At 66.9% G+C, this 57,671-nt stretch carries 28 protein-coding genes and 3 pseudogenes (1 of these 31 running past the window's edge); 25 read left to right on the plus strand and 6 right to left on the minus strand.

Features of this window, described 5'->3' with window-relative positions:
* The 7 genes and pseudogenes from GFY24_RS41390 to GFY24_RS36455 form a co-directional block, all read left to right on the plus strand.
* Positions 1-176: pseudogene (locus tag GFY24_RS41390) on the plus strand (IS30 family transposase); the annotation flags it as partial.
* A 1,107-nt stretch (positions 177-1,283) separates the two neighbouring features.
* Positions 1,284-2,159: a helix-turn-helix transcriptional regulator gene (locus GFY24_RS36430; protein WP_153809672.1), complete on the plus strand. Its 876-nt coding sequence runs from the start codon at positions 1,284-1,286 to the stop codon at positions 2,157-2,159.
* 8 nt (positions 2,160-2,167) lie between these two features.
* Positions 2,168-2,251: a DUF397 domain-containing protein gene (locus tag GFY24_RS43515; protein WP_309231772.1), complete on the plus strand. Its 84-nt coding sequence runs from the start codon at positions 2,168-2,170 to the stop codon at positions 2,249-2,251.
* 249 nt (positions 2,252-2,500) lie between these two features.
* Positions 2,501-3,730: an IS110 family transposase gene (locus GFY24_RS36440; RefSeq protein WP_309231768.1), complete on the plus strand. Its 1,230-nt coding sequence runs from the start codon at positions 2,501-2,503 to the stop codon at positions 3,728-3,730.
* Positions 3,731-3,769: 39 nt separating this feature from the next.
* A pseudogene (locus tag GFY24_RS36445) lies at positions 3,770-3,856 on the plus strand (DUF397 domain-containing protein); the annotation flags it as partial.
* A 45-nt stretch (positions 3,857-3,901) separates the two neighbouring features.
* Positions 3,902-4,066, plus strand: a complete 165-nt coding sequence (locus GFY24_RS43935; RefSeq protein ID WP_375336155.1) for a DUF397 domain-containing protein — start codon at positions 3,902-3,904, stop codon at positions 4,064-4,066.
* A 53-nt stretch (positions 4,067-4,119) separates the two neighbouring features.
* Positions 4,120-6,105, plus strand: a complete 1,986-nt coding sequence (locus tag GFY24_RS36455; RefSeq protein WP_153809675.1) for an FAD-dependent oxidoreductase — start codon at positions 4,120-4,122, stop codon at positions 6,103-6,105.
* Between the two features lie 62 nt (positions 6,106-6,167).
* Here GFY24_RS36455 and GFY24_RS41395 read toward each other — a convergent pair whose 3' ends face one another.
* The 5 genes from GFY24_RS41395 to GFY24_RS36475 are packed head-to-tail and all read right to left on the minus strand — an operon-like array spanning position 6,168 to position 8,998.
* A complete protein-coding gene (locus GFY24_RS41395) occupies positions 6,168-6,512 on the minus strand; it encodes a YbaB/EbfC family nucleoid-associated protein (RefSeq protein WP_194853155.1) in 345 nt (114 codons plus the stop codon).
* A gap of 52 nt (positions 6,513-6,564) precedes the next feature.
* Positions 6,565-7,074 (minus strand): hypothetical protein, encoded by a 510-nt coding sequence (locus tag GFY24_RS43520; RefSeq protein WP_194853156.1) that lies wholly within the window; start codon positions 7,072-7,074, stop codon positions 6,565-6,567.
* Positions 7,075-8,382 carry a hypothetical protein gene (locus GFY24_RS36465; protein ID WP_153809677.1) on the minus strand — a complete coding sequence of 436 codons (1,308 nt, stop codon included), beginning with the start codon at positions 8,380-8,382 and terminating at the stop codon, positions 7,075-7,077. It abuts the gene before it with no gap.
* A complete protein-coding gene (locus tag GFY24_RS36470; RefSeq protein ID WP_153809678.1) occupies positions 8,379-8,681 on the minus strand; it encodes a WXG100 family type VII secretion target in 303 nt (100 codons plus the stop codon). The genes GFY24_RS36465 and GFY24_RS36470 overlap by 4 nt, the downstream gene beginning before the upstream one ends.
* Positions 8,678-8,998, minus strand: a complete 321-nt coding sequence (locus GFY24_RS36475) for a WXG100 family type VII secretion target (protein WP_153809679.1) — start codon at positions 8,996-8,998, stop codon at positions 8,678-8,680. Before GFY24_RS36475 ends, GFY24_RS36470 begins: the two co-directional genes overlap by 4 nt.
* A 425-nt stretch (positions 8,999-9,423) precedes the next feature.
* On the opposite strand from GFY24_RS36475, the gene rpsH reads away from it, so the two are divergent.
* The 9 genes from rpsH to map all read left to right on the plus strand — a co-directional run bounded on the left by rpsH (position 9,424) and on the right by map (position 14,914).
* Positions 9,424-9,822, plus strand: coding sequence for a 30S ribosomal protein S8 (rpsH, locus tag GFY24_RS36480; protein WP_153809680.1), 399 nt, complete (start codon positions 9,424-9,426; stop codon positions 9,820-9,822).
* Between the two features lie 15 nt (positions 9,823-9,837).
* The gene (rplF, locus tag GFY24_RS36485) at positions 9,838-10,377 is read left to right on the plus strand and encodes a 50S ribosomal protein L6 (protein ID WP_153809681.1); all 540 of its coding nucleotides are present in this window, start codon (positions 9,838-9,840) and stop codon (positions 10,375-10,377) included.
* A 3-nt stretch (positions 10,378-10,380) separates the two neighbouring features.
* On the plus strand, positions 10,381-10,788 hold the full coding sequence (gene rplR / locus GFY24_RS36490; protein WP_153809682.1) for a 50S ribosomal protein L18: 408 nt from the start codon (positions 10,381-10,383) through the stop codon (positions 10,786-10,788).
* A 31-nt stretch (positions 10,789-10,819) separates the two neighbouring features.
* The gene (gene rpsE, locus GFY24_RS36495; protein WP_153809683.1) at positions 10,820-11,470 is read left to right on the plus strand and encodes a 30S ribosomal protein S5; all 651 of its coding nucleotides are present in this window, start codon (positions 10,820-10,822) and stop codon (positions 11,468-11,470) included.
* Position 11,471: 1 nt separating this feature from the next.
* Positions 11,472-11,651 carry a 50S ribosomal protein L30 gene (gene rpmD / locus GFY24_RS36500; RefSeq protein WP_153809684.1) on the plus strand — a complete coding sequence of 60 codons (180 nt, stop codon included), beginning with the start codon at positions 11,472-11,474 and terminating at the stop codon, positions 11,649-11,651.
* 2 nt (positions 11,652-11,653) lie between these two features.
* A complete protein-coding gene (gene rplO / locus GFY24_RS36505; protein ID WP_153809685.1) occupies positions 11,654-12,097 on the plus strand; it encodes a 50S ribosomal protein L15 in 444 nt (147 codons plus the stop codon).
* A gap of 154 nt (positions 12,098-12,251) precedes the next feature.
* Positions 12,252-13,571, plus strand: a complete 1,320-nt coding sequence (secY, locus tag GFY24_RS36510) for a preprotein translocase subunit SecY (RefSeq protein WP_067574576.1) — start codon at positions 12,252-12,254, stop codon at positions 13,569-13,571.
* On the plus strand, positions 13,568-14,113 hold the full coding sequence (locus GFY24_RS36515; protein WP_309231769.1) for an adenylate kinase: 546 nt from the start codon (positions 13,568-13,570) through the stop codon (positions 14,111-14,113). Before secY ends, GFY24_RS36515 begins: the two co-directional genes overlap by 4 nt.
* Positions 14,114-14,914: a type I methionyl aminopeptidase gene (gene map, locus GFY24_RS36520; protein WP_153809686.1), complete on the plus strand. Its 801-nt coding sequence runs from the start codon at positions 14,114-14,116 to the stop codon at positions 14,912-14,914. It begins immediately after the preceding gene.
* Between the two features lie 67 nt (positions 14,915-14,981).
* On the opposite strand, the gene dtd is transcribed toward map, so the two are convergent.
* The gene (dtd, locus tag GFY24_RS36525) at positions 14,982-15,425 is read right to left on the minus strand and encodes a D-aminoacyl-tRNA deacylase (protein WP_309231770.1); all 444 of its coding nucleotides are present in this window, start codon (positions 15,423-15,425) and stop codon (positions 14,982-14,984) included.
* A 252-nt stretch (positions 15,426-15,677) separates the two neighbouring features.
* Here dtd and GFY24_RS36530 point away from each other — a divergent pair, with 252 nt between their 5' ends.
* The 9 genes and pseudogenes from GFY24_RS36530 to GFY24_RS36570 all read left to right on the plus strand — a co-directional run.
* On the plus strand, positions 15,678-15,992 hold the full coding sequence (locus GFY24_RS36530) for a hypothetical protein (RefSeq protein WP_153809687.1): 315 nt from the start codon (positions 15,678-15,680) through the stop codon (positions 15,990-15,992).
* Positions 15,993-16,006: 14 nt separating this feature from the next.
* Positions 16,007-16,462 carry a YbaB/EbfC family nucleoid-associated protein gene (locus GFY24_RS36535; RefSeq protein ID WP_153809688.1) on the plus strand — a complete coding sequence of 152 codons (456 nt, stop codon included), beginning with the start codon at positions 16,007-16,009 and terminating at the stop codon, positions 16,460-16,462.
* A 14-nt stretch (positions 16,463-16,476) separates the two neighbouring features.
* Entirely contained in the window at positions 16,477-28,458 is an 11,982-nt protein-coding gene (locus GFY24_RS36540) for a hypothetical protein (protein ID WP_153809689.1), read from the plus strand.
* Positions 28,455-29,990 (plus strand): hypothetical protein, encoded by a 1,536-nt coding sequence (locus tag GFY24_RS36545; RefSeq protein ID WP_309231771.1) that lies wholly within the window; start codon positions 28,455-28,457, stop codon positions 29,988-29,990. Before GFY24_RS36540 ends, GFY24_RS36545 begins: the two co-directional genes overlap by 4 nt.
* Before the next feature lie 98 nt (positions 29,991-30,088).
* Positions 30,089-32,119, plus strand: a complete 2,031-nt coding sequence (locus GFY24_RS36550) for a WXG100 family type VII secretion target (RefSeq protein ID WP_153809690.1) — start codon at positions 30,089-30,091, stop codon at positions 32,117-32,119.
* Positions 32,116-32,904 carry an ESX secretion-associated protein EspG gene (locus tag GFY24_RS36555; protein WP_153809691.1) on the plus strand — a complete coding sequence of 263 codons (789 nt, stop codon included), beginning with the start codon at positions 32,116-32,118 and terminating at the stop codon, positions 32,902-32,904. Before GFY24_RS36550 ends, GFY24_RS36555 begins: the two co-directional genes overlap by 4 nt.
* Positions 32,905-33,028: 124 nt before the next feature.
* Complete coding sequence (locus tag GFY24_RS36560) at positions 33,029-33,343, plus strand: hypothetical protein (protein WP_153809692.1); 315 nt, start codon at positions 33,029-33,031, stop codon at positions 33,341-33,343.
* Positions 33,344-33,353: 10 nt separating this feature from the next.
* On the plus strand, positions 33,354-33,854 hold the full coding sequence (locus GFY24_RS36565) for a YbaB/EbfC family nucleoid-associated protein (protein ID WP_153809693.1): 501 nt from the start codon (positions 33,354-33,356) through the stop codon (positions 33,852-33,854).
* Positions 33,855-33,881: 27 nt separating this feature from the next.
* Positions 33,882-57,671 (plus strand): annotated as a pseudogene (locus tag GFY24_RS36570) (hypothetical protein) (its annotated part continues 5,818 nt past the right edge of the window); the annotation flags it as partial.

Below are 57,671 nucleotides of genomic sequence, written 5' to 3' on the forward strand. Positions count from 1 at the left end.
TGCGCCAATACTTTCCCAAAGGCACCGACCTGTCGATCTTCCCCGCCGACTACCTCGACTACGTCGCCGCCCAACTCAACACCCGCCCCCGCAAACGCTACAACTACCGCACCCCCGCACAAGTACTCGACCAACTACTGTCGAACCCCGACAACCCTGTTGCATCGAACCCTTGAACCCAAGTTGCGTATCGCCACCTTCAGTTCCTGGTGATCAATTGTCCAGTGCCGCACGCGCTCTCGGGTTTCTGTCGGTGGCCGCGGATACGATCATGTAGCCGGACCGGGGAGTTCGGGAGCTGAGTTGAAGGGAATGTATATGTGGGGCAATGGGATTCGGGTGGGGATGTTGGGTGTGGCCGGGGTGGCCGCGGTGGTTGGGAGTGTTGCGTTTCCGGCGGTTGCGGGGGCGGAGTATCCGAAGGGTGGGACGTTCGCGTGTGATCGGGTTGAGGCGACGGGGGCGCGGCAGTTGGAGGGGTTCGGGTGTATCGCGTCGCCGGGGTTTCCGTCGCAGGGGCCTGTGGATAAGTTCTATGTGCAGTTGAAGCAGGACCGGGGGAGCTTTTGGTTCTGCGTGGCGGGGATCGCCACAATTGGTATGCGTGCCGCACCGGGGGATCTGGTCGCGGACGGGTGCAGCCCTCAGTAGGTTGCCGAGCTGGGCGGTGCGGGGGGCCGCCCAGCGTTGAGTTGGAGGAGTTGGGTTCGGGCACCGCAGTTTTCGGTGGTGTGGCCGTCGCCCGGGGTGCAGGCCGCGTGGCGGTGCAGTAGGGCTCGCACCTCCAGTGGGGTGAGGGGGTGGGTCGTGGCGATTCGGTAGTGGGACACCGTTGAATACATGGGGTCACCAGGCGCGATGGCGGCCGTGGAGGCGGTGGCGGTTGTGCAGGGGGACCCGGGGGAGATGGTGGCCGCCCGCGACGAGGAGGGGGACGCTCGGCGCGGGCGGCGTTCGGGGGGGAGGTGGGGTCGGTGAAGCCCCAGCGGATGGCTGCCGCCAGGAGGAGGCAGGAGAGTGTTATCAGGATCAACGTGCCTGTATCCAAAGACATTCCAACCATCTCATTGTCGATGGTGTTCGTGGAGAACGGATTTCGGATCGGCGATGGATGCGCGCTGTCCTCGCTGGTGATACGCCAAGTAGACACCCGCAGACATTCTGCGAAAAGCATTACCGCGAACTGGGTGCGAAATAGAATTGAAGTCCGCGGCGGACATGTCCGTGGAGGTCGATCCCCAACTAGCGAGGCTAACGAAATGGCCGGATCTACTGTCTCTCGCTTGGATTTCGGGAATTACATGCGCGGGCTTCGGGTGCATGCGGGTAAGAGCGTTCTTGCGGCGGGGCTATATCTGGAAGTTTCGCGGCAGACACTCATGCGGCTGGAGGAAGGCATGCCGACGAAGCTCACCACCCCGCAGCTACGCATCCTGCTGGACTTCTACGGCGCTGACGCGGGGAGCGAGGGGGAGGTGCTGACCCTGTGGAGTGAAGTCAGGGAACAGGACAAAACCGCTAAGGCGCAGGGCAACTCGAAGGGCTACTGGCAGGCGTACGCGGACCAGGTGTACCCGCACTATCCGCGCTACTTGCGTTTGGAGGGTGCTGCCGATCGAGTTGTCACCCACCAGCTGGTGCTGGTGCCAGGTTTGCTGCAAACCGCCGACTATCGGCGCGCGATAGCCATGAGCGAAGAGCCGGACCTGAGCATCGTCAATATGGAGCGCCGGGTCGAATTGGCCGCACGACGGCAGGTGAGACTGGAAGACAACAACTTTCGGCTGGATGCCGTCTTGTCCGAGGCGGTGTTGAGGCACCAGCCGGGCGGCCCGTCGGTCATGGCCGCGCAGCTGCGATGGCTCGCTGAGGCTGGTGAACGCGAGAATATAGGTATCCGCGTAGTCTCTTTCGGATCCGGAGCGCACCGCGGCCTCACTATCCAGTCCTTCACGATGCTGCAATTTCCGCGTGGGACAAGCGGTTTGGTTGTGCCATCGGTGATCTACCTTGAAGGCGCGATCGGTTCGCTCTATCACGAGCGCAAAGACGTGGTGGACCAATATCGGGAGGCGATCTCGGCGCTCGAAGCTGTAGCGTTGAGTGAAAGAGACACCCGTGACATGGTGCTTCGGGTCGCGAAGGAGTGCACCGCGTGAACATCGATATGTCCGCTGCCCACTGGTTCAAATCCTCCAGGTCCTCGAAGGCCAGCGAGTGCGTGGAAGTCGCCTTCGTCGGTGAAGCCTAATGAGATGTAGCGGGTCGGTAGATCGTGCAGACTCGCTTCTGGTAGCGGCTGGCAGGTGAGCACTGGTTGAGCCCGGACTTCGAGTCCTGATCTGAGATCGTGCCCCTGCTGGTCGGCCGGGAGGAATGGATCGCTGCTGGGATGTCGTGCCCGCCGCGTGTCGGTGTGAGCACTGATTCATTAGGTCGCCGACGTTCTCCCTGCTCGCTGCCGGATTGGTTGTCCGACAACGATGAACGGGGAACTGCTGTGCTGTTGGTCGGTGATGACTGGGCCGAGGACCACCACGATGTCGAGTTGATGAACGAGGCCGGGAAACGGCTGGTCAAGGCTCGTCTTCCCGAAGGGATCGCCGGGATCACCCGGCTACACACCATGATCGGCGAATACGTCGATGACGGCGACGATGCCACGCAGGTGCGGATCGGGATCGAAACCGATCGCGGCCCGTGGGTCGCGGCGTTGATCGCGGCCGGCTACACCGTGTACGCGGTGAACCCGTTGCAGGCGGCCCGATTCCGTGAGCGCCGCAGTGTCTCTGGGGCGAAAAGCGATGCCGCCGACGCGCACACCCTGGCTGACATGGTCCGCACCGACGCCCACCAACTGCGCCCGGTCGCCGGGGATAGTCCCGCCGCTGAAGCGGTGAAAGTTGTTGCCCGAGCGCATAAAACGTTGATCTGGGAACGCACCCGCCACACCCAGCGGTTACGGTACAGGTTGCGCGAGTACTTCCCCGCCGCATTGGAGGCGTTCGAGGACCTCGATGCCCCCGACACCCTCGAGCTGCTCGGCAAGGCCCCCGACCCCGCGGCGGCAAGCAGGTTGTCGCTCAACCAGATCAAGGCCGCGATGAAGCGCGCTGGACGTCGCGGTGACATAGACGCCAAAGCCGCACGCATCCAAGCGATCCTGCGCAGTGAGCAATTGGGCCGCGACCCGGTGATCGTCGCGGCCTACGCGGCGGGCACCCGTGCCGTGGTGGCGGTCCTGACCACTCTCGACGCGCAGGTGAAACTCCTGCAAGGGGAGGTCGAGACTTCTTTTGGCCGGCACCCGGCCGCTGAGATCATCTTGTCCCAGCCAGGATTGGGCAAGATCCTCGGTGCCCGGGTGCTCGCCGAGTTCGGAGACGACCCCCACCGTTACACCACTGCCAAGGCTCGTAAGAACTACGCCGCGACCAGCCCCATCACCCGTGCTTCGGGGAAAATGAAGGTCGTCGCGGCCAGGTTCTTGCATCAGGACCGCCTCGTCGATGCGCTGACGACCCAAGCCTTCTGCGCGCTCAAACCTTCACCCGGGGCCCGCGCCTACTACGACAAGCAACGCGCCCGAGGCCTGACCCACAGTGCCGCCCTGCGCCAGGTTGCCAACCGGCTCGTCGGCATCCTGCACGGCTGCCTCAAATCCCACACCCTCTACGACGAAGCCACCGCCTGGGCACACCACAACCAAGACCAACAAGCCGCAGCTTGACAAACCAAAAGCTGGGATGTCTCAGACCACGTCGGCGTCCGCGACTCCAAGAACCCGGGTGGCCCGGCCCTGATCTTCACCGCCCGGCAGTGGGATGCCTTCCTCGCCAGCGATATTTGGCGTTGAGGACCGCGAAGGAGCCGACGTGACCGAAATGCCGCCGACGGGCAAGTGGTTCAAGCCAGCCGATCCGCTCAGGCCAACGAATGTGTCGAGGTCTTCCTCGGTGACGGCAGGGTGGGAGTCCGTGACACGAAGGATCTGGGGCGCGGTCCGGAGCTGTGGTTCACAGCCCGTCAGTGGGACGCCTTCCTCTCCAGCGACATCTTGGAATAGCGCGTCGGGGCAAATCCGGGGCGTACGCGGAGGTCATCGCCGATACTTTGGCTATGACTCAGCCGTGTGGATTCTTTTCGGACGGGAGCTCGGGCCCTGCGGAATCGGAGCAGGTCACGAAGGGTGCGGACGCTGGGGTACGGCGGACGGGCGTTGTTGTGGTGGGGGCGGGGATCGCGGGATTGGCTGCAGCGCAAGCTCTTCGCAAACTCGGGTACGAGGTGGTGGTGCTGGAGGCTCGGGATCGGGTCGGTGGGCGGATCTGGACCGATGCCGACGGGGTGGATCTGGGGGCGCATTGGATTCATGGGACCGAGGGGAATCCGCTCACCGAATTGGTTGAGGGGCTGGGGATTCCGTACAGCTATGTGGGTGGGGACAGTTCCTATACGGGTGGGTTCGACAGCCTCACCCTGTTCGGGCCGGATGGGCGGATCGCCAACTCCACGGTGAAGAATCGCACCCTGGAGCTGGCCGATCAGGTACTGCATGAATTGGAGCAGCGGGCCGAGCTCGCGCGTCGTCGCGGCCATCCGGATATGTCGCTGTCGGGTGTCATCGATGAGATTCTCGCGGCGGCCGGACACAGCCATCAGGACGAACAGGCCATCCGCTATCACCTCAATGTGATCCTGCGCGAGGATGTCGCCGAGGATCCCGACCTGCTGTCATTCAAGTATTGGGAGGACGGCTACCGCGTCTACGGGTACGGCGACAGCGTCCTGCACGGCGGATATCAGGCGGTGATCGCCGCACTGGCAGCGGACGCGGATATCGAACTCGAGACACCGGTGCGCCGAATCACCCTGGGTGACAACGCTGTTCGCATCACCACCGATAGTGCCGTGTGGGATGCCGACAAGGTCCTGGTGACTGTTCCACTGGGCGTCCTGAAAGCCGGTGACCTGCTCTTCGACCCACCGCTCCCCGAGCGCAAACAGCACGCCCTGGACCGGCTCGGCTTCGGAACCCTCAACAAGATCGCCCTGCACTATTCCGAAAGATTCTGGCCCGCAGAGCAATACGTCTACGGCTACCTGTGCCGCGAGACCGAGCGATACCCCACCGTAGTGATCAACATGTGGAAGTCGCACGGCAAACCGATCCTGGTCCTCCTGCTGGGCGCATCCCTGGGCAGAGTCATGGAATCCTGGCCGGACGAACAGGTCCGCGACTACGCGACCACCGTCGTCAGCGATATCTTCGGCGCGGAAACACCGGCACCCCAACGTGTTTCGCGTACCTCCTGGTCTTCGGACCCGTACGCGCACGGCTCCTATGCCTGTATCGGCGTGAACGCCTCCCCGCGCGACCTGGACACCCTCGCCGAGCCAGTGGAAGACCGCCTCTACTTCGCGGGTGAGGCCACCAACAGCTACCACTGGGGCTGCGTACACAGCGCCTATGAATCGGGCCTGCGCGAAGCCGCCCGCATAGCCGGTGACCCTTCCCTCTACGCCCCGCCCAGCACCGAAACCGCCCGCCGCCAGCGCCGCGATATCGACCGCATGAAGCGCTTCGCCCGAATGCGCATCGGCCACCTGAGCCTCGACCACCTCCGCGAACGAGTCGCCTGCCTGAACGAGGGCGTAGACCCCTTCGGCGTCCGCCTCTTCGCCCCGCTGGTAGACGGCGACCTGGAAACCCTGGCCTCGATGTTCGACGAAATCACCTACGCCCCAGGCGATCTCATCTGTCGCGAGGAAGATCCGGCCCACGGCGTCTATGTAATCGCCGAGGGCGAAGTACTAGTCGATTTCGGCGGCGTCTACGAACCCGCCGTCATGTCCACCGGCGCGGTCCTCGGCAGCCACGACATCTTCTACGACGCCCGAACCACCACGGTCACCGCCAAATCCGCCGTCCGCCTCTTCTACCTCGACCACTACCGCTACAAGACATTCCTCTACGCATTCCCCGACGTCATGATGACAATGCTCGCCGACCTGGTCTCCCGCTGGGAACAACTGGAGGACGTCCTCGACGCCGCCACCCTCGCCGGCGCCCGCCGCCTCCTACAACCCCGCGAACAAGCGTGAGCAGTCCTAAGTGCCCAGATTTGGTCAAGAACGGTCGCAGCCCGCAGCTGCGTGGGGCAAGGTCACACCACGTGCGTGATCCGGATGGGAGCGGGGTCCTCCCACTCCGGTGTGTTGCCTGAGGGATCAGGGGTCGACGATGCCGAGATGTTCATCAGCTCGGCATAAATCCTGTTCGCCTCGGTATTGGCCTGATCCCTGGCGGTTTGATGACACTGTGCGATGGCCTTAGCCAGCCGGCTGCCGTCAACTGTCATCGCGGCCGGTGATATCTGAAGATCGGTGATCGTCCCATAGGCATCGGTCTCGACAACCACTGCGCCACCTGATGTTTGGGCGCGCCCCCGAACCTGCGCGACCGCATTCACAATTCGTTCATTGCGCGCGGCGATCGAATCATTCTTCACTAGAATTCCTTCTGATGCGCGGCTGGTATCGTCCGCGATTTGGTGCGAATAACTAGTCCACGATCCGGATGTCCAATTCGCTCCCGGACCGTTGTCGGATGATTGTGATTGGTATGGACGCAAGATCGTAGGAAACAGGTAATGTCGGCGTCTCACAGTTGACCGAGAAGAATGCGAACCCATCTTCGGTCCGGTGCCCATGCGCCTGCACGCGACATTCGCCACCATCGAGAAGGGGGATGCTGAATAATGTCAGTGGGCCGATTGGGAGACCGGGGAAAGAGGGGGCGTATCTCAGCCCACCGCGGCTATCTACGCTATCTTCTCCCAGAACGATGGGGTGTCCATCGGCAAACTGCTTGACGTGCGAGAGCGGCACAGAAGCGACATCGAAAATTATTACGGGAGTTCCGCTGAGCATCATCGAAACGGTTACGTCGCCGCCCGTTACGCCGTACGAGTCGCCTTGCACGCGAATCTCATGGTCGGATCGAAGCTGCAATGCCTTCAGCTCCATTTCGAAAAGCGGCAAGGTTGGCCAGTTCTGGCTGACTTCTATCACTTAGTTCACCCCGAGCATGGCTGCTCCCTTTCGAATGGCTCGCTGGAATTGTGGATCCTTCGATATTTTGTTTATGAATGAAGCCGGTGCATCTTCGAACTCTCCGGTGTTGAAGTTGTAATAGTACTTGTTGCCGGCATCGTCCTGTAGATGCATCTGTCCTGGGCGAACCCCTGGATTCGGGTTCTCCACATCGATTCTGTAGTAAGGCCCTTTCGCGGGCGGCTGCGTCAGAGTTTTGCTCGTTGTGTTGGCGCCACTCTCCCCGAGCATTTCCCCGTTAGGCGCTTGGGTACGAGGAAGTGGCTTATCCGCACCACCCCCGGTTGGCCGGGTGGCCGCATCGAATCGCGTTGGTTGGGCATCCAGCAGTGGTTGCAGGTTGCCGGTCAAGCGTCCGCCGGCAAGGGCGGTTCCGGCTAGTGCTGCGTTCTTTGCGGTCACCACCTCGGAGAGCGCATCGATGATTGTCACTACTCGCACCGCAGTGGCTTCGCCGCGAACCCCGGCTGCGAGAGCCGCACCGCCCGCAGTGCCTTCAGGACCGATCAGCGATGCGATCACTGCGGTAACCCCGACGGTCAGGACCAGTTCGGCCAGGGCTTTCTCGATTTTGTGGTGGGCGTCGGTCAGCGCTGTGGAGTAGTCCCAGCAGGCTGTGGACAGAATCTCGCAGTGCGCGGCGATATTGGTGACGTCGCCTATGACCAGATCGATTTGGGTGAGGATCTGCGGAACTTCATCGGAGACCTGCTGAGCGACGATTCCTCGCGCATCACGCAGCCCTTGAAGCAGGGAGTTGAGCCCGTCTTTGGCTGTTGACCATGCGCTACTGAGGTTGTCGAGCCCGTCTTGGTGGCCATTGGGCCATACCCGACCTTGCAGCCATCGGGTGATCAGTCCCCAACCCAAGGGCGCGTCGCTATCTCCACCGTAGGCGCCGCGGAACGTTGGCGTGGCATAGGTGGGGATCGGTTGCGGATCCGGAAAAACGCTGTCGAACTGAGGATCCGTCGCGGCCAGGGTATTGCCGTTGGCATGGTTGATGCTGGTGTATTTGAGCAGGTCGTACAGCTTGCCGAGCCCATTGGCCAAGTCGGCTCCCGAGGTCACCGCGTTGAATGCGGCGGTGTCGTAGCCGTTGGCGAAGTTGTGCCCGGTGTTGTCGGTTCCGGCGCAGCCCCAGTTGTCGTCGAGGTTCTTGGCGAGCGTGGTGACTATCTCGGTTACCGACTTGCGTGCTGTTCCGAAAGATGTTGCGGCAGAATTGAAGGCGGATGGGAGTACGTCGATTGTGGTTGGACTCACGCCGGCCACATCTTCTGGTTGGTGGTCACCACACCGGAATAGATAGTGCGGGCTTGATCGGTGCCGCCGCGTAGATCGGTGAGCGCCTGGTGCAGCTCGCGTGCGGCTTGCACCCAGCGGGTATGAGCCGACGAATGCGCCGAAGCGGCTATGCCGGACCACTGCACATGCAGCGCGCCGACCCGCTGCTCGATATCGCCGAGTCGCTGTTCGATGGTCGTCTCGATCTGCGTGGCTCGGTCGATCAGCTGCTGCATCTCGGTCAGATCGGTGCTGTAGCCATCTGGGTCGCCGCTCACGCCTTCACCACAACGGCATTCAGTTGTGTGGCGGAGTTGGTATCTGTTGTGTCGAAAGTTCTTGCGCCAGCCAGCAACGCATCCGCATCGTCGGCCAGGGCGCCTACGAGGTCGCGAGCGGCGTCAGCCCACTCGTTCCACGCGGTCTGGTGGGTATCGGCGGCACTGCCCCGCCATTTCTGCATTAATGACTGGACATCGCGCATCAACTTTTCGACATCGTCGCTGAAGTCTTGGGCTGTGGTTTTCATCCAATCCGCTGTTGCCGACAAGTCGTCTATCTCGACATTGAGTTGGTCCCCACCGCTTCCCGCCATGGCAGTCACTATCGCCCACCGCACCGGACCCCGCAATCGGACTGTCCCTTTTGCCTGAATCAGGCCTTGGCATCGCCGAGGGCGGGAATCTTTGAGCGGCAACGTAATTGGGGGCGGCTCCGATGGCCACTGTGACCGCGACGCGGTTCGTGCGTACGTGCGAGCAAGGCCGGTGCTGCCACCTCGAAGGAGGTGAGCAGTCCCACAGCACCCCCGATTTGGCGGCTGAACAGCGGTTGCCTACACTAGACCGGTTGCCTGGGCACACCTATGTCCGCACCTCGTTGTGTGGCGTTGCCCGATAGGCGATAGCGAATCATCCGGTCGGGCACTCCCGGCTGGACCGAACCGAATTGTCGTAGGCCCACGACCGCCCGTGTGACGGTGCTGAATGGGAACCGCGGCGAGAAGGGTAGCGGTCACTCATGACCATGACTGATCCAATCGCAGACTTCTTGACCCGTCTGCGCAACGCCAACTCGGCGTACCACGATCAGGTGAAAGCCCCCCACTCCAAGATCAAGGTGAACATTGCCGAGATCCTGAAGCGTGAGGGTTACATCGCCGATTACCGCATCGAAGATGCCGCTGTCGGCAAGGCGATTGTCGTCGACCTCAAGTACGGCCCGAGCCGTGAGCGCAGCCTGCAGGGCGTGCGTCGCGTTTCGAAGCCGGGCCTGCGCGTATACGCGAAGTCCACCAACCTGCCCAAGGTGCTCGGCGGCCTCGGCGTGGCGATCATCTCCACGTCCACTGGTCTGCTCACGGACCGTCAGGCCAAGCAGCAGAGTGTAGGCGGGGAAGTCCTCGCCTACGTCTGGTAAGGGAGGTAGGAACAAATGTCGCGTATCGGTAAGAAGCCGATCCCGGTTCCCGCCGGTGTCGAGGTGACCATCGACGGCCAGAACGTTGCGGTGAAGGGTCCCAAGGGCACCCTGTCGCACGTGGTCGCCGAGCCGATCACCGTCACCAAGGCGGAGTCCGGTGAGCTCGAGGTCGTTCGTCCGAACGACGAGCGTCAGAACCGCTCGCTGCACGGCCTGACCCGCACCCTGATCAGCAACATGATCGTCGGTGTGACCGCAGGCTACGAGAAGAAGATGGAAATCTTCGGCGTCGGTTACCGCGTGCAGGCCAAGGGCTCGAACCTCGAGTTCGCCCTGGGCTACAGCCACGCTGTCCCGATCGAGGCTCCTGAGGGCATCACCTTCGCGGTCGAGGCTCCCACCAAGTTCTCGGTGTCGGGTATCGACAAGCAGAAGGTCGGCCAGATCGCAGCGGTTATTCACGGCCTGCGCAAGCCCGACCCGTACAAGGGCAAGGGCATCCGCTACGCCGGCGAGGTCGTTCGCCGCAAGGTCGGAAAGACGGGTAAGTAAGCCATGGCACAAACCGAAAAGCAGAAGCTTCGGCGTAAGCCGGTCGGCACGGATGTTTCCACCCGTCGCCGTCTGTCCAAGACGCGTCGCCACTTCCGTCTGCGCAAGAAGATCGAAGGCACCACCGTGCGTCCGCGCCTGGTGGTCAACCGCTCCGCGCGCCACATCCACGCTCAGCTGATCGACGACTCGGTGGGTAAGACCATCGCGTTCGCGTCGACCATCGAGGCCGATGTGCGTGCCGTCGAGGGTGACAAGTCCGCCAAGGGCGCCAAGGTCGGCGAGCTCATCGCCGCCCGCGCCAAGGCTGCCGGTATCGAGGCGGTCGTGTTCGACCGTGGTGGTCACGACTACCACGGCCGTATCGCGGCGCTGGCTGATGCCGCCCGTGAAGGTGGGCTGAAGTTCTGATGATCAATTCTGCGAATGGAAGGAACGTCTGATGCCGGGACGTCAGCGGCGTGACGGCGGAAGCAACGGTCCCGCCGGAAACAGTGGCCCCAACGCTGGTGGCAATGATCGTGACGGCGGCCGTGGCCGCGGTCGTGGCGGTCAGCGCGATCAGCAGCAGGCCGAGAAGAGCAATCAGCTCGAGCGCGTAGTCGCGATCAACCGTGTCTCCAAGGTCGTGAAGGGTGGTCGTCGCTTCAGCTTCACCGCCCTCGTGATCGTCGGTGACGGCAACGGTCTGGTCGGCGTCGGCTACGGCAAGGCCAAGGAAGTTCCCGCGGCCATCCAGAAGGGTGTCGAGGAGGCTCGTAAGAGCTTCTTCCGCGTTCCGATGATCGGCTCCACCATCACTCACCCGGTTCAGGGTGAGGCGGCGGCCGGTGTCGTCATGCTGCGTCCGGCTTCGCCCGGCACCGGTGTGATCGCCGGCGGCGCGGCTCGTGCCGTGCTGGAGTGCGCAGGCATCCACGACATTCTGGCGAAGTCGCTCGGTAGCGATAACGCCATCAACGTTGTGCACGCCACCGTTGCTGCTCTCAAGATGCTGCAGCGCCCCGAAGAGGTTGCCGCTCGCCGCGGTCTGCCGATCGAGGACGTGGCACCTGCGGGCATGCTGCGTGCGCGTGCGGGACAGGGAGTCTGACATGGCAGATCTCAAAGTGACCCAGACCAAGAGCTCCATTGGCGCCCTGCGTAACCAGCGCGAGTCGCTGCGGACCCTCGGCCTGCGTGGCATTCGCCAGACTGTCGTCCGTGAGGACAACGCGCAGAACCGTGGTCTGATCAACGTCGTGCGCCACCTCGTTCAGGTTGAGGAGGTTTAAGCATGACCATCAAGTTGCACCACCTGCGTCCTGCCCCGGGTGCCAAGACCGAGAAGACCCGTGTGGGTCGCGGTGAAGGTTCCAAGGGTAAGACCGCGGGCCGCGGTACCAAGGGTACGAAGGCTCGCAAGAATGTTCCGGTCCGCTTCGAGGGCGGGCAGATGCCGATCCACATGCGTCTGCCGAAGCTGAAGGGGTTCAAGAACCCGTTCCGCACCGAATACCAGGTCGTGAATGTCGCTGACATCGCGCGGGTGTTCCCCGAGGGTGGCACCATCGGCAAGTCCGAGCTGATCGCTCGCGGCCTCGTTCGCAAGAACGAGCTCGTGAAGGTCCTCGGCGAGGGCGAAATCGGTGTGGCCGTTCAGGTCTCCGCCGACAAGTTCTCAGGTTCGGCCGTGGAGAAGATCTCCGCAGCTGGCGGCACCACCACCGTTGTGGCCTGACGGTAGTCTGAATACACACTGACACCGGACGAGTCGCGAGCTCGTCCGGTGTCACTGTTAGAGTTCAAGTGTTGTCTGCCAACACCGTCATGGGGATTCGGCGTTTCCGTCGTTGTAGCCATGGCCTGACCTATGTCGTTCGCCAGGAGGATCTGTGCTTTCCGCCTTCGTGTCGGCTTTCCGGACCCCGGACTTACGGCGGAAGATTCTCTTCACGCTGGGACTGATAGCCCTCTACCGACTGGGCGCCTCGCTGCCTTCGCCGGGTGTCAGTTACAAAAACGTCCAAGACTGTGTGGCGCTGGTCAACGGCGGGGATTCCGCTGGCATCTATCAGCTCATCAATCTCTTCTCCGGCGGCGCGCTGCTTCAACTCTCGGTGTTCGCGATCGGCATCATGCCGTACATCACGGCGAGCATCATCATCCAGCTGCTGACCGTGGTGATTCCTCGTTTCGAGGAACTTCGCAAAGAAGGTCAGTCGGGTCAGAACAAAATGACCCAATACACCCGCTATCTCGCTGTGGCGCTGGCGATTTTGCAGTCGACCGGTCTGGTCGCGCTCGCTTCGCGCGGACAGCTGCTGCGCGGGTGCCCCAAGGACATCCTGGATGACACCTCCGTCTTCGGCATGATCATCATCGTGCTGGTCATGACGGCCGGTGCGTCGCTGGTGATGTGGTTCGGCGAGCAGATCACCGAGCGCGGTGTCGGTAACGGCATGTCGCTGTTGATCTTCGCCGGTATCGCCGCCCGTATTCCTTCCGAGGGCAAGACGATCTACGACGGCCGTGGCTGGGGTGTGACCGCTATGGTCGCCGCCGCCGCGCTGGTGGTCATCGTCGGCGTCATCTTCGTGGAGCAGGGTCAGCGCCGAATTCCGGTGCAGTACGCCAAGCGTGTGGTCGGCCGCAAGATGTACGGCGGGTCGTCGACCTACCTACCTTTGAAGGTGAATCAGGCGGGCGTCATCCCCGTCATCTTCGCCTCCTCGCTGCTCTATCTGCCGAACCTGTTGGCGCAGTTGACCCAGAAGACCACGGGCGAGCCGGCCAAGTGGCAGGAGCTCATCCAGAAGTATCTGGTGAATCCGAGCAACCCGGTCTACGTCGGGATCTACTTCGCGCTGATCGTGTTCTTCACCTACTTCTATGTCGCAATCACCTTCAACCCGGAGGAGCGCGCGGACGAGATGAAGAAGTTCGGCGGCTTCATTCCGGGCTACCGGCCCGGTAAGCCGACCGCGGACTATCTGAACTACGTCCTGAGCCGCATCACCCTGCCCGGTTCGATCTACCTCGGCGCTGTCGCCGTGCTACCGAACCTGTTGCTGGGCCTCGGCACGAACAGCGGTGTGCAGAACCTGCCGTTCGGCGGTACCGCGGTGCTGATCATTGTGAGCGTCGGCCTCGATACGGTGAAACAGATCGAGAGCCAGTTGATGAATCGAAATTACGAAGGGTTCCTCAAGTGAGAGTTGTTCTGCTCGGGCCGCCGGGTGCAGGCAAAGGCACTCAGGCCGTGCTGCTGTCGGAGAAGCTGGGTGTACCGCACATCTCCACGGGTGACCTGTTCCGTGCGAACATCAGCCAGCAGACCGCGCTGGGCCTGGAAGCCAAGACGTTCATGGACGCGGGCGATCTGGTGCCCAGCACCGTGACCAACCGCATGGTCGAGGCGCGCATCGCCGAGCCGGATGCCACCAATGGTTTTGTGCTGGACGGTTACCCGCGCACCGTGGATCAGGCCGACGCGCTGGAGAAGATGCTGAAGGAGTCGGGCCATGAGCTCGACGCCGTGCTCTGCTTCGTGGTCGCCGAGGATGTGGTGGTGGAGCGCATGCTGGCCCGTGGCCGCGGCGACGACACCGAGGAGACCATCCGTAACCGCATGCGTGTCTACCGCGAGGAGACCGAACCGTTGCTGGATCACTATGACGGCCTGGTTGTCTCGGTCGAGGGTATCGGCGAGATCGAAGGCGTTAACGCGCGCGCGCTCGCGGCCCTGGGTCGCTGAATGGTCTTCGGCCGCAAGAACAAGAAGGTGGTGCCGTTCCGCACCGCCGGTGAACTGGACGCCATGGCGGCGGCCGGCGCTATCGTCGGCCGTGCCCTGGTGGCGGTGCGCGATGCCGCCAAGCCCGGGGTTTCGACCCTGGAGTTGGACGAGGTCGCCGAGCAGCTCATCCGCGAGTCCGGAGCGATCCCTTCGTTCAAGGGCTATCACGGGTTCCCGGGGTCGATCTGCTCCTCGGTGAACGATCGTGTCGTGCACGGCATCCCGTCCAAGGACGAGGTGCTGACCGAGGGCGATCTGGTCTCCATCGACTGTGGCGCGATTCTCGAAGGCTGGCACGGTGATTCGGCCTGGACCTTCGGCGTCGGCAATATCATCGAGGCCGACCGTCTGCTGAGTGAGGCGACCCGGTTGTCGATGGAGGCGGGTATCGCCGCCATGGTCGACGGCGCGCGCCTGACCGATATCTCGCACGCCATCGAGCTGGGCACGTACGCGGCGCAGGATCTGCACGGCCGCCAGTACGGCATTGTCGACGGCTACGGCGGTCACGCCATCGGCCGCGAAATGCATATGGATCCGTTCCTGCCGAACGAGGGCGCTCCCGGCAAGGGCCCGCGCCTGGTGGTCGGTTCGGTGCTGGCGATCGAGCCCATGCTCACCCTCGGTACCACCGAGACCAGAACTCTCGAGGACGACTGGACCGTGGTCACCACCGACGGCACCCGTGCCGCCCACTGGGAGCATTCGGTCGCGGTCACCGAAGACGGCCCGCGCATCCTGACCCTCCGCCCGGAGTAGTCACGCGCGCAACGCTTTTCACGCCCGTCCCGGCAATGCCGGGGCGGGCGTTCGGTTTCGGTGGGGTTCAGCCCTCCAGTAGCAGCGTGACGGGTCCGTCGTTGACGAGTTCGACGTGCATATGCGCGCCGAAGCGTCCGGTGGCGACGGTTGCTCCGAGTCCGCGCAGGGTGTCGGCGAAGAGGTCTACCAGAGGCTCGGCGACGGGCCCAGGTGCAGCGGCATTCCAGGAGGGTCGCCGGCCCTTGGCGGTGTCCGCATAGAGGGTGAATTGGCTGATCACCAGAATGGGTGCACCCAGATCCGCGGCGGAACGCTCGCCATCCAGGATACGCAGCCGGAAGAGCTTGTCCGCCAGAGCTTTCGCGGTCGTCTCGGTATCGCTGTGGGTGACTCCGACCAGGGCCACCAGGCCGTGCGGCGCGTCATGCGCCGCCGGGTCGATTCGGCCCACGACTTCGCCGTCGACCGTGACCTGCGCCGAACTCACCCGCTGCACCAGTACTCGCACGGTGTCCCATCATCGCAGAGTCGCCGGCGGGGTCCGTCGTTGGACCGAAGATGTAGATCCGAACCCGGCGACTTGGCGCAACCGCCGTCGCATCCGCGAATAGTGTTGTCGTGCAGCGCTTTCTGCCGATTGCACGCACGGAGCGTTCATGTTGCGGCCATTGCTCCGTTACCGGCTCCGGCTAACGTCGCGAAAGCGTTTTCCTGATCAACGATGCGGGCTGCCCGCTTGAATGCGGTGAGGAGCCCGGCGATGGCCGATAGGGTCGAGATCCACGCGGATCTGCTGAATTCGGCCGGGAACAAGACCGCCGATATCAGGGATCGCATCAATGCGGTGCTGGCCAAACTGTCCTCCGCGCTCGATGGGCGGGGCGAGCCGTGGGGTGATGACGAGCTGGGTGAGCGGTTCGCCGCCGGGCAATCCGGTTATCTCGCCTCCAGGGTGCAGTTGCTGCGGGGCGGCGGAAATATGGCCGGTACCTTCGACAATTTCGCCTCGGCACAGCATTCCGCGGCGACACTGTTGACCGGTACCGATCATCACAACGCGCATACCCTCCGCTGATCGGGCCGTGCCGGGTGTCGAACGAGCGGGTGCGGGCCGAGATGCAGGCGGTGCTGGCGGAGGTTCGGGAGCAGGCGCGGCTGGCCGCGCATCTGCAGCAACAACGGGCGCAGCTGACCGCGAGCGCCACCCTGTACGACTGCGTCACGGTGACGGTGAATGCCGACGGCACGATTATCGACACCCGATTCGGGCCGGATATCGCCGACTATCGATACGACGAAATCGCCCGGGCGGTCACCGCGGCGGCGCATGCGGCCACGGCCGAATTGGGGCGCCGGATGCAACAACTGTTGCGCCCGTTCGAGGAGCGTCGTTCCCGGCTGCCGAAGCTCTCCGATGTGGTGGAGGGGTTGCCGGACTACCGGGCGATCATGCAGCGCATCGTGCGGGAGTCTGCCACCGGTGCAACCGATTTCACCGATTCGGGGCCGTCGCGCGGCGGCGGATTCACCGATTCGGGTTGGTGATTCGGTAGCGGTGTATGGCTGAGCTGCCTTCCTATCTGATTCCACTGGAATGGGTAGCGGGATCGGATTGGCCGACCGGTGATCCGGACGGCATGTGGGGGATGGCGTCGGATTGGCGCACAGCCGCCGCCGAGCTGCGCGCCATTCTCGCCGATGTGGATGCGGCGAAGTCATTGTCGTTGCAGGCGTACGTATCCGGTGCGGGCATTGCCGAGATGGCGCGCGCCTTCGACGAATTGCGCAGTGGCGATGCGTCATTGGAGACCCTGGCCGCGACATTCGACCAGATCGGCGAGGCCGCGGAGGGCGTCGGCACCGAGATCGAGTACGCGCAGTTGATGATGATCACCTCGCTGGCATTGCTGCTGGGGGAGATCATCGCGGCGTGGATGTTCCCGCCGACCGCCGCGGTGACCGAGGCGGTGGCCATCGGGTTCACCCGGATGGGTATCCGAATGCTGGCGCGGCAGTTGATGGATCGCGTGGTGCAGTGGGTCTCGCGGTATCTGGGCGAGCGGGTCGCCAACTTCTTCGTGCGTGAGATCGCCATCGATACGGTGCTCGGTACCGCACAGGAACTCGGCGTCCAAGGCTGGCAGGTCGCGGGTGGCCATCGCAAGGGTTTCGACCTGGTGCAGGCCGGGGTCACCGCCGCGAGCTCCGCGATCGGCGCGGGTGCGGCGAGCCCGTTCGCGCATCGACTGGGCGAGCATCTCGCCGGTACCGAGCTCCGGCCATGGCTCAAGGGCGCGATCATCGGCACCGGTGCCGGATTGGTCGGCGCGGGAGCGGGTTTCGGCGGCAGCGTCGCCACGCAATTCCTGATAGACGGGTTCACCGAGGATTTCGGCACGGCCTTCCAGAACGCGAAATCCGCCGTCAGCCAATTCGATCCTCGCATGATCGCCGCGGGACTCTCCAACGGCGCTCTCTCCGGAGCGAATCACGCACTGACAGAACAGTTCTGGCACAACCGTCGTCCCCAATGGTATTCCGCCCCCGCCACCCCCGCGGACCTGATCCGCATCGGCTCCCGCCCACCCGGTGTCCCTGAAACCCCAGGTGTCACCGAAACTCACAACCCCACAACACAATCCACCGCCCCAACCCCGAACTCGACCGCACCGACGGGTGGCGCCACCGAATCCGCGACCCACCCGGCGGGCGCGAGACCCGACTCCGATTCGCGAGCGGGGGCAGGCCCGGACTCGGCCTCTCGCCCGTCCGCCGCTGGAGCCGAGCCTCCCGCCGCCCAAGCTCCACCCGCCACGACAGTCCAGCAGGCCCCTTCCGCTCCGCAGGCTCAAGCCCCGTCGGCGAACGCCCCCACCACCGGTTCTCCTCATACCCCGGCCGCCGGTGCGCCCCAATCCGGACCGCATCCGTCCGGACCCGCACGCAGCCCTGGCATTTCGGCCCCGGTCGGCACCCCAGCCGGGCCGCAGAGTGGTGGGAGTCATTCCGCCCCGACGGCCGGTTCACCCACCGCGGGAGCCCCACGAGGCGGGCTTGATTCGGGTGCTGTCCCGAACCCGGCCGCACGTGCCGAGGGGCTATCGCCCGTCGCCGGTGTGAGCGACGGTTCAACCAGCCGCCCCTCGGGTGCCGGGGATGCGAAAGTCACCGCGGTGGGTGGGCTGGATCATGCTGGTATACAGGCACATTCGCAAACAGGCCCGCCACACACCGCCACCGACCATGTCGTAGGTGGAGCGACCACGCCCGACGCCGGAACCAAACACGCACATGCGTCCGAAGCCGTTCCCGAACCCCGCCCGCACTCGGATGCCGCAGTCTCACAGCTGCCCGTGGATGCCGTGGTCTCTCGCCCGCCCGTGGATGCCGTGGTCTCCCGCCCGCCTGCGGATGCTGCGAGTTCCGAGCTGCACTTGGATGCTGCGGTCTCCCAGCCGCGAACGGACGCACACGTGATCCCCGCTCATGATCCGCCGATAACCGGGCAAGTCAGCCCGGCCGGGCCCGGTGCCCATGGTCGCGTCGCGAGGGATTCGATTGCGCGCCAAGGTGATCCCGCACCTTCGTCGGCGACGTCTCGTCCCGAGATCGTGCGCGCCGCACCGGCGGAGCCACGCCCGAGTGCCGCTTCGCCGCGTCCGGCGCCGCGCGCGAATATCGCGGGGGACGGGTCCACGGGGCACCGTCCGCAGGAAATACGTTCGGGCGTCACGGAATCCGCGGTGCCGCATGGGCGTGAGCTACCCAATGTGCGCGCCGCCGCCGTGAGTCAAGGTGATGCGAGCCGAACCGCTCCCATTGAGCGCGAGAGTATGCCCGGTGAAGGCCGCCGCGAGGGCGTGGACGGCGTCCGATCGCCCGCTGATATTCCGCACACTGCGGATGGTGTGCGCCCTGTGGATGGTGCGGGTCGTGCGGATGGTGCGCGTCCTGCTGATGGTGCGCGTCCTGCTGATGGTGCGGGCCGTGCCGATGATGTGCGCCCCTCGGGTGGTGTGCGCCCTGTGGATGGTGTGGGCCGCGCGGATGGTGTGCGCCCTGCTGATGGGGCGGGCCGTGCCGACGATGCGCGCCCTACGAATGATGTGCGCCGTGCGGATGATGGACGGACTGTTGACGATGCTCGGGTGCCGGACGCGGGGCCGTCCGGTCGGCAGGCGGCGGATGGTGGGGAGAGGCTGTCGGCGGCGAATCGGGGTGAGTGTGGGCGGTTGTCGCTGCAGGTGATTGTGGATGGCACCGGTAGCCCGGTTGTTTCGGTGCCGAGTGAGCCGGTGGGTTTGGCGGGAATGTCGCGGGTGGAGTTGGAGGCGGCGGCGGGGGCGGGGGCGCGGTTGGTGGCGGTGCCGCAGGTGGGGGAGGGGCGGTCGCCGCATCAGCCGATCGCGGATGAGCTGCTGGCTTTGGGGGTGGGGGCGCATGCGCTGGTGGTGGATGTGTACGGCGGTGCGACCGATGAATTCGGGGTGGGCGCGCACGCCTATGTGCTGACCGTACGTGCCGAGCCGGGTACGGGCCGGTTGTTCGTCGAGGTGATCGATCCCGCGGTGGGAGAGCGTTCGGGTTTTCCGCCGATCGCGCCGCGTGAGTTGCGTGCGGTGTCCACGATTCTCTATGACGCGCAGGGTATTCCGGTGTCACCGCGTGGCGCGGGTGAGCACGACTGGTCGGTGGCCTCGGTGTACGACCGTATCCGTTTCGACGATGTCGATATCGACGAGATCGATGTTCAGTTGGAGATCTATCGCCGGATGCGGCAGGACGAGTTGGCGCGTTCGGTTGTCGATGCCATCGGGGAGGTATTGGTTCGGGGATCGGAGCCGGGCTATTCGACGTTCGCCGGGCTCGACCTGGTGGAGCAGACGATGCGCGGCCATTTCCACACCGGCGCTGTGGATTCCGCCGGTTCGACGATCTACCGGATCTATGAACGTCTGTTCACCGAATCCCGGCACGCGGACGTGGATGAGATTGTTCGTTCCCTGTCGCTGCATATGGATCCCCGGCTGCCCGAGTTCACTCCGGATCAGTTGTGGCAGATCAAGAATCACCTCGTCGGCGTGCATCCGGAGTCGGCGGATGTGGCGCAGGCGTGGGTGCGCCTGCTCTCGGGCGACCTGCTGCCGCACGATCTGGTGCTGCTGCAATCCGCGTCGGCCGAATCCGATTATCTCCGTGCGCATCCCGGCGCGACTTGGCAGGAGGCCAATGCGCACGCCGTCGCTCTCGGCCACGATTGGGAGGCCGCCCGCCCGCCGATATCCGACTGGAGTACCGAAATCCTCGCCGCGCCACCGGATTCGGTGCGTATCGGAACCTCGCTGGACAACCAGCCCGACCAGGTGCGCGCCCTGTTGGCGCAGACTCCGGCGGGCCGCGACATCCTGCACCGGCTGGAGAACGGCCCGGCGCGAATGCGGTTCGAGCCCAGCGCATCCGATGGCAGGGCGGGTGAATTCCGGCGGCGGGACCTGTCCGCTGTCGCCTTCACCGATGGCGCGGGGCTCATCCAGCAGGCATTGACGCTGGCGCACGAGGCGGAGCATGCCGACTACATGGTCGATGGGCGCACCGTCAATACGCCCACGCGGATTCGGGAAATGACCCAGGATGCCTTTATCGCGGCCATGGTCGCGGAGGAGGCGGCGGGTAATGGCGGGCGTTTCCGGCTGGCCGCGGAGTTGCGCGCTCTCGGGTATGAGGTGCCCGGACATCCGCTGGAGGCCGCTTATCGCGCGGCCTCCGATCATGCGCGAGAGATGTTGGCCCGCAACGATGCCGGCCTCACCGCCGCGCAGGCGGACGAGGTCGCGCATCTGGCCGGCGTGGATGTGCTGCGTGACGATATCGCCACCCGGGTGTGGGCGAACGGCAACAACTACACGGACTTCTACCGCCGAACCTGGCAGCAGGCGAATGCGAATTCGGAGCGGGTGCCGGAGGGCGCGACACGGCACCGGCCCAGCGGTCCGGAGGTCGCCGAGACCCTGCGTGCCGCCGCGCTGGAGCGTATGTCGGCTTCCCTGCGACTGGATGAAAGTCACGCTCGTGTAATGGATTTGGCCGGACGGCTCGGCTTCGATACCGCCCCGCACGACCAGTCGATCGTGCTGCAGGCGTCGGCGCGTCTGGCGCGGATCGAGTTCGAACTCGCCGATCCGGCGACCGATCCCGCGCGGGCGGCCGAATTCCGCAGGCGTGCACACGATTTGCGCACCCTGGCCGATGCCGCCGAGGCGCGGGATGCCGAGCTGGCCGAGTATCAGCGGCACGCCGACCGCGTCGACGCGCATGCGGCCCGCGACCTGCTGGACACGCTGATCGCCGGTCCGGCCGGCCTCCCCGGGGCGCGGCGTCTCGGCGATCATGCCGTGCTGTTCCCCGGTGATCCCGGGCGGCTGGTGATCGCGGCGGCGAGTGGTGAGCATCAGCGCGTCCTGGCCGACCTGCGCCGCGATCCGGCCGCCGCCGCACTCATCGATGCGGTACCGCGTGAACTGGTGACCGTCACCACCGATCGGCACGGCCGGGTGTGGATCGAGGGTGCCACCGATCCGAACGCGCCCGCTCGCGCCCGCTTGCCCGAGGTGGACCCGGCGGATCGTCTGGGTGCGGCCACCTTCGACATCATGAGCCGGGTCCGCGCGGGTCTGGTCGATACCGAGGTCGGCCGCTGGGCCGATGAGGTGCTGGCGCGCCACGGAGTCGGCATCGAGTTCAGCTCGGACGGCTCCACCGGCTTTCGCCCGCAACGCAATTCGCTGATCCTGGATGCCGGTGCCACCGATGCCGAGCATATGGCGGCCCTGGTGCACGGTGCACTGCACGCCGAACTGGCGCGTACCCGTGATCCGCTCGGCCCGATCCGGGAACTTCTGACCCGCTCCCGCGAGGAGTACATCGCCCTGCAGGTCGATGAGGAAACCCGTGCGCACGCATGGGAATTCGTGGCGCGAGCCCAATTGCGCGCGGCCGGTCACGAGATTCCGCATACGAGTTCGGAATCGCTGTACCTCGATACCTATCACCGCGCCCGCGAGGCGGCCGCCGCCGAGTCCCCGCAGGCCCGTCCGCACGAATTGGACCGGGCCGCGAATGAGGCGGCTATGGCCGCCCTGCGCCCGGAAATCGCAAGGCACAGCGAGGTTCCCGGTGGCGAATCCTTCGCCGACCTGCATGCCCGCACCTGGGATGCCGCCCACGGTATCGACCCCTCGGACGCGGCTCGTGCGGCGGCCCCGCAGCAACCACGGCCCGGCCCCGCGGGGGGAACACAGCCCCCACACCCACCCGGCTTCGAGGCGGCTGCGCCGAATTCCGAACGCGGCCTTGCGACGGTAGACGGGTCGGTAGGGCAGCCGGATGTGTCGTTCGCCGCGGACAGCGGCGACCGGGCTCGGCCGGAATCGGTGGTCCGGGCATTGCGGCAGGAGCCGACCGCGTGGACGAACACGCCGTCGGTCCGCGCGGAGTCGGCGGTGCGGCAGGTGCTCGAGCAGACCGGAGTCGGGCGGGCCGCAGCCGGGGTGTTGCGCGAGCATGATGTGGCGGTCGTCTTCCACCGGCCGACCGGCGACGAGGGTGCGGCGCCGGGTCCTCGGTTCGATGAATTGTCGCTGTTGGCAACGCTTTCGCAGACCGGGCGCAGTGAACTGCTGCAGGCCGGTGAGCTGGTGCGTTTCGCGGTGCTGACCGAGGCGGTGATGGGCGGCCGGGTGCCGGTCACCCCGGCGGATATTCGGGCGGTGGGTCGTGGTGCGTACATCGCGACGCATCTGCGGGTGGAGGCCGAGGCGCTGGGCCGCCAGGCCGAGTTCTATCGCGAGCTGGATGCCGCGGGTTATGACGTGGCGCGCAGCACGCTGGGCGAGACGGCCGATACCGCGCAGACCACGACGCTGGAGGCCGCCTACCTGGCCGCCCGGGATGCCGCGATCGCCGATGCCGTTGCCAGGCAACCGGATATCGACCCGGCACGCCTGCGCGAGCTGGGCCGGGCAGCGGGCGTCGACGAACTGATGGCGCATGAGCTCTTCGGCCGCGGTTACTACCCGGAGCAGGGCGCGAGCTTCCGCGAGGAGTACGGCCGGGCCTGGGATGCGGCGCACGACAGCCCATTTCACGGCCTGCCCGCGATCAGGACCGGTACGCCGGAGGTCGCGACCAGGCTGGTCGATCTCGGGCGGGAGCATTTTCGGGCGCTGCGTGCGACCAATAGTCGTGCCCAGCAATGGGATCGGGCATTCGATCGAGTGTCCGGCAAACTCGGGCTGGATGCGTCCGATCGATCCTGGTCGGGCCGTGAGCGCGTGGCAGCCGAAGCATGGCAACGAGTTTCGCGCTCGCCGGATGCCACGCACGGCGACGTCGCCGATGCCTGGCAGCTCACCGATCTGGTGCGTAAACAGGCGCTGGTTACCGCCGCGCACAATGAAATCCGCTCCGCTGTAGTCGATATCGCGACCCAAGAGATGGTGGGCGCGCAGGTGCGCGCCGGGGGTGGTCACTGGCTCACCGATCGGGTCGCGGTGTTCCCGGGTGACCCCGCGCATGCCGTCGTCATGCAGGCCCGTGATCCGGCCGCGCGGCCCGTGCCCGCCGAAGATGTGCTGGCACTGCTCCGATCGGCCGCCGACGCCGATGCCGATTTCGCCAATCATCTCGAATCGGAAAGCCTTGTGGTCGAGGTTATTCAGGCCGGATTCGACGATCGGGGGGTCACCGCGGTGCGCCGGGTGGATCCACAGTCGCTCGCACAGCTGGCGGAGGATTACTCGATCACCGCCGACCGGCGGGAGCATCCCGGGCAGGTCTCCGATCCGCCCGCGGTGCCGCCGCTGGCATTGGGCAAACTGAATATGTCCCAATTGCGCGGCGCGATCGCTCGAATGGATTTCGCCGCAGACGCTTTGGCGGTCCTGCGCCGTCATGGGATCGACATCCGCTTCACCACCGCCGCCGACGCGAGGATGCTTGTCGAGGATTGGCAGCCGGTGCGGGCGGATGCGCGGTCCGGGTTCGATCCGGCCGCGAACACCCTTGTCCTGCATCAGGATGCGAGTCACGAGCAATGGATGGCGGAGGTGGTGCGCACCGCCGTGCTGGTGGAGCCCGCTCGCGCCGACGGTGAAGTGCTGCCCCGATTCCATATGGGCAGTGACGAATACGTCGAAGCGATGCTGGATCGGCAGGCTGTCGCGCACGCCCGCGCCTACGAGGTGCTGCGTTTGGCGGTAGGCGGTGCGCAGGTGGGTGAACCGGGTCCGCTCGCGGCCGCGTACGACGGCGCGTTCGCCGAGGCCCGCGAGATCGCCGAGCGGGTGTGGCGGGACAACCCGGTGGTGACCGACCATATGCTCGACGCCGCAGCCCATACGGCGGGTGCGCGCGCGGTCCGGGCGGCGCTCGTCGAGTCGGGCCCGCGTATCGACGGCCTCGATCCCGCGGCGCATCATCGTGCGGAATGGGATCGGGCGCACGGTATTTCGGGTTCATCCGGTGTCTACGAGCCCCCGGTGCGCAGGTCGGATTCCCCGGCACTGCGTGAGCAACGGGCGGGCCAGTACGCCATGGAGATCGAATCTCTGCGAATGCTGCGCGACGGCGGCCAGTTCGTGCCGGTCGGCCCGGCCGAACGGGCCTACACCGAGGCATACGACAAGGCGTACGAGAAGGCCGAGCGGCGAGCCGCACGCCCCGGTGGCGAGGCGGAGCGCCCTGGCCGGGTGGCGTTCGATGCCGGGCGGCAGGCCGTGCGCAAGTACCTGGACCGGGTCGGCCTGGAGGTGGCCGAGGTCGCCTTCGACGTGGTGCGCACCGCGAACGACAACACTACGGAGTACCACCCGTGGGTGCAGGACCTTGATCCCGGGACGGGCACAGCAGGTCCGGATTCGACTGGAGCCGAACCGAATTTGCGCCCCGGCCGCCCCGCCGAACCGAGTTCCGCCGACCGCCCGGTCGAGCCCTCCGGAGACCCGCATGCGCCGCGCTCCGGGCCCGATTCCGAGTCGGCGGTGGAATTCCGGCAGGCCGTGGATGCCAAGCTGTCGGTGGATGAGATCGGCGGTCGTTGGGTCAACGACAATATCGTGCTCTTGCAGGGGCGTCGCCCGGAGTTGGTGATCGCCGCCGAATTCGGCGAGCACATGGATCTACTGCGTGCCCTGGAGGTCACCAATCCGGAGTACACCGATGTGCTCTGGAACGAATCGCATCGTCTGCGCTATCTGCTGGTGGAGCCGGGCCTGGGCGGCGTACTGCGGGCCGAGTGGATGGCTCCCGCGGTCGCGGAGGGCCCCGATCGCAGACCGGAGGACTTCGACGCGGCGGCACAACTGCTCGGCCACTACCTGAACTATCGCGAACGTGGCGACACCGCACTGGGTTTCGACGCTTGGCTGCGCCAGCTCGGCCCGGACGCCTTCCGAGTCGCCGATGCCTTCACCCGCCCCGAGGAGGTCGGCCGGCTACGCGGTGACTTCATGACCGTCGGCTTCCTGTCGACGCTCGGCGATCCGTCGCTGGCCACTCCGCCGCATCCCGCGCACGTGACCCGCGAATTGTTCATGCGCCAGGTCCCGCTGCCGGCCCCGGACTCGACCACGGCGCGCGGCGCGCATTTCGATCGGGGCGAAGTCCGCTTGCCCGGTTGGACTTTCGAGATGTGGTTGCAGTCCGACGGTGATGGCGGCTGGCGTGTTCCGCCACCCACGGGCGACGGCTCGGCCTCCGATATGCTGGCCCGCCGCTTCCAGGGCCTGTCCGACCCGGACCAGCGAAAACTATTGGACCGCATGGCCCGTACCCTGCTGGATGGCTCGGCCGATCTCACCGACCGTGATCCCGAGCAGGGTCGCGTGCGCCGGTTCGGTGGCAAACTGAAATTCTGGAACCGCGATGGGTCGGCAGCTCCCGCCGAACCCGGGCAGCCCGGCACCGAACCGCCCGCTTCCGGCGAATCACCTCGCCGCCCACCGTCCTTCGACACGGACGGATTCGATTTCGGTGATTCCCCCGAATTCCCGGCGGACCCAACCGGTTTCGACGAGTCTCACAACGCCGCATCGCTTCCGAACCCGGAGGCGGTCGAACACGCGACCCGTCTGCGCGCCGAAGCCGTTCGCGAACGCGATGAGGCCATTGCCGCGGGCGACCCCACCCGCCTGGCTCGGGCCCGCGAAAGCCTGGCCCGCCTTGACGGCTCCTGGCGACCCATGCCCGCCGCCGACTCGGCCGCCGAACCCACCGCGACCCCCTTCGATCCCGAAATGGCGTCCGCGCCCACGGAGCCGGAGGTGTCCGGCCGACTGGCGGTCTTGGCGAGCCAACGAGACGAATTCCTCAGGCAGGCACGGGAATTGGCGTATGCGAGCTTCGGTGTGGACCTGTCGGGTGCAAGCGGTCCGGAGTTCGTCGACGCGGTGCGGGCCGCGGCGGATGCGGCGGATCGGCAGGCCGAGTTGGAGGGGCGCTGGTCGAACACGTCGCTGCAGGTGCGCGAGATCACGGCATTGGAGCGGCTCTCCGATCAGGCGGCCGCGGCCGCAACGGCGGTCCGGGCCGGAGCGGCTCCGGCGGGGGAGCCCGCCCGGTGGCGGCAAGGACCGCGCGAGGTATTCGAAATGCGTTCGGATGCAGCGGAAATCGCTTCCCGAGGCCGCGAATCGGAGCCAATCGAGAAGACCGTGGTCCGCGAGGTGCTGTCGGCTCGAAGCGGTGAGTATCTGGGCCGCAATATGCGGATCACGCCGGGGGATGAGGATCGGCCGGGCCGGGTGGTGATCGTCGGTACCGAGTCACATCCCGATCTGATGGTTGATCCGGCGGTGCGGGCCGTATTCGGTGATTCCGGAACGGAGTTCGAATACCACCGTGTCGATATCGACGCGAGCGGTGCGGTCCACGTCGAACGCTGGAGTTGGCACGGCGGCGAATCGCCCGCCACCGAATCCGGCGCCGCCGACCGATCCGCACCTGTCCCGGTAGCGGAGCGGTCCGAATCCGCCACGCGGACAGAGCTTCCCGAGCGGTCTCCTGCCGAGGCAGCCCAGTCGGAGGCGAGTAAGCGCTGGTGGCAGCGATTGTTCGAATCGGTCGCGCCACTGCCGAAGTCGGATGCGCCATGGCCGCCCTCCACGGTCCTGACCGACGAGTGGGCACACCGCAGCCACGCCGACATCGTGGAGTTGTTCCGCGAGCGGCACGGCGTGCGCCTGTCCGGATTGAATACGGTTGGCGTACACCCGGATTCGGTACGCCTGTTCGCCAAGGGCCTGGATGCCATGCTGACCAAGTACCCCGCTGCGGAGCTGGGGCGGGCGATGATCGACCGCTTGGCGTATGACGCGTTGGTCGGTTTCCGGCCCGCCGCGGTCTATGTCCCCGGCTCGATCGTCTTCGAGCACGGCTATGCCGGTCAGCAGGATATCGCCGTCAAGCAGAACTACAGCAGCCGGCAACATCCGGCAACCGATGAGCCGCATGCCTTGGAAACGGCTATCCACGAGTTCGGTCACGCCATGGCACTTACCGGGCACTACTTCGCGCAGCCGGGTGCGCTGCCGGCCCTGCTGACACAGTTCGCCAAGACTCACCCGCACGGGGACCGGGCCGAATTCGATACGTGGCTGCGGCAACTCAGTGACTACAGCTTCCGCGCGAACGGTCGACTCAATGTCCCCGAAGCGCTGGCGGAGGCGTTCCTGGATGTGGAGTTGAACGGGCTCGGTGCTACCGAACCCGCCCGGGTGCTCCATATACAGCTGCTGCGTGCGGCGGGCTTCGAACCGGATCCGCGCATTGTCGCGAGTCTCGAGGATGAACCGCTCACCCAGGCGCGACTGCTGGCGGAGCGGTCGCTGGGCTTGGATATGGGGGATGCGAGCCGATCCGAATTGACCGATGTGCTGGCCGAGTTGGTCGCCGACGCCGATCAGCGCAGGGCGGACGCGAGTGACCTGGCAGCGGAGGCCCCGGAGTATTCGTACGAGTTGGGGATGGCTCACTCGGCGGCGCAAAGAGCTCACCGGATCGCGGATCGGATCGCCGAACTGCTGCGCGTCGAATCCATCTCGACAGCGGATGCGATTGCGGCACAGCATGATCCGTTGACGAGCGGGTCGGAACGGCACAGCAATCCGGTGCGCTGGGTGAAGGACTACTTCAGCCCCGTACATCAGGCGAATCGCCCCGATCTGCTGGTCGGGGATGGCGTGCGCCGGTCGAAGATCTCCTGGCCGTTCGGTCGCAAGGCGGATGTCGTCACATCGCAGTCGGATATGGATGATGGCTCCCGCCCTGTCCCGCCGGACGATTCACGATCGGGCAATGACGTACCCCGCGGTCGCCCCGGCTCGAATGGTGCTCGCCTGCCGTGGTCGGCGTACCGCTCGCATATCCCGCACCCGCCGCACTTCTATGATCCGGAACTGCCGGACCCGGTCGATATCGAGACCATGCCCGCACCGCCGATGCCCGGACCCGATGACTTCGACAATGAGGAGATGGCACCGAGGTGACCGACACCGAAAACGGCCATATGCCGTTCCCCGCAGCCGATTCCGCGCCGCCCGCCGGCACCGTGGGGCAGGCGGGCAATCCGGAGCCGGATGTGGCCTTCACCTTGGGAGGTGGCCCGCGCCTGGAACCCGAACCCGATGCGACGGCTCGCGCCACCGAGTTGGCGCATGAGATCGTCAGGGAGCTGGCGCTTTCCGGTCCGCCCGGGTGGGAGCAGTTGGAGGCGCTGTTCGTGCTGACCACCGAGGCCGAGATCGCCCAGGTGTTCTTCGCCGAGGGGCGGCGTGCGGTGCGGGTGCAGCCGAGTCCGCGGGTGCTGGAACTGGTTCGGGCACAGCGTCATACCAGCGCCGAACTGGGTGACGGGCCCTGGTGGCGATGGCAATTGTCGGTGTCGCAGGCGGGCGCGCTGGAGGCCGAATACGACTACGGCGACGAGCCGTTTCCGGAAGAGCAGTTGTTTCCGCCGGAGGTCTATCTCGCCGACCTGGAGACGTATCCGCGTGCGGTGCTTCCGGTTTGGCTGGCCGCCTATATCGAGCACGGTGATCGCCAGGCCCGGCCGCCGCGCGTCGCGGCGCTGCGGGCCCGCGCCGATCGGGAAGGCGGGATGCGAGCCCGGCTGTCGGAGTTCGACTTTCCGGAATTCCCGCTCATGTGGGCGCGCTGGGCGGTGCTGGCTGCGGCGTTCGTGGCGGCGGGTTCGCAGTGGGGTCCGCGAATTCTTCCGGCCCTCGGCTACTTCGAGGGCAGTCGGCGCAGTGGTTCCACCCTGTACACCCTGCCCGGCGGTCGTGCGGTGCTCTCCGGTGGTGTGTGGAACGATCCGCGCTTACATGCCGCCTACAACGAGGGCGCACCGTTGCCCGCGGTGTACGCGGGCGCGCCCGAATGGGTGGCGGGCCCGGTTCTGAATCCCCGTGCGGGCAATGGTCTCCTGTCATTCTGCTACTGGTGGGAGAACGGCAACTGGTATCGCGGCGATTCCCCCGAAGCCGCCGATCTGGCGGATGCGGTACCGGGTATCTGGACCGCGGAGACCGTCGCGGAGGTGGTGTGCGGCCTGCTCTCCGCCGATCCGACCGAACAGCAGCGGGCCTCGACCACCGCCCTGGTCGAGGCGGCCGAACGCGGCGTGGTCACCAGGCAGACCCTGGTCGAGGTCTTCGGCGACGAGGACATCTTCGATATCGACAGCGCCTACTTCCAGCTCACCATGGTGGGAGTAACCGCGCCGCAGCCGATTTCACATCCCTCGTCGATATCGCGTGAACAGGCCATCGGCGCGGTCCGCGACTTCCTCGCCGACCGGGGCCCGCACACCCCCGACTACCCGATGGAGCGCCTGCACGCCGACCGCCTCGACCTCGGCTGGCTGGTGCATGTCCCACCCGAATCCGGCGAGATCGCCATCGGCCGCGCTATCTTCTATATCGCGGATGATGGTGTGCTGGAACAGTCTTCGTCTTCGGTACCGCCCTCGCGGTACATTCCCGAGTTCGAACAGCGGTTTCGGAGCCGACAACGATGAGGGCCGCGCGGGGGTGAATTTCCCTGGGCGCCACCGGTAGTTAACGGACGTAGGCTGTGCTGGCACAAACAGTTGAGACGGGGAGCGCGTAGTAACCGATGGCACCTGACACGAAACCTGCGCCGTGGGGCACGGGCTTGACCGCCCAGCTCGACGCACACACATTGCAGTTCGATCCCTCCGCCGCCGATACCGGCATGCATGCCGCAGGTGATCTCCTGCGTGCGATGCGCGGCTTCAAGGCGGCGGTCGATCAGCTCGGCCTCAACAGTCTCCCCGTGATCGGTTTTCTGCCGTCGGGAAAGGCGTTGGCCGAGGGGCTGAGTCGTCGTGGGACCGAATTGCAGACCGCCTTCGATACCCATGTCGAGATCCTCACGGCCATGGTGGAGACCTTCCGTGCGGCGGGGCAGGCGTACAAATATGTGGACGGTCTCTCCGCCGAGCAGCTCGACAAGGCCTCGAAAACCATCCCCGGACTGGGGGATTACACCATTCCCACCGATTCGATCGGTGCGGGATTCGATACGAGCAAGCCCCGATTCGGTCTGTTCGAGTCGCTGCCGGATCACGGATTCCCGAAGGATCTGAAGAACTATCGCAACGCCCACAAAGACGCCAAGGACGCCTCCAGCTTCCTCGACACACCCTTCATCGAGTGGGAGCACGGTTCCAATCAGGGGTGGGACGAGCTCATCCGGTTGCACAATACGCTGAACGGTGACCCCTACTACCTGGCCGGACAGGACTGGAAGTCGCTGGGCGAGAAGGTGCACACCAGCATCGGAAACTTCGGGACCACGATCGAGGGACTCAGCAACAGCTGGCACGGTGCCGGTGCCAGCGGTGCCCGGGACGCCGTCCGCCGCTACGCGCAGGACGCGCAGCCGCTACTGGACTCGATGAACCGGATGAGCGAGTTGCTCGACTACACCGGTCGATGGGTGACCTGGACCAAGTCGTGCATGCCGGAGAAGAAAGAGGACAAGCTCTGCACGGACGATTTGGGTGAGTACCGCCGGCGCTTCGATCGCGACTACGTCACCAACGGCAAGGACACCCAGTCGGTGATTCCGGTGCTGCCGCAGCCCACGGTGGACAAGCCGGTAGCGCCGACTGTTCCGGATCCGAATCCCAAGCCCGATCCGAATCCCAAGCCGGACCCGAATCCCAAGCCGGATCCGAATCCCAAGCCCGATCCTTCGGGCCAGACCGGCGGCAATTCCGGCGGCAATTCCGGCGGCGGGACCAGCCACGCCAATCAGTCCAACAAGGACGCCGCGGATCAGAAAGCGGCCAAGGACGCCAAGGACGCCGCCGACGCGAAGGCCGCTCAGGACGCCAAGGACGCCGCCGACAAGAAAGCCGCCGCGGACGCGAAGAGCGCCGCGGACGCGAAGGCCGCTCAGGACGCGAAGGACGCGGCAGCCAAGAAGGCCGCCGAGGACGCGAAGAACGGCACCGTTCCGGGCGCCTCGTTGCCGTCGACCTCGTCGAATGGCGGCTCGCCCACTGGCGGGACGACCAGTCCCACCTCCAACTCGTCGAACAGCGGTCAGGGCCTCTCGCAGCTGTCGAGTCTGCTGAGCAGTCTGGTGAGCGCGGGAGCGACTGTGGCGCAATCGTTGCCGTCCCTGCTCACGGCGATCGATACCGCTCTGAAGTCCGGTGACACCTCGACGCTGGCGCAGTTGCTGGGCGTGTCGGAGGACAAGGTGACAGCGGCGATGGCGCAGATTCAGAACCAGCCGGACAAGCTGGCCGAACTGTCGCAGCTGCTCGGCCTGACCACAGGGGATACCACGAATCCCGCCGTTCCCGCCGCTGGTCTGCCCGGCGAAACCACCCCTTCCGGTGCGGCCGTGGTAACCCCCGCGGCGGCCTCGGTCACGACCACTCCGGCGGGCGGCCTGACCAACCTGTTCCCGCGCGCGGGTCTGGACGCCAGCTTCACGCAGCCGGTTTTCGGTGTGACAGAGGATCTTTCGGACCATCCGATGATGGCGGGGGTACAGGCGGGCGCGGATCACGAGCCGCCGCCGGTGGACTTCCTCGGTGCGCTCACGCATATCGGAGAGCCGCAGCATGTCCCGGCGCACCCCGAGGGCAACCCGGTGGTCGAGGCATGAGGTGGGACTTCACCGACGACGAGTTCAAGGTGCTGTGCAACCGATTCCTGGACGGTCGGGTGCCGGTGCCGCTGGCCTACACCAGTCGCACCAAGTCGCTCGATGCTTACGAGCGTGAACTGTCGGAGTTGGAGGCCGGACTTCGGGATCGCCTGGACGCGGGCCTCGGCGCACTGTTCGAGGTGATCGAGAATCCGGAGGTGTTCGTCATCTCGGGCACCTGGTGCGACAGCGATATCGACAACCCGCACAAGCGGATTCGAGTGCATGGTGCTCGAAGAGGCTGGCGCGCGGTGCTGATCACCCAGGAACCTGGCGAAACCATTTACCACAGCGGCGGATTCACGGTGACCGAGTGTGAACCCGCCGATCTGCCCGGGCTGATGGTGGCACAGTTGCCCGCCGCCGAGGCGGCGAGCGGACCCGCGCTGCCGATGGTGTTCGAACCGCCGGAGCGCGATCCGTACGAGATCAGGCAGTCGCTCGCCTTCGACTCGTTCGACGATACGACCGAAACCCGCAGTCACGCCTTCTGGTCCAAGCCCGCCGAGTGGACCGGAATGGTCCGGGCTATGCAGGGGCGGTCGATCTTCGGTCCGCGGGGTGCCATCGAGACCACTCTCATGTGGCGTGATCTGCCGGATGACGGTCGCTATCTCATCGATTTCGACGAGTCCGAGGTGCGTGCGGTGGGTACGAGCGCGGAGCGGCTCGCAGAGCGCATCGGGCAGCATGTGGATCGGGTGTTGCAGCATATGGATGCCCGAGGAGATCAGCGCGTTTGACCTCCGCCCGTGTCGGCGCGGCCCGAATCGGCACCGGCCGTTAATATTCCGTCAACTGATCGGTTGCCCTGGCCTGTAAGGGTTGGTACCCCTGCGGTTTTCGCCAGAGTGACGGAGATGCGTCGTGACCGACCGATTGCAGTCCTACAAGGACCTGTTGCGCACTGCCTCGAACAAGACGGGCGCGGTGCGCGACGGGATCGACAAGGTCGTGGACACGCTGATCTCGACCACCGAGGGCCGCGGCGAGCCGTGGGGTAGCGACACCATGGGCAAGGGCTTTGCCGCCGGTGAGAACGGCTATCTGAAGAGCAGCGACAATATCGTCAAGGGCGCGCGCAATATGTCCGGTACCTTCGGCAACTTCTCCAAGGGGCAGCAGGATGCGCTGGAGTTGTTAACCCGTATGGATGACGGCAACGGCGATCAGTTCAAGTGAGACTGAGCCGATGAACAATAACGAGCGCGCGCGTACCGATCTCTCCGACATTCTGGAGGGCTTCGCCGACCAGATGCGCACCATCACCCAATTGCAGCGTGAGCGTGCGGCTTTGACCGCGACCGCCACCGTGCGGCAGAAGCGGGTGACGGTGACGGTGAATGCCGAGGGCACCGTGATCGAGACCAAATTCGGTTCCGACATAGCGGATCTCGACTATCCGGAGATCGCGAAGGCGATCACAGAGGCGGCACAGCAGGCGGCGGCCGAGGTGGCCCAGCGGGGCCGCGAGGTGCTGGCGCCGGTGTCGCAGAACCAGAATCGGCTGCCGAAGCTCGCGGACCTGGTGCCGGGTATGCCGGATCTCAGCCGCGAATTGCGGATTCCGGAACCGCCGGTGGTGTCGACCGCCCCGCCGAAATCGCCGGAACGTACTGCGGCGCAACCGAATCCCGTGCCGGATCCGACTGCGGCCCCGCGTCGTGGCGCGGCCACCGACTCCGGCTGGTAGCGGGGCCACCGGGGTGAATCACCGCACATGATCGAACTGCCCGGATCGCTGGAATGGCTGGGCTGGCTCGTCGGGATGGAATGGCCCGAGGGGAACGAAGACCAGATGTGGGCGCTGGCACAGGACTGGCGCACGGCCGGCGATGAGCTGCGCAATATGGTCTCCTCGATCGATGACGCCAAATACGCGACCCTGGCGGCGTATACGGACGGCAAGGGCATCGAGGAGATGTCCCGCGCGTTCGATTCACTGAGCGGTAAGGGCGGGGACAAAGAGGCCACTTCGCTACCGGATCTGGCGAAGTACTTCGATCAGATCGGTGAATCGGCCGACGGGGTCGGCACCGAGATCGAATACACCAAGCTGATGTTCTACTCCTCGCTGGCGCTGCTGGCGGGTGAAATCGCCGCTGCCTGGCTGTCTCCGGCGACCGCTCCGGCGGTGGAGGCATTGGCGACCGCGCTCACACGGGTCGCGGTGCGGATTATCGGGCGCGAGGCGCTGGACGCGATCCTGGCGCGGGTCGCACGTATGGCCGGTGCGTCGCTGGTGAAGTTCTTCCTCAAGCATGCCGCCATCGATACCGCGCTGGGCACGCTGCAGGAGATCGGTATTCAGGAATGGCAGGTGATCGAGGGGCACCGCAAGGACATCAACTGGACGCAGGTGGCAGTCACCACGGTCAGTTCGGCCGCCGGTGGTATGGCCGCCGGTCCACTCGGTGAGTGGGCGGGCAACCGGTTGAGCCATGCCGGGGTGAATCACCTGGTGGCCGCGCGCATTACCGGTATGGGAGCCGGAATCGTCGGTGCCGGAGCGGGTTTCGTCGCCGCCACCGGAACGCAGTTCGTGGCCGATGTCTGGCAGCACGGCTGGGACAAGGCCGTGGAGAACCTGGCCAATACGCAGTTCGATCCGCGCATGCTCACCGCGGGTATTACCAATGGCGCGATCTCGGGCGATATGCACGCCCGGGCGCATCACTTCTGGGATTCGCGGCTGGGCGGCAGCGGGCGCAATATCCCGGGTATCGGCTTCCGGCCGCCGGAGTTCAACCCGGGCAATCTCCCCGGTATACACGGTGGCGACCTGCCCGGCCTGCACGGCAATGACCTGCACGGCAATGGTGCGGACAACTATGGCGTGAATGGCAACGGCCACAATGGAGATGGGGCCGGCCCGCACGTCGGCAATGGTGGTGACGGCAGTTCCCTGCATCCCGCCGGAGCCCCCGATTCCGGTGACACCGGTGAGCACGACAATCACCGGAACGACAACACCACAACCGGCGAGGATCGCCCCCGCTCCACCGACCAGCCGGGCGGAGTCGACAATCGCGGCCCCGCCGCGAACGATGCCAAACAGAGCGACCCCGCTGCCGCCCAGAACGGCGCCGGGTCCCACGTCGACACGTCCTCGAACACCTCCACGAACGGGCATTCGCCGGCCGAATCCCACAGTGGCGCTCCATCATCCGCGGACCCCGGGCCCCGCGCCGGAATCCCGCAGAACTCCGACGTGGCACCCACTGCGAACTCCACAGCCCCGGCTGCCGCACCGTCCGTCGGTACGTCGCCCGGCGGTTCTCCGGGCGGTGCACCGGTAAGCGGCAGCGCCCCCAGTAGCGGCGCGCCGAGCAGCAGTGGCGCCCCCAGCAGCGCGTCACCCGGCAGCAGCGCTTCGCCGAGCAGCAGTGGCGCTCCCGGCAGTGCGTCACCCGGCAGCAGTACTTCGCCGAGTAGCGGCGGCGCTCCCAACAGCGCGTCACCGAGTAGTGGCTCACCGAGCACCAGCCCCGCGGGTGCTGGAACCACCCAAACCGGCGGCGGCAGTGCAAGTCCCGCCACCTCCGGGGCCTCGACGCCCGGCGCGAACGGAGCTTCCCCCGCCACCGCGAACACGGGCGCGGCGGCGAGCGCGGGCGAAGGCCCGAGAGCGGGTGCGAATGCGGGGGCCAACCCGGCGTCCGGTGGAAGCGCGGGCGCGGCGCCGAATGCGAACGCCGCCAATGGCTCCGGTGCGAACTCCGGGGTGAACGCGGGCTCGAACCCGAACTCCGCGTCCAATGCGAATGCGGGGGCAACGCCCGATCGCGGCACCCCGGCCTCGGACCAGCGCGCCACCTCGGCGGCCCCCCGCGCGGGCGACTCCACCGCTCCCCGCCCCACCGACGGCGCGGCTCCCCGCACCGACGTCCGTCCCGAAACCGCCCGCCCCCAAGCGGGCCCGGATTCTCGCAGCGACGCACGCCCCACGGCCGCCGCGGCCCAACCCAAACCGGCCACTCCGGAATCCGCGGCTTCCCACGCCAACTCGTCCGGCGAACCACACTCAACGCACACCGCCGAGACCGAAACCCCCGCAACGAAACCCGAGGCCGCGGCCCCCAAGTCCGACCACGATGTGTCCGGTGTGAAACCGGAGTCGGACGCACCATCCACGCGCCCCGAAGCGGATACATCCAAGCCCGCCGCAGACGCCCCCGACACCCACCCGGACGCGGATCACCGTGCCGCCGAGGCAGATTCGCCCGACCCGGCGACCCGTCCGGAATCGGAAAACGGCTCCCTCGACCACACGGACACCCCCGAGAGCCGCCACGATTCACCGGATGCGTCGAAAGACAGTCCGGATTCCACGCCACGCCAAGACGATTCCGCACCCCGCGACTCGGACACCACCACCCGCCCCGAGTCCGACAGCAACACCCGGGACCGCTCGGATGACCCACAGCATCAGCGGGATTTGCCGCGCACCGACGAAGCCGCGTCGCGTGATTCGGATGTGAACCCGCGTCCGGAGTCCGACGAGGGGGCGCGGGACAAGTCGGATACGACTCCGCGCCCGGAGTCGGACGACGGTTCCCGAGATCACTCTGATTCACCTGAGCCGGAACGGGATTCGCCGAACACGCGGCATGATGATTCCGAGGTGCGAGCGGATTCGGATGATCCGGCGCGGTCGGCGGATGACCTCATGCCGGATCGGTCGGAAGGGCCGGAGAATCAGCGGGATTCGCCGAATGCGCGGCCGGATGATTCCCAGGTGCGGACCGATTCGGATGATCCGGCGAAGACTCGGGCCGCGCGGGATGGTGAGTCCGATGGCGTTCGGCCCGAAGGGGATCGGCCGTCCGATGACGAGCATCGGGCGCACCGGGATGATCCGGATGCGCTGCTGGTCGCGCCGGTTCCGGTGGGGGATGGGCCCGCGGCCCGCAATCACGATGGTTCGCAACATCGTCCCGCCGATTCCGGTCGGCGGCCCGAGACGGATGCATCCGGCGACCGCAGTCCGCGTGCGCGGAAGCCGGAGGACGGCGCCGATCGCCGGGCCGGACTGCCGGATCGTGGTGACGGAGCCGCGGTGCATCCGGGCAGTCTTGATGACGGTGCGCAACCCGCTGTGCGGCCACCGGATTCCGCCGACGGTGAAGCGCAGCGCTCCAATCGTGGGCGCTGTGGCGAACTCTCGCTGCGACTGCTGAGCGACATCACCGGGAGTGACCGGATTCGCGTGCCGGAGCGCACCATCGGCGCGTCGGGTATGACCCGTGACGAGTTGGTCTCCGCCGCCGGCGGTCAGCTGCGCGAGTATCCCGATCACGAGGCGATTGCCGACCGGCTGCGCGAATTAGGTCCTGGCTCAGCGGCTTTGGTGGTGGACCACTATGCGGGTGATGCCGACGCCTACGGGGTGGGTGCGCACGCCTACCTGCTGGTCAATGAGGGCGGCGAGATCGTGGTCAAGGATCCGGCCGCCGGGCGTGAGCACGGTTTCCCGCCGGTGGTGCCGCGCGAAACCCAAGGCACGCACGCGATCCTGTTCAAACCGGACGGCGATCCGGTGCACAAGCTCGCCGCCAAGCAGCGCAATATGCTCAATGAGCGGGTCCGGATCGGTCAGAATCAGCCGGTCCGCTTTCTGCGCACCTCGGATGAGGTCCGGCTGGACCTGGCGGGTATCAATGCCTACGGCCGCGACGCCTGGTCGGATGCCCATGCCCGCCTGACCGATGAGCACCGCGCCGCTCTGCGCGCCTACCTGGGCAGTACGGACAGCGCCCATCCCCGCGACCCGGGCGCTCCCCGGCCCGCCGATATTCGTGCGGCGCTCCACGGTGTGGCCGAGCCGACCCCGGAGGTCGCTCGCGCCCGGGACCTCATCGACAGCGCCCTGAACCTGCATCCGCTCGACGAGCCGGTCATGGTGACCCTCGGCCTCAATTCCAACCCGTTCGGCGCGGATCTCGCCGGCCTGGTCGGAACCACCCAGCACATGCCGGACTACCTGCACGCGATGCTCGGTGCCGTCCCCGCCATGGACGGCATCAGCCACCACATCGAACTGGTACTGCCCGCCGGCACCCCCGCCCTGTTCCTGCACGACCTGTCCGCGAACGGCCCGGACCTGCCGATGATGCTCCTGGCGCACGGCCTGGACCTGCACATCGACTCCGTCGACGCCCGCGGCGAAGGCCACTACGGCGTCCGCGCCACCGTCCTCCCTCTCACCATCGACGCCACCCCCACCCGAACCCCCGAACCCCACCCGGACGCGCGCACCCCCCGCCCTGATACCCAAACCACCCCCGATCTGTCGACCCCCCGCCCCGATCCGTCGATAACCCGCCCCGATCCGGAGACGCCACAACCGGAACCGGATCAGGTGCGGCGGCCGGATGGTCCGACGGCGGATGAGCCCGGTGCGCGGCGTGTATCCGAGGATGAGGCCGAGGGCCCGGAGTTCCTGGATGACGGGGACTGGGGGACGGTCGACCATACTCAGCCGGTTGACGATTCGTCGGATCATGGTGCGGCGGACCATCATTCGCCGCTCGACGGTGGTTCCGGTGATGACTCGCCGCCCAACGCGCCGGATTGGGCTCCGCCGCCGGACGATTCGTGGTCCGGCAAGAATGCCGAGGAGATCGAGCGGGCGTTGCGCGCGGACTTCGGTCTCGATGTCGATGGTTTCGACAAGACGAATGTCCATCCGGAAGTGTTGCGCGAGTTCGCTCGTGCGGTCGAGGACATGCTGACGCGGCACCCGTACATCGATCTGAAGCGTGTCGTCATCGGCCCGATTCTGGATGACAATGTGTACGCGGTGGCCCCGGCGGCCGAGGGTCCGGACGGCCGTTCACACGCCGACAGCATTGTGCTGAACGAGAAGTTCGCGGCGGACCCGCAGGAGCTGCATCGCCGCATTGCCGAGAATGAGGCCGATGGCATTCGAGTGCCGGGAGCCAGTGCGCGCCCGGTGTATTCGACGCTGGTGCACGAGCTCGGCCACGGTGTCGACTTCGCCGGTCAGGAGACCGCCGGCCAGCGCGCCTTCGATGCGCTCGCGGACTTCTACGAGGAGAAGTACGGCCAGATTCGCGACAATCACGAGGGTTTCGACACCTGGCTGCGCCAGCTCAGCAAGTACAGCTTCAATGAAGACGGCATGTTCTTCGCCCAGGAGGCCCTGCCCGAAGCCTTCACCGATGTCGAACTCAATGGCGATGCCGCGAGCGAGCCCGCCAAGGTCCTGAACCAGGTCCTGGTGGATGCCGCCCGCGAGCATTGGCTTGCCGCGGGCAACACCCTCGACGCACCCGCATCACACTTTGTCGACACCTCCGAACCGCCACGCGCGCAGCCGATTACATCGAAGCCGCCGGAGCCGATCGCTGCCGATTCGCCGCGCCCGCAGCCGTTCGCCGCGGATTCGCCGCAACCGATTGTGCCGGATTCGCCGCACTCGCAGCCGATCTCATCCGATGCGACAAGCCCGCAATCGATCTCCGATTACGCGACCGATCCGTCCGGCCCGCCGACCGAACCGAACTCACCGGCAGATTCGACCGGTCGCACCGATGAACCGCCGGAAGAGCCTGGTGCGCAACCGGTTCGGCCGCAGTCCCCCGATGATTCGGGTGAGGGTTCGAACGGTCTGCACCATGAGCCCCTTCCGGAGGATTCGGCCCCGACCGCCACGGATTCCGGATTCTCGGATCTGCAAGACCGGGAACCGAATTCGCGCCGCGTGGACGATCATGTCCCACCGGAGCAGCGCGCCGTCCGCGACCTGGCCTACCCGGAGAACGCGCCCGACACCTGGGCGGGCCGCCCCGCCGCTCCCGAGGTCATCGCCGTCTCGGAAGTATTGGCGCACACCGAAATCGGCCGCGAGACGCTGGCCGCCCTGCGCGATGCGGGCGTAACCCTGCGCCTCACCGACACCGAGGGCCTCGGCGCCCCGGATTCCTACAACGCCGACACCCGCGAACTGGTCATCGACACCCACGGCCGCGATCAGTTGGAGCAGGCGTCGGCCGTCGTCGCCGCGGTCGCACACCTCGACGCCCTGACCACCACACCCACCGACCGCGCCCACGACCCCGTCTCCTCGGGCGATGCCGTACGCGAATTCGGGGACGATTCCGCCCGCGTCGGCGACGCCGATCCGCTCTCCAGGGACGATGCACCGGTCGGCGAGGCCCCGGCGTCGCGGGATCAGGCGCTGCACTCTGCCGCCGAATCCTTCGGCAGGCAAGCCGAATTCGACCGTGCGCTGCGTGATGCGGGTTATGACCCGGCCGGTGGTTCGCTGCGGGATCGCGCGGAGGCGGAGTACCGGCGCTCGGTGCAGGACGATTACCTCACCGCCGGTGAAGCGGCCGCGGCTGAGGCGCGTTCCCGCACCCCGGAGGTGTCGGAGGCCGAACTGCGTCGTATCGCGCACGAGGCGGGCATCGAAGCGCTGCTGGCGGATGAACGCTTCACCGGCGGCGCGGACGAGGACCTTCCGCTCGGTTTGGCGGGCGAGAACACCGCCCCGCCGGTGCACGGCCGCGAGGACCCGGAGAGTCTCGCCGGTCCTTGGCAGGAGCATCCGGAACCGCTGGCCCTGGATGTCGCCCGCGATCAGGTGCGCCTGACCGCGCTCGGTCATGAGAGCGGAACCCCTGTCAGTCACTGGGCGGTGCAGACCCTGGACCGGCACGGTGTCGACATCCGGTTCAGCGGCGAGCCCGAAGCATCGATCAACACCACGCCGGACGGCCGTACCCAGCGGGGTCCGTTGTTCGGCTACGACCCGGCGACGAATACCGTTGTGCTGCCCTACCCGGTGGGCTCGTACGAACATGCGGTCGCGGAGCTGGTGCACGCCGCGTTCCTGGCGGATGCCGTGCACTCGGTCGACGGCCCGCTGGAGCGTTTCGATCTGACTCGCGGCGAATACGTGCAGTCCATGTTGGGCAGGCATTCCGAGGGTTTGGCGCTGTCCTTCGAGAACCGCCGGGTGTGGTACGCCAATTCGGGTTTCGAACGCCCGCCGGTGCGCGATCCGCTGGAGCGTGCCTTCCTGGAGACTCGTGAGAAGGCGCTCGATACAGCGCAGCGCGCGTACAAGGGCAATGACAGTGCCACCCAGCGCATGTTGGAGGCCGCCGCCTATCGCGCCGCGGTCCGCGAGGTGACCGCGCGTATCACCACCGACGGCCCGTTGGTCGGACACCGCGATCTCGGTGTCGTGCGTGGTGCGGAATGGGATCGCGCACACGGCATTTCGCCGAGTGACGAGCCTTCGCCCGCACCAGCGCCGAAGGGCAAGGACACTCCGGAGGCTTGCGACCGCCGCGCCGCGGATTACGCGATCGAGATCGAACACCTGCGCCTGCTGCGCGAGTCCGGCACGCCGATCCTGGTCGGCCCCGCCGAACGCGCCTACACCGCGGCGTACGACAAGGCCCTGGACCGCCCCGGCCGCACCGGAACCCCCGAATCCCGCGCCTACGAGGCGGGCGTCGACGCCCTGCGCAAATACCTGAAGAAGACCGGTCTGGACGCCGCCGAAGTAGCCTTCGACGTAGTCCGCTCCTACGGTGAAGCCGACGAATCCCGCTGGGGCAGACCGGCTCTCACCGACACCCCGGGCATCGAGACACCTCGGGTATCGGACCCCCACCCGGATCTTCCGCGCATCCCCGAGCCCCGCTCGGACCTGCCCCGGGCGCATACCCCGGCGTCGGAGGTCCCGCCACCGGTGAAGGCCCCCGAACACTCCGCCCCGCGCTCGGAACTTGCTGCGGCCGATCCGATCGCCTCCGATGGTGGTCCGGTGCACGGCGAGGATTCGGCGGCGCATCCGGTGCGCGGCGCCGATACCGAATTGTCCAGGCGTGCTGCGGAAGTCGAGTTGCAGCGGGCTGGTCATCTCGGGGAGCGGCTCACCGATCAGGTGATTCGCACACGCGATACCGTGCGCACCAAGGCGACGCTGGTGGTGTTCGCGCCCGAGGGCGGGCATATGCGGGCGCTGCGGGAGTTGGCGGCCTCGGATCCGCGGTATGCGGACGCGCTGTGGGATGGCTTCCACCGCATCGAATATCGGGAGGTCACCCCGGCGGGCGATGACGCTCGGGTGCGGTCGCTGTTCGCTGATGAGGCCGAGGGCTCGATGCGTAAGCCGAGTCACCGTGAGGCCGTGGCGGAGATGCTGGCGCACTATCTGCGCTATCGCGAAGAGGGCTCCACCACACTGGGTTTCGATCAGTGGATGCGTCAGCTCGGTTCGGATGCGTTCGAGCACACCACGCGCCCGAAGTTCTCGCTGCGCCGCGACGGTATGCACGAGCAGGTTCCTACCCGGCTCTCCGACCGTTTCGTGCGCGAGGGTCACCGGCTGGCCGAGGGCGATCGTTCGGTGACGTACCCGCATCCGGCGGCCGTGGCGCGCGATCTGATGACCCGTCGCCTGCCCATGCCGGATTTGGCGAATGGTGCGACCGACGAGCACCGCGCCCGAGATCGCGACCGCTACAGCCGATTCCCGATGAAGATCGGCACCGTCGATCTCAATCTCTGGCTCGAGCGCGACGGTCATGGCGGCTGGCGCGTCCCGCCGCCCACCGGCGCGGGCACCCCCTCGGATGTGCTGGCCGCCCGCTTCCAGCACATGACCGATACGGATCCGCAGCGCCTGGCGGACCGCATCTCCGCGCGCATGCTCGATGGTGCCGCACCGTTGACCGGCGAACCCGAACGCCCGCGCGGACTTTGGGATCGACTCACCGATCGGTTCGGCGGCCGGGATACCGAACCGCCCGCGAATCGCGCCCTGCCCGCCCGGGACGAGGCGACCGGCCCGACCCACCCCGACCGTTCCGGGGAGCCCGGCGAGGCCCCGCGCTCCCGACCCGAGACCGATGGTGATGGCCACCGGCCGGAGGACGGCCCGCAACGCCGCATGGTCGTCCCCGACGACAACTCGAACGCGGATTCGACTCGCCCACACGAGGATTCGACGCAGCCGCATGCAGATTCGGCCCACCCGCACGAGGATTCGGCGCAGCCGCATGAGGATTCCGTGCGCCCGCACGAGGATCCGGCTCACCCGCACGATGATTCATCCACTGATGAGTCGCATCCTGTCGATCCGGAACCCGACTGGTCGCCGCGCCCGGATGATGAATGGTCGAAGCTCGATCCCCAGCAGATCGAGGATCGGCTCGCCGAGCGCTGGAATCTGGAGATCGACGGATTCCAGGATCCGCGCATCGATGTAGAGGTGCTGCGGGAATTCGCGCGCGCCGTCGACGACATGCTGACCCTGCATCCCGATACCAAACTGCGGGCGCTGGAAGTAGACGACTTCACCCCCGATCCGGAGGACGGCGAACCTCCCGCCGAGGGCGAGTCCGGCAATGACATGAAGGACGTTGCCGCGTTCGTGGATGAAGAGACCGGCCCCGACGGCCGGATCTCCGCGGAAGCCATCGTGCTCAATATGGACCTGGCCGAGCATCCGGAGAAGTGGGCGGCGCTGGCCCGGGCCGCCGAGGCGAACGGCACGTTCATGCCGGGTCACGGTGACCGGCCGGTGTACGCGACGATCGTGCACGAATTCGGCCATGTCCTCGAATTGCACGGTGAGGCGCGCGCGCTGGACCTCGCCTTCAAAACCCTGCTCGACCATTACAAGGCCACGCGGGACACCAAGATCGGTTTCTACAACTGGTTGAAGGAGTTGAGCCACTACAGTTTCGACAAGTTCGGCGACTTCAACCCCCTCGAAGCGGTGGCGGAGGCGTACTCCGATGTGACCCGCAATGGTGATGCGGCGAGCGAACCGGCGAAGGTCCTGTACAAGCTGCTGATCGATCAGGCGGCGCTGCGCGAAACCGAACCTGTTCGGCCGCAGGACCCCGATGCGACCCCGGCGGACCGCAATGGCCCGCGCCCCGTGGATGGCCCGCAACAACGCCATATGGCTCTGCCTGATGGGGCACCGCACGATTCCCATGCCCCGCAGCATGATTCGACCGCGCGACACAGTGATTCACTTGCATCGCATGAGGATTCACCGGCACAGCATGGGAATTCGCCCGCACCGCACGAGGGTTCGGTCCATCCGCACGAGGACCAAACCTCGGACGCGGCCCATCCTGCCGATGAGAATCCCGATTGGTCGCCACGCCCGGACGATCAATGGTCGGATCTGAATCCGAGGCAGATCGCGGACCTGCTCAAAGAGCATTGGCCCGAACTGGAATTCGTCGGATTCGACAAGCCCCGGATCGACGTCGAAGCGCTGCGGGAAGTCGCCCGCGCGGTCGACGACATGATGACGTTGCGTCCCGACAACCAGCTGAGCACCGTACGGATCGACCGGTTCATCGGTGAACGCGAGGATGTCTCGGCATCGGTGTCCGACGGTATCGGCCGGGACGGCAAGATCGCCGCGACCACCCTGCGGGTGAATGTCGAGATGGTCCGCAATCCCGAGAAGTGGGCAGGCTGGGCCAGGGACGCCGAGGACGCCGGCGGTGCCACGCCGGGCCATGCCGACCGCCCGCTGTACGCGACGATCGTGCACGAATTCGGTCACGTCGTAGAGCTGACCGGTGAGTCCCGCGCACTGCGAATCGCCTTCGATACCCTCGCAGCCCATTACAAGGAGACCCGCGGCACCTCGGACGGCTTCTACTCCTGGCTGGATCAGCTCACCGATTACAGCTTCGACAAGTACGGCCTCTTCAACCCGCTGGAGGCGCTGGCCGAGGCTTACGCCGATGTGGTCCTGAACGGTGACGCGGCCACCGAACCGGCGAAAGTCCTGCACCAGCTGCTGATCGATTCCGCTGCGCTGCGCGGCACCCCCCTGCCGCCGATCAAACTCTCCTTCGCCCCGAAATTCGTGGACGATGAGACCCACTGGCATGGCGGCGACACCACACCCGCCCCGCCCACCGAGCCATACACCCCGTTCAACCCGGACGGGACGCTGAAGCCACCGCAGGACCCGCCGAGCCGAAATATGGTGTCCGGCAACCCGGAAGAAGAGCCGACGGTCCCTGTCACCCCGCGCGTGCCCGCGTCGGAGCAGCCGACTGTCGAGCTGCCCGGCGCCGAGTCGCCGACTGTGGAGTTGCCGGGGTCGGAGTCGCCGACTGTGGAGTTGCCCACGCCGGAGTCTCCGACCGTAGAGCTGCCCGGGTCGGAAGCGTCGACCGTGGAGTTGCCCGCCCCGCATTCGGACGGCGAGGGCGCGAATACCGTTGTGCTGCCGGTGGATCCCGCCGTCGTATCGCCCGCCCTGCGTGATGTCGCGGATCACCTGCGGCAGATTCCCCCGCAGCAGGAGACGGTTCAGCGCACGCCGGAGGCGCAGGCACAGGTCACGCGTCTGGTCGATGCGCTCGGCCTGGGCGATGCGCTGACCCGGCATCCCGATCCCATTGCCGCCCTGCGCCATATCGCCGAGATCGCGCACGCGCGAGACCTTTTCGGAGATCCGGAGCACAACCGCCCGCCGAGCGCCCTGCGCCCGGAGGACTTCCACCCCCTCGATCCGGCCGAGCGTCGTGCGGCCGAGGAGTTCCAACGGTCCGGGGCGAACAATCCTCGCCTCGAATCGGGCACGCCGACAAGGGATCTCCCGCTCAATCCGTGGGACGCCCCTATCCGCGAGGGCGCCTCCACTGAGCCGCGCGCGCTCCACCTGTCCGAACTGCGCGACGATATCGCCGCGCGCCTGCGCCTGTCCGAGGACGATCTCACGCCGCATCGCCTGGCCGAGATCGCCGGAGAACTCCAGTACCGAAACCTGTTGCGCACCGGTGCGATAGAGGAACTCGCGCACCTGGCCGAGCACCACGACAATGCCACCGATCCGGCTCGCCGCGCCGAGATCGCCGCCGCCCGCGACGATTGGGCGCGCCTGCTCGGCCGCGACCCGCAGGACCTCGCACCGCAGCATCGGGAGACCACTCTCGCCGAGCTGCGCGATGAAACCCTGCGCCGTGCAGAGGATGTCGCGGATCTGGTGGCCGCCGCCAACTACACCGGCGATACCTCCACCACCAGGCATATGGTGCTGGAGGCCGATGGTGAGCGCGTGCACGTGCGCGTCCACACCGACTCGGACGGCACCCAGCGGATCGAGGTCGCCACCCGCCCGGCACTGCCCGAACCGCCGAGCACGCCCAAGACCACGCCGGAACCGCCGCATCGCTCGCTGGTGCGCAAACTGTGGGACGCCCTCAAGGGCGGATATGGCGGTTACACACCGAAATACGGCTCCGGTTCCAAGCAGGACGGCAAGTACCAGGTCGAAATCGTCCATGATGTCGGCCACCTGGTCCACGACCATGAACTGGAAAACCTGAAGGACGGTTTCAACCCCGTCCGGCTAGGCAAGGAAGCCGCCACCATCTGGAAGGTGCGCGAGCGGATGCCGCTGCTGCGCCTGCTGAGCAACCGCATCCCCGATGTGTCGGGCGATGCGGTGCCCATGCGCACCCGCAACGGCGGCGAATATCAGCCGTGGCTCACCGAAGCCGATCCGCGACTGCGCGCCGCCGTCGAGGACAGCCTGCGCCTGTCGGGTCAGGCGGCTCCCGCCGAACTGCCACCCGGCCAGGTACATCCGGAACTCCCACCGGGTCAGGTGCACGCCGAACTTCCACCGGCACAGGGTGATTCGTCGAACCACGCCGAGGAGCAGCCGCACCCGCCGCACAGCCCCGACCTTCCGCAACCCTTCGCGGACGCCATCGATGCCCGCGCGGAAGCCCTCGCCGAGCTGCTGCGGCAGGCCGGTCGCGCGGATATCGATATCAAGACCGTGGACGCGGAGACCCTGCGCCGCGCCCTGGACGAATCCAAATACCTCGCACTGCGCCGCGCCGGAGCCATCGAGGGTCTGGCCAGTGCCGCCGAGCGGTACAACACCGAGAACGCGCGCATCGCCTACAGCGATGAGGTGAGCTTCACCGACAATGACCCGCTGAGCAGGTTCCTGCGGGAAGTCGCGCTCTCCCAGGGCGAGAACCATCCGCTGCTGAAGTGGGAAGGCGTCAATAACAGCGCCGAACCCGGCCGCGAGTTCGACAACCTCTCCGAGGATGACGCGAATACTCGCAAGGAGGGCGTCCTCTTCGAGAATGCCCTGCTGCGCGACCAGATTCGCGATGAACGCTCGAACTGGGCGCAGCTGCTCGGCATCGACCTGGACTCGCTGGCTCCCGGCGGTCCGCTCGAGCGCACGCTGGCCACCGAGCGCATGCAGGTTCGCGACCACATCGACGCGCTGAACGAATTGTCCACCGCGGTAGACGATTTCCTGCACGCCGATGCGGCGGCGCGGGAACAGCAGCAGCTGGTCGTCGACGATATCGCCCACAACTGGTTGGACGAACACGGCGGCGTCACCCTCGATCCGGGCATCGGCATCTACCCCGGGGACGCGCCGGGTGATCCGCACCGGCTGGTCGTCATGCGCGGCGAGGCGGACCATGACGCGCATCTCGCCAATGTGCTCGCCGAGCGCCCGCTCCTGGGTGAACTGCTGAATTCCGGTGCGCTGCACCTGGATTACCGCCTGGCTCTGATCGACGAGCACGGTCAGGTGAGCATTCTGGAGAGCGAGCGGCCGCCGCAGGTCCGCTTCCAGGAAGTCGATGTGGACGGCCGCCGCATGCCCGTCACCATGCTGCGCAATGACGACGGCTCGTGGCGGGTGGCTTCGCCCGGACTGGATGCGGTTGCCCCGCACCCGGATTCGGCCACGCCGTCGGCCCCGCGTGACCCGGATCTGGTGCGCGCGGCCCGCAATGAGGTCGCGGCGCGGCTCACGCAGTACCACATGGATCTGCACTCGGGCCGGCTCGCCGACACCATCGCCGCGCTGCACCACGACAATGCGTTGCGCGCGGCGCAGATCGAGGGCATGGCGGATTTCATCCGCACCAGCGATGCCATCGACAGTTTCCACGACCTGGACCGGGTGCGGGAAAACCTGGCGAACCGGGCGGGGGTGGGCGTCGACGAGCTGACCGCCGCGCACCTGGCCGAAATGCTCTCCGCCGCGGAGACTCCGGCGGCTCTGCGCACCCAGTTGGTCAAGGATCTGATCGATTACGCCAAGCAGTTGCGTGGTGTTGATGAAGCTGCGGCGCTCGCAGCACGTGACCGGCTGGCGGTCCGGCTTGGCATCGAGCCGGAGGAGCTCTTCCCGAAGAAGCACAGTAAGGATCTGAAGTCCTACGCGCCGGATCCGAAGGGTATTCATCCGTCCGCGCTGCGCCGGGCCATTACCGATCTTGTTGTCCGCCCGGGGGATTCGCCGAATCAGCTGCGCGGGGCGTTGACGGAGTACATCAGCGCTCTGGGTGCGATCGATCCGTTCACCGACGGCCTGCGCTTCGATCCGAATACCGATCCGCGCATCGCCGAAGGCGAACTGCCCATTCACCGTGGGGAGGCGGTCCCGCCGCTGGTCGACCTCATGAACGAGCGGGTCGGCGAGCCGCCGACCTCGGACGCGCCGTCCATGGCGGCCGACGCCTGGTCGCGGCTGCTCGGGGTGGATCTGGGCAGCGATCCGAAGCGCTGGGCCGAGGTGTACGAGGTCTACCGCGACGGCAAGATCGACAAGCATGAGCGGCTCACTCCGGAGCGGCTCGACGAGGTGCTGCAGAAGCTGCGCGGGGAGGTGGCGGCCCGCACCGCCGATATCAATGAGCTGGCGCGACTGGCCGCCGAACACAATGGGCTCACCGAACCGGCTCCCGCGCCGGTATCGACCGATGCGAAGCATTTGGCAGCCGAGTTGGGCAGGGCGCGAGCCGATCTCGACAATGCCCGCGTCATCAGGGATCACGACCTCTCGCGCATCCCGGTCGAGCCGGTGCGTGCTATCGGCGACTCCGACCTGAGGCCCGGGCGGCTCAACGGCACCCTCGACTACCTGGGCACTCGCGAACCGCGCTCGACGTCACAGGCGCAGCTCGATCAGCGGGTGGCCGCGCTGCGCGCCTCCGCCGAGGAGCACAACCGCCTCACCGATCGCGTCGCCGAACTGCAATCCGCTTTGGACACAGCGGTTTCGGAGTCGGCGCACCCCTCCGATACACCGATCGAGGCGTGGCGGCGCGAACTCGAACGGGCGCACGCCGATCTGCGCGAGGTCATCGGCACCCTGCCGCTCGACCCCGCCGACCTCACCCCCGACAACTACATCGCCGCCATCGACGAGGTGGTGGGCCGTCGCATGCCGGTCCAGGAGCTGGACGCCTGGAATGAGCATGTGCTGGACATCGTCGATGCCGCGCGCCGCGTGCACCTCGCCGAGAATGGTTTGGCCGCAGCACAATCCGACGCGGTCGACGCCATGCGTGCCGGTGAGACCCCGCGGGAATCCGCCCGCCGTTCCCTCGCCGATGCCGAATTCGACCTCCGCACAGCCGAACTGGTGCGCGAGATTACCGGTATCGGCCGCGAAGACCCCACCACCTCCTCCCGCCAACCCACCGCCGACCCGCAGGCCCGCGCCGAAATGGCCGCCGCCACAGACCGAGTCGACCGCGCCCGCGACGTGGTCTCCCGCTGGCAAGCCGAACTGGCCCGCCTCGAATCAGCCGCCGCGACCGCTGCCGAACCCGTCACCGACGTCGCCAACCGAGCCCGCGACACCGCCCACGACGCCCTCCGCGAGGCCATAACCAACCTCCGCGAGGTAACCGGCCTCCGCACCTCCGAAGCCGACCTGACCCCCACCCACCTCGCCGAAACCATGGCAGACCTGCAATCCAGCACGGTCCGCCTAACCCAAGGCGACCCCGCCGACGCCTTCACCCAACTCCGCACCGCCGCAGAACAATTCCACCGAGCCGACGCCTTCGCCCAATGGGTAACCGACACCTTCACCCCCCACCCCGACCCCACCCCCGACCCCCGCAAAGCCTGGGCCGACTACCCCCGCCCCGATTCGGAGACGCCCGCGACCGATCCTCGCAAGGCATGGGCCGACTACCCCCGCCCGGACTCGGCAACGCCGCCAACCGATCCGCGCCTGGAGTGGGGCAACTATCCGGCGCAGTCCAATGGCGAGGCGCCGATCGATTCGCGGCGGGATGGTGGCGAGGAGCCGCCGCAGCACCCCGGTGCCCCAGGGGATTCCGATCCGGGCGGTCCGACTCCGGCGCGTCCAGGTGGTCCCAAGCCGGGAATGGATCCGGCTGCGTCGGAGTCCGCGCCTACCGATCCGCGCGGGCCGTGGGCGGATTACCCGCGGCCGCACAATGATTCGGCGTCGCCGGCCGATCCGGAGCCGGGGATGGCCGGGGGCGATGAGCCGCCGGGGGAGCGTCCGCTCGCTGCGGCGGCGTCCGAGCCCGAGGGGTCGCCGTGGCTCCGGCGGCAGTTGGCGGTGCAGGCGGATTGGCGTGCGCGGATGGAGTCCGAGCATGCCGCCTGGCTGCGGGATATCGCCGATGCGAGTGAGCCCGGGAGTGCTACCGAGAGTTGGGCGCGGTTCCAGGCGGAGGCGGCCGAGAACCTGGCTCGGGTCTCCGCTGAGCGGGCCGATTTCCTGTGGGAGCGCGCCGGTGGCCGGCCCGATCTCGGCGATGACTCCGCACCGCCCGTCGGCCCTCGGCCGGACGGTCCGCCGGACTCCGGCCCCTCCGACGCCGGTGGCCGAGCCATTCACCCCGACGGCGACCCCACCGCGGACACCTCACCCGCCGATCGCACCCGGCCGGACTCGGGCGAACCGCCGACCGATCCCCGCATCGAGTGGGGCGACTACCCGGCGCAGCCGAATGCCGAAGCGCCGCCGGTAGATCCGCGTGTGGACTGGGCGGATTACCCGACCCGACCGGATGCCGAAGCGCCGACGGTTGAGGTTGATACGTCGAAGTTCGCGGTGCCGCCGAGTGAAGCGCCGACGGTTGAGGTTGATACGTCGAAGTTCGCGGTGCCGCCCAGTGAGGCGCCCACGGTGGAGTTGACGCATCCGGTGACGGCTGAGGTCACCGTGCGGGATCCGGGGGCTGTCGCACCGGTGAATGAGGGTGCGGGGGAGCTGCATTCGGCGGAGACGCGGACCATGGAGGTCTCCACGGCGGATCCCGCGCATCCGGTGGATCCGGCTGTCGCTTCACCCGCGCTGCGGGCGCTGGGGGATCATCTGCGGGAGACTCCGGGGCCGCTGGTCGGGCCGCGCGATTTGGTCCGGGAGGCGTACGGGCGGCAGTTGGCGCACGATCTCGGGTTGGGCGAGGCCATGCGACGGCATGTCGATCCGCTGGGCTCGCTGCGCGAGGTCGCCGAGATGGCGCGTGCGCGTGGGCATTTCGGTGATCCCGAGCAGGGTCGTCCGCCGGTGTCCATGCGTTCGGACGATCTCGGCAAGCTCAGCCCGGCCGAGCGGCAGGCGGGGCAGTTCCCGCAATCGCGCCCGGAGCCCGCCGGTCAACCGCGCCGCGATCTGCCGCTCGAACCCTGGTCGCGCGTGAATCGCGATATGTCGCACGACGATCCGCGCGTTCTCACCCTCGATGAACTCCGCACCGAGATCGCCGACCGCCTGGGTCTCACCGATCAGCAGCGCAGCACCCAGCAGCTGCCCGATGTCGCCGGTGAACTCCAGTACCGAAATGCCTTGCGCGCCGGTGCGATCGACGCCCTCGACCGCGCGATGCGGCATTACGACCAGTCCACCGACCCGGGTGACCGCGCCCGCCTGGCCGCCGACCGCGACGAGTGGGCCCGCCTGCTCGGCGTACGCGACCCGCAGAGTCTCGATCCGCAGCACCGCGACGCCACCCTGGCCGCCCTGCACGACGAAACCCTGCGTCGCGCAGCCGATATCGCGGACCTCATGGCCGCCACCTTCCACACCCCGGACCCCGCCGACGGTGCGCGCCTGGTCCTCGCGGCCGGTGACGATCGCGTACACGTCCGCATCACCGAGGCACCCGACGGCACCCGGCACATCGAGGCGGCCCCCCGCCCCGATCTACCGAAACCATCGAGCACCAAGGAAGTCGAGGTCGCCAAGCGCCCCGGCCTGCTGCGCCGCATCTGGCAGCGCATGATGGGCGGCTACCACGCCGATACCCCGAAGTACCCGTCCGGTTCGGGCTGGGACAAGAAGGGGCAGGTCAATCTCACGCACGGCCTGGGCGATCTCATCCACAACGATCTCCTCGCGCATATCGACGACGATTTCAACCCGGTCCGCGCGGCCAAGGAAATCGCCACCATCTACCAGGCGCGCGAACGCATGCCGGTGCTGTGGCGCTTCACCGGCAAGATCGCGGAGATCTCCGGCGATGCCATCCCCATGCATACGCGGGACGGTGAGGAGTACCAGCCGTGGTACTCCGAGGCCGATCCCCGGCTGCGGGCCGAAGTCGAGGAGAGCCTGCGCCTGGCGGGCTTGCCGACCGAGGAGGATTACGCCAGAATCGCTGCCGGGCAGGCGAATTCGGAGGGCGCGCACCCGAATCCCGACCGCGCGATCCCGAATCCCGAACACGCACAGTCGAATTCGGAGCGCCCGCAACTCGAGCCCCCGGGCGAGCGCAATTGGGGTCCGAACCTCCCCGAACCGCTGGTGTCCGCCCTCGAGGCCCGTGATGCCGCCCTGGCCGATCTGGTGCGCGCCGCCGCACAGCATCGCATCGAGCTGCCCGACGCCGATCCGGCGACCCTGCGCCGCGCCGTCGACGAAGCCACCTACCAGCTCATGCGCCGCGCAGGCGCGATCGAGGCGCTGCGGGACGCGGCGGCCCGTTTCAATGTCGAAGACGAGCGCATCCCGTACAGCCCGGTCAGTATTTTCGACAAGGATCCGCTCGGTCGCTACGTGCGCGAAACCCGGCTGGCCGAGTTGCAGCGAGTGGAGGAGGAGCGCGCGCAGCGCCGCCGCGAGGAGGCCGGAGCCGACCCCGACGACGATTCACTCGAGTTCCGCCCCCGCGAACCCCGCGCCTCCCTGCTGGACGCGGCCGGAGTCAACAATGGTGGCGAATGGGCCCGGCACTTCGACGATCCGGATGAGCAGCTCTCCTCGCGCCGCGAGGGCCAGCTCTTCGAGGACGCGCTCATGCGCGACCAAATTCGCGATGAACGCTCCAATTGGGCGCAGCTGATCGGTGAGTCGCTGGAGGGGCTCAGCGATACGGAAATCCGGCACACCCTCGGCGATCTGCGCATGGCATTGCGCGACAGCGTCGATCAGCTCGGCGGATTCATCGACGCCGTAGACCATTTCCAGCAGCTGGAGGGCGAGGCGCGCGCCCGCGCGACGGAGCTGGTCGATATCGCCGCGCATGTCTGGCTCGATGCCCAGGGCGGCGTCATGCTCGAGCCCGGCGTCGGCGTGTACCCGGGCGAACCGAATCGACTGGTCGTCATCAGCGGCGATGTCGACCACCATGTCCGCCTCGCCGACGCGCTGGCGGCCCGCCCCGACCTGGGCGCACTACTCAACCGCGGTGACCTCCAACTCGACTATCGCGTAGTCGGTCTGCACGATGACGGCCGGCTCCACATTATGGACCGCGAGCCGCCGCAGGCCCTCTACCAGAAGGTCAACGCACAGGGCGAGCGCCTGCCCGCCCTCATGCTGCGCGACGGCGACGGCCCCTGGCGGGTGGTGCAGGCGAGCACCGACCCGGTCATCCCGCACCTCGAGCCGAGCACCGAACCCGCCGTCCCGCGCGATCCGGATGTGGTTCGCGCCGAACGCAATGCGGTCGCCGCCAGGCTGTCGGTGTACCGCATGGACCTCGGTCCCGGGAAGGTTCTCGAAGACACGATTCGGGCGCTGCGGCACGATAATGCGCTGCGGGCCGCGCAGATCGAGGGCATGGCGGACTTCATCCGCAGCAGCGACGCCATCGACAATTTCCACGACCTGGATCGCAGGCTCGAGAATCTGGCGCATCGCCTCGGCCTGGATCCGGAGAACCTCTCGCCCACACGGCTGGCGGAGGCGATGGCCGATCCGAGTATGCGCCAGGTGCGCCGCCTGCAAGCGGTCGGTGACCTGCTCGACTACGCGAAGGTGTTGCGCGACAATGTCGATTCCGGTGCGGTGCTGGCGGCCCGCGATCGGCTCGCGCACCGGCTCGGTGTCGAACCGGAAGAGCTGTACTCGTCCAAGCATGTGGTCGACAAGAAACTCGGCGAGGTGGTCGGGTACGCACCCGATCCCAAGAGCACCAGCCCCAAGGAGCTGCTGAACGCGGTCAACGATCTGCTGCATCGCTCCGGAGACAACCCGGAACTCCTTGCCGCACTGGGTGAATATGTCGGTGCCCTCAGCGATCTCGATCCGTTCCGGCAGAATCTGCGCTTCGACCCGTTCTCGGATCCGCGCGCCGCCGACGGCGAGGTGCCGATCCACGATCGCGACGCACCGGCGCTGCTGCGCGCGCTGATGAGCGAATCCATCGGTGAGCCACCGGTCTCCGATAATCCCTCGCAGGCGGCGGGTGTCTGGTCGCGGCTGCTGGGCGTGGACCTGGGCAATATTCCGCGCACCGTCGCGCTGTACACCGAACATGGTGGCGCACTGCATGATCGGCTCAGTCCGCAGCAGTTGAGTGAGGTGCTGCGGGTGCTGGAGAGCGGTGATACGCGGGCCGCCTACGACGCCTACCGGGACAGCACACCCGATAAGGACCGGGCCAACCTGCTCACCCCCGATGAGCTGACCACCGCGGTGGATCGCGCCCGCAATGCCCGCTACGCCGAGGTGTACGAGTACTACCGCGACGGCAAGATCGACAAGCACGAGCGGCTCACCCCCGAGAAGCTGGCCGAGACGGTCGAGACCATGCGCGCGGAGGTGGCCGCCCGTGAGGCGGATATCAAGGAGCTGGAGCGGCTCGCCGCTGAGCACAACCAGCTCACCAGGCCACCGGAACCCGAACCGCCACAACGGAATCTGGATGAACTGGCCGGCGACCTGGCCGCCGCTCGGCACGAGTTCGACCTGGCACGGGACGGCCGCGAGTACGCGGTCGGCCGCATGTACCTGGAGAACAACCGGCCGATCCTGGACAGCGATCTCACGCCCGAACGCATTGCGGGCACCGCCGACTACCTCGGCACCCGCAATGCCGCCGAGGCGGGGACGCTGCCGACGCATGAGCAGCGCATCGCGGATCTCGTTGCGGCAGCGGGTGAATACAGTCGCACCGAGACGCGCGTATCCGAACTGGAGGCGAAGCTGGCGCGGGCGGTCGAGAATGAGCGCGGAACCGATGAGACCCCGGTCGACGTGTGGCAGCGCCAATTGGATTCCGCCAGAACCGATCTCCAGGCACTGATCGACGCCGATCCGAGTCTGGCGCGCGCCGGCCTCGACCGCGTGGTCGATCAGGTCGACCAGATGTCCCGCATGCCACTCGATCAGGCCGATGTCTGGACCGACGATCTGGTCCCGCTGCGCGATGCCGTACACCGCTATCAGCACGCCCAGGAATTCCTCGACCTCGCACACACCGACGCGGCCGCAGCGGCCCGCGCCGCCGACACCCCCGAACAGGCCGCCCGCCGCGGCCTCGCCGACGCACAGCGAGAACTGCTCGCCGCCACCGCTTTACGCGATGCCGTCCTGTTCGGCCTGCCCTTCACCGCGGCCGACCTGACCCCGAATTGGGTGGACGCCACCCGCCGCGAATTCGCCGACGCGCACCGCCCCAACCTCCCCGCCGCCGACCGCGCCCGCCTTGACCTCGCCGATGCGGTGGACCGCCAACACCGTGCCCAAGACCGCGTCTCCCGCTGGGAAGCCGAACAAACCCGCCAATCCGCCATCGCGGCCATTACCGCCGACACCCCCGAAGCTGCGGCCCAGCGCGCCCACGAGGCCGCCCAGACCAACCTCCGCGAAGCGATCACCAACCTCCGCGAAGCAACCGGCCTGAACGTCGACGAATCTCGGCTTACAGAGGCAAATCTCGAAGCCACCATGCAAGAGCTGCAGGGCAGCACAATCGTCAACGCCACCGCCGACCCCGGCGCGGCCTTCCGGCAACTGCGTTCCGCCGCAGAACAATTCCACCGCGCCGAAGCCTTCTCCGACTGGGTGGCAAACCACGCCGCCACCCCACCCATAGACCCCCGCATAGCCTTCGCCACCCGTGAAGAGCCCGCGATCGATCCCCACGAATCGAACGCGAACACACCGCCCGAGACCGTGCCGGTCACCCGGCCCCTCGATCCGCGCGTTGCGTGGGCGGGTCTGGACGATGCTGCCCAGGGACCGAAGACCGAGGCAGGCGGTGCGGGCGACGGCACCCCGCCGAACAACCCCCCGCGCACCCCCGGCCCCGATCGGGAAGAGGGCCCGAACGGCTCATCCGACCCCGAGGACCCCACCCCCGGCGGCTCCCCGAGCTCCGGCCCCACCCCAATCCGCCCGGCCACCCCCGGTGCATCAGCCGAACCCACAGCCCCGCAACCGAAGTCCGCCGACTCGGCCGCAAGCGAGACGCACTCCAAGCCACTCGAGGGCGAACCCGCGACCGACCCCACCAAGGGCGAGAACGCGGCCGATCCCGGTACGCGGCCGGTGGATCCGCGCGTGGCCTGGGCGGGTCTCGGCGATGACACTGGTGCGCACGGACCCCATACGGCCGCCGACGGTGCGGGCGATGGCAACCCGCCGCACAGCCCCCCGCGCGCCTCCTCGGCTTCGGGCCCCGAGGAGGGTTCGGGGTCCTCGGCCGACCACACCGACCCGGCCGCGGCAGTGCGGGAGGAGACGCACGAGGCGACTGTGGAAGCCACGGTGCGGGATCCGCTGGCGGAGGCGGTGCCGGTGCATGAGGGTGCGGTGGATCCGCATTCGGCGGAGACGCAGACCATGGAGGTGCCGGTCGCGGCGACCGAGGGTGCGGTGGTGCATCCGGTGGATCCGGCGGTTGCCTCGCCTGCGCTGCGGGCGGTGGCGGACTTCCTGCGGGAGTCGCCGACGGGGGAGGTTTCGCCGCTGCGGATCGCCGAGCGGGATGCGTATGCGCGGCAGCTGGCTGAGGATCTCGGGTTGGGGCAGGCGCTCACCCGGCATGGGGATCCGCTGTCCACGCTCTGGGAGATTGCCGAGATGGCAAGGGCTCGCGAGCATTTCGGTGATCCGGAGCAGGGTGTCGCGCCATCGGCCATGGGGCGGGATGATTTCCGTCCGATGTCCGTGGACGACGTCTACCGGGGCGAGAAGTACTGGCGGACCGAGGTCGCGCCGGAAGAACTGCGCGCCATCGACAATGAGCGCCGCGCACTCGGCCTCGACGACCACTCGGCCCCCACCGAGCTGGAACACGCCACCCGCCCCGAACTCCCGGCCGCCCAGCCCCGGCCGGAAGCCGCCACCACCGCGACCGGCCCGGACGCTGCGCGAACCCGCCCAGACGGTTTGGAACAGACCCGCCCGGACCTGTCGGAAGCCGAGACCCAGCCGATTCCCGGGCCGGGCCAGACCCTGCGTGAGCTCCCACTGGCACCGTGGGCCGAGGCGAAT

The organism is Nocardia sp. SYP-A9097 (assembly GCF_009649815.1).
Taxonomy (GTDB): Bacteria; Actinomycetota; Actinomycetes; order Mycobacteriales; family Mycobacteriaceae; genus Nocardia.

Bases quoted from the DNA above. Each gene is read 5' to 3' on its own strand.
- GFY24_RS43515 (WP_309231772.1), top strand. From the start codon at position 2,168: ATGTCCGCTGCCCACTGGTTCAAATCCTCCAGGTCCTCGAAGGCCAGC.
- GFY24_RS36455 (WP_153809675.1), top strand. From the start codon at position 4,120: ATGACTCAGCCGTGTGGATTCTTTTCGGACGGGAGCTCGGGCCCTGCG.
- GFY24_RS36475 (WP_153809679.1), bottom strand. From the start codon at position 8,998: ATGGCGGGAAGCGGTGGGGACCAACTCAATGTCGAGATAGACGACTTG.
- rpsH (WP_153809680.1), top strand. From the start codon at position 9,424: ATGACCATGACTGATCCAATCGCAGACTTCTTGACCCGTCTGCGCAAC.
- rplF (WP_153809681.1), top strand. From the start codon at position 9,838: ATGTCGCGTATCGGTAAGAAGCCGATCCCGGTTCCCGCCGGTGTCGAG.
- rplR (WP_153809682.1), top strand. From the start codon at position 10,381: ATGGCACAAACCGAAAAGCAGAAGCTTCGGCGTAAGCCGGTCGGCACG.
- rpsE (WP_153809683.1), top strand. From the start codon at position 10,820: ATGCCGGGACGTCAGCGGCGTGACGGCGGAAGCAACGGTCCCGCCGGA.
- rpmD (WP_153809684.1), top strand. From the start codon at position 11,472: ATGGCAGATCTCAAAGTGACCCAGACCAAGAGCTCCATTGGCGCCCTG.
- rplO (WP_153809685.1), top strand. From the start codon at position 11,654: ATGACCATCAAGTTGCACCACCTGCGTCCTGCCCCGGGTGCCAAGACC.
- map (WP_153809686.1), top strand. From the start codon at position 14,114: ATGGTCTTCGGCCGCAAGAACAAGAAGGTGGTGCCGTTCCGCACCGCC.
- GFY24_RS36530 (WP_153809687.1), top strand. From the start codon at position 15,678: ATGGCCGATAGGGTCGAGATCCACGCGGATCTGCTGAATTCGGCCGGG.
- GFY24_RS36540 (WP_153809689.1), top strand. From the start codon at position 16,477: ATGGCTGAGCTGCCTTCCTATCTGATTCCACTGGAATGGGTAGCGGGA.
- GFY24_RS36550 (WP_153809690.1), top strand. From the start codon at position 30,089: ATGGCACCTGACACGAAACCTGCGCCGTGGGGCACGGGCTTGACCGCC.
- GFY24_RS36555 (WP_153809691.1), top strand. From the start codon at position 32,116: ATGAGGTGGGACTTCACCGACGACGAGTTCAAGGTGCTGTGCAACCGA.
- GFY24_RS36565 (WP_153809693.1), top strand. From the start codon at position 33,354: ATGAACAATAACGAGCGCGCGCGTACCGATCTCTCCGACATTCTGGAG.